Raw genomic sequence first — 57,671 nt, 5'->3', positions numbered from 1 at the left:
CTCGACCAACTGGGGCACGGGGAACTCGTCGGTGCCGGTGAGCCGCTCCGGCACGTCGCGCATGGTGCGCACGTTGAGCGTGACGTCCTCGCCGGTGCGACCGTCTCCCCTGGTCAGCGCCCTGGTAAGCCTGCCGTTCTCGTAGAGCAGGTTGATCGCGAGCCCGTCGATCTTGAGTTCGCACAGGTAGTGCGCGGAGTCTCCGACCTCCTTGGTGACCCGGTCGACCCAGGCGCCCAGCTCGTCCATGTCGAAGGAGTTGTCGAGGCTGAGCATCCGCTCCAGGTGGTCGACCGCGGCGAACTCGGTCGAGAACGTGCCGCCCACCCGCTGGGTCGGCGACTCCGGTGTGACCAGGGACGGGTGCCGCTCCTCCAGCGCGGCCAGCTCGCGCAGCAGCGCGTCGAACTCGCCGTCGGAAATGGTCGGCGAGTCGAGCACGTAGTAGCGGAACTGGTGCCCGAGCAACTCCTCGGCCAGCTCAGCGTGCCGCTCCCGCACGTCGGCGGGAACGTCCTCGACACCCTCGGCGTCCTCGGCGAGGGAATCCTTCGGAAGATCCTGATCCACACTGGTCACACCATGGAGAGTAGCGAGGGGGACCGACAGCGGGCAGGCTCAGCCCGCGAGCCTGTGGATAAGTTCGCGCAGCTCAAGCAGGCTGATGCTGTCGGCAGGCTCGGCCTCCGCGCTCTCCACCCGGCGCAGCCGCTCCCCCGCCACCCGCTCACCCAGCGTGGCGTCCAACGGCAGGAAGGTCATCGCGGACCGGGCCGCGGGGTCGAGCGCGGCCAGGACCGGGTGGTGCACCGCGACATCGACGACACCGGCCTCCTCGTCGACCTGGGCGTGCACCCGGACGTCGGCCAGCGCGACACGGTGCAGGCCGAGGTTGACGGTGACCTCGGTCGGGTCGGGCACCGGGGGAACCGAGTCGTGGAACTCCCAGACGGCCGTGTCGGGCGGCGCCGCGGCCTTCCACGCGTCGGTGTAGGGGCGCAGGGCCGGGTCTTCCTGGCCGGAGACGACAAGCGCGTAGATGGCCCGGCTGCCCCGGTCGAGGGAGAAGTGCAGATCGGGGTGCATGGTGGCGACCAGGTCGCACAGCTGGTTCTCGACCCGCTGCGGCTCGCCCTCGCCGAGCGCGGCCGACACCTCGGGCAGCAGCCGCTGCCACTGCGCCCAGAACCGCTCGGCGAGCTCGGCGGGTGTGGGGTGCTCGACGGCGGCACGGGGTCGACGGCGGCGCTGGAACCAACTCATGCGGCCACCTCACAGGTTCGGTGGCTCCACTCGCGGGCGCACTGCCCCGACGACTCACTCGCAAACTCGCTCACGCCGCCACCCCACAACCCTGCCTGCCCCACCCGCTGGCACACCGCCCCACGGGCTCATGTGCGAACTCACTCACGCCGCTTCCCCACACTCGGCGGAGCCGCCCGCGAACGCACCGCACCACCAACTCACTCCCAAGCTCGCTCACGCGGCCACTCCACGCACATCGCAGGCCCGCCCCAGAGGGGGACCGTGCCACTGGCTTCCTCGCGACCCCGCTCACGCCGCCATCCCACAAGCACGGTGACACCGCCCGCGGACGCACTGCGCCGCCGACTCGCTCGCAAACCCGCTCATGAGCCCATAGTGGCCCAGTTCGCCTCGTTTGGTGGCGGATCGGTCCGCCCACGGGTGATCCAGAGCAGGCTCACCCGCCCGCGACGGACGGGATGACCTGGATCTCGGCGCCCGCCTCGATCGGAGTCTCGGCTCCGCCCAGGTAGCGGCATTCTTCTCCGTTCACATAGAAGTTGACATAGCGGCGCAGCGCCCGCGTCTCGTCGCGGAGGCGGCGGTTGAGATCCGGATAGCGGGCGGCCAAGGCGTCCAGCACCTGCCCGAGCGTGGCGAGATCGGCGACGTCGACCTCGACGCTGGCCTGTCCGCCTGCCTTTGGCCGGAGGACACCGGGCAGCAGCACGGTGACCGACATCTAGATCACCGCCGCCCGCATCGACAGGACATCCGGCAGGTGGGCGGCGACCTGGCTCCAGTGCTCGCCCCCGTCGCGGCCCGCGTACACCTCGCCCGAGCGGGAGCCGAAGTAGACGCCCGCCTGATCGGCGTCGTCGGCGCACATGGCGTCGCGCATGACCGCGGTCCAGAAGCCGCCTTCGGGCAGCCCGTCGGATAACGCTGTCCATGTGGAGCCCGCGTCGTCGCTGCGGTAGACGCGGCAGCGGCCCTCGGGCGGGAAGCGCATTCCGTCGGCGACCAACGGGAACGTGTAGATCGTGTCGGGCAGGTGCGGATGGACGACCATCGGGAAGCCGAAGTCGGAGGGCAGGCCGTCGGCGATGGACTTCCAGGTGCGCGCGCCGTCGTCGCTGCGGTAGACGCCATGGTGGTTCTGGGCGAAGAAGCGGTCCGGCCGGTCGGGATGCTGGGCGATCTTGTGCACGCACTGGCCGAACTCGGGGTAAGGGTCCGGCAGGAAATAGGCCTTGATCCCCTCGTTGCTCGCCGTGAACGACGCGCCGCCGTCCGAACTCACATAGACGCCGCCGGTGGACATGGCCACGGTGATCCGGTCCGGCTCCCGAGGATGCGGCAGAACCGAGTGCACGGCCATCCCGCCGAACCCGGGAACCCACCGTTCGCGGTGCGGGTGGTCCCACAGGCCGCGCACCAGCTCGTAGGTGCGCCCGCCGTCCTCGGAGCGGAACAGCGCCGACGGCTCGACCCCGGCGTAGACGACGTCCGGCTCGTCCACGGAGCCTGGGGCGAACTGCCACACGCGCGCCAAGGCGGCGCCGGTGTCCGCAGGGAACGCGACCGGGGCGTGCTCCGGCTCGCTCCAGGTCGCGCCCAGGTCGTCGCTGACCGCGACGCTGGGGCCCCAGTGCTCCGAGGTGACCGCGGCGAGGATTCGCGGCGTCTCGCGGCGGGTATCGATGGCCACCGCGTAGACATCGGTCATCGGGTGGTGCGGGCCGGTCACCTCCCAGTCCGCGCCCGACCCGGTGGCCAAGAACAACCCCTTGCGCGTGCCGATCGCGAGCAGCACCTTCTGTGCCGGTCCCCGCGTCGCTGCCTGGCTCATCGCACACCTCCAACGTGATGGCGGCCACGCTACGACGGGGGACCGACAGTTTTCAGCGCGGCGAGCGCAGCGCGGCGGCGAGCACGTCGTGGTTGAGCCGGGCGATGGTGTCCAGCGGTATCCCCTTGGGACAGACGGCCGTGCACGCGCCGGTCTGGGTGCAGCCCCCGAAACCGAGTTCGTCTTGCGTGCGCAGCATGTCGGCGGCGCGCGAGTGGCGCTCCGGCTGTCCCTGCGGCAAGAGGCCGAGGTGGGTCACCTTCGCCGCGGTGAACAGCATCGCGGAGCCGTTGGGGCACGCCGCGACGCAGGCGCCGCAGCCGATGCAGGCCGCCGCGTCGAACGCGGTGTCCGCGGCCGGTTTGGGCACCGGCACGGCGTGCGCGTCCGGCGCCGCCCCCGCGGGCGCCGAGATGTAGCCGCCCGCTTCGATGACGCGGTCCAACGCGGACCGGTCGACCACGAGGTCGCGCACGACCGGGAACGGCGCCGCCCGCCAGGGCTCGACCACGATGGGGACGGCCGGGTCGAAGTGGCGCATGTGGAGCTGGCAGGTCGTGGTGGCCTTCTCCGGCCCGTGGGCGACCCCGTCGATCACCAGGCCGCACATGCCGCAGATGCCCTCGCGGCAGTCGTGGTCGAACGCGACGGGCTCGTCGCCGTCGAGCAGCAGCCGTTCGTTGAGCACGTCGAGCAGTTCCAGGAACGACATGTCCGGGGTGACGCCGTCCACGGCGTACTCCACGAGCCGTCCCCGCGCGTCCGGGCCGGTCTGCCGCCACACCCGCAGCGTGTACCTCACTTGTAGCTCCTCACACTCGGCCGCACGGCCTCGAAGGTCAGCGCTTCCCGGTGCAAGACCGGCGGTTCCCCCACTCCAGTGAACTCCCAGGCCGCGGCGTAGGAGAAGCGCTCGTCGTCGCGGCGCGCGTCGCCGTCGGGGGTCTGGCTCTCGGCGCGGAAGTGGCCGCCGCAGGACTCAGTGCGGTGCAGCGCGTCGAGGCACATCAGCTCGGCCAGCTCCAGGAAGTCGGCGACCCGGCCCGCCTTCTCCAGCGACTGGTTCAGCTCTTCGCCCGTGCCGGACACCTTGACCCGTCGCCAGAACTCGTCGCGCAGGGACGGGATGCGGTCCAACGCCTTGCGCAGCCCCTCTTCGGACCGCTCCATGCCGCAGTGGTCCCACATCAGCCTGCCCAGTTCCCGGTGGAACGATTCCGCTGTCCGATCACCGTTTACCGACAACAGGGCGGCGATCTTAGAGCGCACAGCGTCTTCGGCTTCGTTTACCGCCGCGCTGTTAACCGGTCCGAACGGGCCGTCGGCAAGGTAGTCCCCGATCACAGCGGGAAGAACGAAGTAGCCGTCGGCCAGGCCCTGCATGAGCGCGCTGGCGCCGAGCCGGTTGGCCCCGTGGTCGGAGAAGTTGGCCTCGCCGATGACGAACAGGCCCGGGATGGTGCTGCGCAGGTCGTAGTCGACCCACAGGCCGCCCATCGTGTAATGCACGGCCGGGTAGATGCGCATCGGCACCTCGTACGGGTCTTCCGCGGTGATGCGCTGGTACATCTCGAAGAGGTTCCCGTAGCGCGCGGCCACGGTGGCACGGCCGAGTCGGGCGATGGCGTCGGCGAAGTCGAGGTAGACCCCGAGCCCGCCGGGCCCGACGCCGCGGCCAGCGTCGCAGACGGCCTTCGCCGCGCGGGAGGCGATGTCGCGGGGGACGAGGTTGCCGAAGCTCGGGTAGAGCCGCTCCAGGTAGTAGTCGCGTTCCTCTTCGGGGATCAGGCCCGGGGCGCGGTCGTCGCCCGCGCGGGCGGGCACCCAGACGCGGCCGTCGTTGCGCAGCGACTCGCTCATCAGGGTCAGCTTCGACTGGTGCGCACCGCTTACCGGGATGCAGGTCGGATGGATCTGGGTGTAGCACGGGTTCGCGAAGAGGGCGCCGCGGCGGTGGGCGCGCCAGATCGCGGTCGTGTTGCAGCCCTTGGCGTTGGTCGAGAGGTGGAAGACGTTCCCGTAGCCGCCGGTCGCCAAGACCACCGCGTCCGCGAGATGCGTGGTGACCTCACCGGAAACCAGGTCTCGCACGACGACACCGCGCGCCCGGCCGTCGGACACGACCAAGTCGAGCATTTCCGTGCGAGGGCTCATGAGGACGCGGCCCGCGTGGATTTGGCGTGCCAGAGCCTGATACGCGCCGAGCAGCAGCTGCTGCCCGGTTTGCCCGCGCGCGTAGAAGGTCCGGGAAACCTGGGCGCCGCCGAAAGACCGCGTGTCGAGAAGTCCGCCGTACTCACGGGCGAACGGGACGCCCTGGGCGACGCACTGGTCGATGATCTGGGTGCTGACCTCGGCGAGCCGGTGCACGTTCGACTCCCGCGAGCGGAAGTCGCCGCCTTTGATCGTGTCGTGGAAGAGGCGGTGCACGCTGTCGCCGTCACCGGCGTAGTTCTTGGCCGCGTTGATTCCCCCTTGCGCGGCGATGCTGTGCGCGCGTCGAGGGCTGTCTTGGTAGCAGAAGGACAGCACGTTGTATCCCAGTTCGGCCAGGGTGGCCGCGGCTGAGCCGCCCGCGAGGCCGGTGCCGACGACGGCCACGGTAAGCCTGCGCCGGTTAGCCGGGTTTACCAGTCGCGCGGTAAACCTGCGGCGCTCCCAGCGGGTCTCTAGCGGGCCGTCGGGCGCGCGGGTGTCGGCGATGGGGTCGCCCTCGGTGAAGAGCATGGTCACCTCACGAATCCGAAGAGGACGGCGTACGGCACGGACAAGAAGCCCGCGGTGATCAAGACCGCGACACCGAGTGCCGCCGCCTGGACCGCGGCGGCGCGGCGTGCGCTGCCCATGCCCAGGCTGCGCAGCGCGCTCCACACGCCGTGCCGCAGATGGAAACCGAGCGCCACGACGGCGACGGTGTAGGCCAGCACGACATACCAGTGCCGGAAATCGGCGACGACGTTGTCGTGGATGGCGCCCTCGACGCCGTGCGGGTTGAGCACCCCCGCGGTCAGGTCGAGCACGTGGTAGACCACGAACAACGCGATGATCACCCCGCCCCACCGCATGGTGCGAGCGGCGTAACCGCCCGGCACGCGGGCGCGGTGGGCGTAACCGGTGGGTCGGGCTTTGCGGGCGCGGCGGGCTAACTGGATCGCGGCAGTCATGTGCAGCACGACTGCCAGGAGCAACACAGCGCGTACGACCCACAGGAACCCGCTGTGGCCGAGCACGGGCGCCAGGAACTCGCGCAAGAAGCGGCCGTATCCGTCGATCGAGTCGGCCCCGGCGAACACCTTCAGGTTGCCCGCCATGTGCGCGACGACGTAGAGCAGGAGCACCCCGCCGGTGACCGCCATCACGGCCTTCTTGCCGACTGTCGAAGCCCACAACCTGCCCGCCGTGGTCCGCGAAAACCCTTGTGGCGCCGGGGGTTTCGGCGCGGTGGTCACTGCCATGCCGCCACGCTAGGAGCGGCAGACACCCAACGTCCAATACATGAATCGGCTCGTCCCGATAGCCTGAGACTATGACGCTGCAGCAGCTTGTGTACTTCCTGGCAGTGGCCGACACCCGCCACTTCACCAAGGCGGCGAAACAGGCGCATGTGGCGCAGCCCTCACTGAGCAAGCAGATCCAGAGCCTGGAAACCGAACTGGGCGCGCCGCTGTTTACCAGGGCGCGGGGAAACGTCTCGCTTACCGCCGCAGGGGAAGCGCTGCTTCCGGTCGCCAAGCGCATCCTGTCCGATGTGGACACCGCGCGCCTTGAGGTGGCCGAGCTGATCGGACTGCGGCGCGGGCGGATCCGGCTGGGCGCGACCCCGAGCGTGTGCGTTGGCGTGCTTGCCGAGGTGCTGCGGCGGTTCCACGACCGGTACCCGGGCGTGCGGCTGGTCGTCGAGGAGGGCGGCTCCCGCGACTTGACCGAGGCGCTGCTCGGCGGCGACCTGGACCTGGCGCTGGTGATCGTGCCACCGCAGGGTGTCGACCCGGCGCTGACCAGCACCCCGATCCTGCGCGAGCACCTGATGGTGGCCTCCGCGGCCGACGGCCCGGCGCCTTCCGATCGGGACACCGTCCGGCTGGAGACCTTGCGGGAGCGTCCGATGGTGATGTTCCGGCGCGGCTACGACCTCCGCGAGACCACGCTGCACGCCTGCCGGGAAGCCGGTTTCGAACCGAAACTCGCGGTCGAGGGCGGCGAGATGGACGCGGTCCTGCGGTTCGTGGAAGCGGGGCTGGGCGTGGCTGTGGTCCCCAGCCTGGTCCTGCCCGGCAGACCCAAGCTGCGCGCCACTCCCCTGGCGGCGCCGAGTATCCGCCGCACCATCGCGTTGGCGCACCGCACCGATGTCCCGCCGACCGCCGCCGCCCGTGCCTTCCGTTCCACCTTGCTCGGCCATCTCGACGGCCTGGTAGCCGCGGACGCGCTGCCTGCGGGCGTCGAGCCCTTGCGCTAAGAGCTGCTACCAGGACTCCGGTGGCTCCACGAACGCCTTGCCGACGTCCCGGGTCAACGCCATCGCCCGGCGCGCCCACTTCGCCGAAGCGCCCGCCAGGCCGCACGTCGGCGTCGCCACCGCCCGCTCGGCCAGGATCGACCGGGGGAACCCGAGACGGTCGACCAGTCGCAGCGCCGGTGCGGTGACGTCCCGCAGGCTGACCGGGGCCTTCGGCTCGGTGCTCGGGACCAACCCGAGGAACAACGCGACCCCCGAGTCCCAAGCCTCCCCGATCTGGTCGGACACCGACGCGGGAACACCCGACAAGAGGGTCGCGTCCAGCGCTATCGCCCCCGCGCCCGCTTGGTGGAGCAGGGCGATCGGTGGCCGCGGCGCACAGCAGTGCACCACTACCGGATGGCCGGTAGCCGCCTTCGCGGCGTCCACCAGGACGGCCAGAATGTCGCGGGCCTCCGGTTCGGCGACGGCGGGCACCGTGCCGTAGCCGGAGGGGGTCGGCAGCGCGCCCGCGAGGACGGTGGGCAGGGTGGGCTCGTCAAGCTGCACCACGACGTCCGCGCCGGTGCGCCTGCGGACCTCGGCGACGTGCGCGCGCATCCCCTCCGCCAGGGACTCGGTGAACTCGCGCAGCGCGCCCTGGTCGGTGAGCACCCGGTGTCCACGCGGGAGTTCGACGCCCGCGGTGAGCGTCCACGGTCCGGCGAGTTGCAGCTTGAGCGCGGCAGGCGGGGTCCCGGCGCGTTCGACGGCCTCTTCGATCGCGTCGAGGTCCCGCCGGATCAGGTCGACGGCGCGTCGGTGGTCCAGGCCCGGCCTAGCGGTGACGCGGTAACCGGAGGGGACCAGTTCGATGGCGAGATCGACCAAGAGGGCGGCGGTGCGGCCGATGATGTCGGCGCCGAGACCGCGCGCGGGAAGCTCGGGCAGGTGCGGCAGATCGGGCAGCTCGCCGAGCACGATCGTGGCGGCCTCGACGGGATCGACGCCGGGCAGCGAGCCGATGCCGGTGGCGGCGCCTGCGGGCCAGGGTGCGGTGGTCACGCGTGCAGTGTGGTGGATCGACCGTGCGGTCCGCACACCCGCCCGATGGCTCGAACGTGGCTAGGGTGGAGACCTGTGGACCACCTCGACGTCGCCGCCGCCGCGTCGCGCATAGCCCCTTACGCACGGCGCACACCGGTTATGCGCGCGGAGATAGACGGTCGCCCGGTAGTGCTGAAGCTGGAGCACTTGCAGCGCACCGGCTCGTTCAAGCTGCGCGGCGCGCTCAACGCGCTGCTCGGCGGCGAACGGCCGACCCACGTGGTGACCGCGTCGGGCGGCAACCACGGGCTCGCCGTCGCGACGGCCGCGCGGCTGCTCGGACTCCCGGCGACGGTGTTCGTGCCGGAAAGCGTGCCCGAGGCGAAGGCGCGCCGAATCGAGGCGGCTGGCGCGAAACTGGTCCGGCACGGCGCGACCTACGGCGCGGCCGCGGCCGCCGCTCTTGGCGAGGCCGCCGACACCGGGGCCCTGCACGTCCCCGCGTTCGACCAGCCACTGGTCATCGCCGGACAGGGCACCTGCGCGGCGGAGGCCGCCGAGGACGCGCCGGACGTCGACACGATGGTCGTCGCCGCGGGCGGCGGCGGGCTCGCCGCCGGGACGGTCCTCGGCGGCGGCAGGCCGGTCGTCGTGGTCGAGCCCGAGAACTGCCGGTCCGTGCACGACGCTCTCGCGGCGGGAACGCCGGTCGACGCACCGGTGGAATCCGTGGCAGCGTCCGCCCTCGGCGCCACCCGCGTGGGCGCGCTGCCGTTCGAGATCCTGCGCGCGGCCGACGCCTCATCGGTACTCGTGAGCGACGCGGAGCTGTTGTCCGCGCGGGACAGGCTCTGGGAGGAGTTCCGGCTCGCCGTGGAGCCCGCGGCGGCCGTCCCGCTGGCGGCCTGGCTCGCCGGACGGGTGCCCGGCGAGCTGGCCTGCCTCGTCGTCTGCGGGGCGAACACGGACTGGACGCCCGCTTAGGCGCGCATCACCGTCGCGATCGGGATGCGGGCCGCGCGGATCGCCGGGAGCAGGCCGCCGAGCACGCCTGCCACCAAACCGGCGATCACCCCGGCGACACCCGCCTGCCACGGAAACTGAACACCTTGGAGCATGGGTTCTCGGCTGCCGAAGAGCAGTTCGGCAGCTTCAAGACCCGCCACACCGACACCGACTGCCGCCGCGGCGGTAAGCAAACCGATGATCAGTGTTTCGGCCAAGACGATTCCCGCGAGCAAGAGACGCGGTGTGCCTACCGCCCGCCGTAGCGCGAACTCCTCGATGCGTTCGCCGACCGTGGCCAAGCCGACGTTGAGGATGCCCGCGACGCCGATGAGCAACACCAGCGCCGCCATCCCCAGGAAGATCAACCGCATCAGGGCGAGTTGCCCGCCGATCCGCTCCTTGGAGTTCACCACGTCCCGGTAGCTCTGCTCCATCGGCACACCTGCCGCGGCCAGCCTGCCGTTGAGGGTCTGTTCCAGCCTCGTGGCGGACGGCGACAGGTAAAGGTGGCTGGACGCCCCTGAGTTGCCGTTGGCCGCGGGAAGCCAGTTGTCAAGCTCGTCCGCGCGCACGTACGCGACGGGCCTGCTCTGGCCGTCGTGGACCACGCCGAGGATGCGCGGGGTCGAGTTCACCGACGCGCCGGTAATCCGCATCTCGGCGGGCACGCGGTACTGCCCGAACCCCTTGGCGGCCTCCCGGTTGAGCACAAGCCCTGGGGACAGCGACGGTTCCCCGGAGAAGTCCAGCCAGCGCCCTGCCTCGGCGTAGAACGGCCGGAACGGGCGGATGTCGCCGGTGAGGCCGACGATCTGCAACTCGATGGCCTTACCGGGCGGCGCGGGAGCCTCGGTGGACTCGACCGAGTAGCAGGCGCCCCGCCCGTCGCAGTAGTACTGACCGCGGCCCACGCTCTGGCCCGCGTACTCGAACGGCACGCCGCCCTCGTTGATCGGAGTCACCCCGGGCTCGCCGATGACCGCTTGCGTGCTGACCGCGGCGACCGCGTCCGACTGGCCGCGCAGCGTGTCGACCGCGATGGGCACCGTCTGCTCGTGCTGGGGCAGGCCGACCTGGATGGTGCCGTCCTTGCCCCGGGTCAGCTCGATGTCCGCGAGCAGCGCGCGGTTGGCGATCTCCGCGCCCGCCTGCACCGTGACCACCGCGAGCACGCCGAGGAAAAGGCTGATCATGGACAGGAACGTGCGCAGCTTGCGGGCCCGCACGCCTTGTCCGCCGATGATCAGGGCGGAGCGGAAACGACCGGAGAGTCCCATCACGGGAACACCCCCTGGCGTTCGGTCACGAGCACGCCATCGGCCAGCCGCACGACCCGCTGCATCCGGTTCGCGTGCGCGTGGTCGTGGGTGACCAGGATGAGCCCGCATCCCCGGTCGGTGGCAGAGTGCAGCGCGTCGATGACCAGCGCTCCGGTTTCGGTGTCCAGCGCGCCCGTCGGCTCGTCGGCCAAGAGCACCTTCGGTTCGCGGACCAACGCGCGCGCGATGGCCACGCGCTGCTGTTCACCACCGGACAGCCGAGGCGGCTTGTGCTTGGCCAGGTGGGCGATGCCCACCCGCTCCAGGGCGGCCATGACCGTCGCCTTGCGTTTGCGGCGTGGCAGCCAGCCCTGGCCGTTGACCAGCGCCATCGCCACGTTCTGCGCGGCGGACAGGTGCTTGAGCAGGAAGAACCGCTGGAACACGAACCCGAACTCGTCGCTGCGCAGCCGGGCCGCGCGGCGTTCCGGCACCCGGGTGATGTCGGAGCCCCCGAGCAGGTACTGGCCGCCGTCCGGGCGGTCGAACAGGCCGATGAGGCTCAACAGCGTGCTCTTACCGGAACCCGAGCGGCCCAGGATCGCGACACTCTCCCCCGCGTGCAGCGTGAGGTCGACACCGGACAGGATCGAGCGCGGCTCACCCTGCCCCTTCAACGTCTTCGTCAGGTTGGTGAGCTGGATCAGTGGGGTCATGTCACGGCCCCGTGACACCGGGCTGCTGGGGCCCCGGCGGCAGGTTCGGCCCCGGCACGGCCAAAGTCTCGGTGCCGGTAAGACCAGATTTGATCTCCACTACCCGACCGTCGGTAAGGCCCAGGACGACGTCCTTGGTCTCCCGCGCACCGTCCGGGCCGAGGACGTCGACCTTGCCCGCGCCCTGCCTGCCCGCGACGGCCTCGACCGGCGCGACCAGCGCCTGCGACGCCCGCGCGGTCACCACTTCCAGGGTGGCGGCGGCGCCGTTGATGAGCTTGACGTCGGCGGGCGCGGTGCACACCAGGCGCAGCCCGGTGGCGTCCGACGGCGTGCGGGTGTCCCTCTGCTCCGGCTGCGGCGGGGCGGGCGGCGCGGGCGGGGCCGACGGGTCGCCCGGATTAGGGGCGGGCGCCTGCGGCGGGGCGGGCGGCTCCGGAATGGTGCCGGGCGGCAACGCGGCGATGGTGCCGAGCACAGCGCAGTCGAACGGGCCGGGACCGCTCTTGATCTGCACCCGCACGGTGGCAAGCCCATCCGAGAGGGTGTAAGCCTGCGCCCCATCGATGTCGGCGACGATGCCGTAACCACCGTACTTCGCCGACACGATCGGCATACCCGCCGTCACCGCCGCCCGGTCGTCGACCAGCCGGCCCGCGAAGGACGACCCAGCGGGCACCTCGACGTGGGTCGGCTTGCCCGCCGCCCACACCGCGCCGACCCGAGTCGGCTTGCTCGGCGTGCCCTTCTGGTCTTTCACCTCCAGGTAGCGCACCTCGCCGTTGATCGGGGCGACCAATCCGAAGACCGGATTCAAAGTCACCTTGCCGTTGAGCGTGACCTTGTTGGTCAGGTCCTGGCGCGTGAGCGTGGCCGTGGTCATCGTGGTCCCGCGCTCGGCGAGATCCGGCACTGGCGGACCGGAGTCCGAGGCCGTGCAGCCCGCGAGCGCGGTCGCGGCAACGAGACCAGCAAGGAGAAAACGTCGATCCACCGGTACCCCCAAGTCTTCGTGCAACCGGTTGCTCTTCCACTCTATACATGCGGTGAATAGTGATATTGAACGGGTGCCGCACTCCCAAGACCGGCTTCCCACCCAGCAAGGACGCGCCACAAGATCGCCGGTTCCACCGAGTGCGAAGAATCTTCATCGACCCCACTGACCCTATGGTCCCTATGGTCCAGCCCCCGGCCGCACGGCGCGGAGCTCCACCTCGGCACTCCCAGCGACAAAGCCGACGCCACTGACGCGCATGACGTTGATCACCGCGCACAACCCACCAGCAGCAATGCCTCGTCAGCCTCGCCCAACGCCCCTGCGCCGCTCATCACATTCCGCGACCGTCCCCACCGCCGGGGAACACCACGACTTGCCCACCAAGCAGCCGCCGTCGGCGAGCCACACCCACCGACCACTCCGCTCGACCGGCATAGGCAACCCGCCACCGCTGCCTACACCACTGTCGGCCACGACACCGTCAGCTCAGCACCCTGTCAACTCGATCCACTCCACCAATTCAGCCCACTCCACCAATTCACCCCCACCCAGACCAGATTCAGCCCACCCCAGCTCAGCCCCACCCCAACGCGCCGCACACCACCAACTCGGCGCCACCCCAACTCACGCCGCACCCCAGCGCGACCCCAGCTCGAGCGCACGCCACCTGCCCATCGCCACTTCAGTCCGGCCGTGCACCACCAGCCACCGCTACTCCAACTCGGCCGCCACCCCGCTCGCACCACTCCAACTCGGCCGCACACCACCAGGCCACAGCGACTCCAGCTCGCACGCCACCCCGCTCGCGCCACTCCCAGCTCAACCGCAGGCCCCACCTCGACCCACCGTCTTCTCGGCCGCACGCCACGAGGTCGCGCCACCGTCAGCTCACCCGCACGCCGTCAGCCGGACACCACCGCCAACTCAGGCGGAACACACCGACTCAGCGACACGCCACCAAGCCGCCGCCACCACCGACGCGACCCACGCGGTCAGGTCAACTAGGCGATTCCCCGGCCACACCATCCCGCGCTCCCAGCGACCCGCCGTCAGCCCCCTGTGGCATCCAGCTTCCCGCCCACCTCCGCCATCCGCGGAGACACCGCCGATGCCGCAGCCGGATTCCCGCACCGCCGTCCCCTCGACGCTTCTTGCTTCCCCCCTCTCCATCCAGTTCAGACAGTCCACATCAGACAAATGGCACACATCTCACGATGCCCAGCGATCTTCACCAACACACAGACACCCACCACCCGACCGCGATACGCCGCACCAATGCCGTTCCACAAGGTCAGCCCCGCTCCGGCTCCCACCCCCGCCAAGCTGACTTATCGCCTGGGCGGGAAGAGTCGTCATTTTCCGACCAAGGACACCAACCCCATCCGCACCGCGTAAAGCGCCGCCTGCGTTCGGTCGTGCACACCGAGTTTGCTGAGGATCGCGCTCACGTGGGCTTTCACCGTCTTCTCCGACAGGGCAAGGCCTCGGGCGATTTCCCGGTTGGACCGACCATGGGCCAGCTCACCCAGCACTTCTCGTTCCCGCGCGGTGAGCGTGGTGCCACCCGGCCGAGCATCGCCCTCGGCGAGCAGGCGGGCGACGGACGGGTGAAGCAGCACATGACCGGCGTGCACTGACCTGATGGCCACGGCGAGGGCTTGCGGATCCACGTCTTTGTAGACGTAGCCCGCCGCGCCCGCGCGCACCGCGGGCACGATCGCAGCGGGCTCGGCGAAGCTCGTGATCACGAGCACTCGCGCGGGGTTCCCCAGTTCGCGCAGGCCCAGTAGCGCGTGCACGCCGTCCGTGCCCGGCATTCGCAGGTCGAGCAGCACGACATCGGGCCGCAACCGTTCGGCCTCGATGACGCAGGACTCTCCGTTCACCGCCTCCCCCACCACCGTGATGTCGTCCTGCAAGTCCAGGAATGTGCGGAGCCCTTGCCGCACGACGGGATGGTCGTCGACGACGAGCACCCGAATCTGTTCACTGGTCAACGGGCACCTCCAACCGGACCGTCGTCCCACCTGGACTGTGGGAGGTGACCTTGAGTTTTCCCCCTGCCGACCGCGCCCGTTCCCGCATGGACGACAGCCCCAACCGCCGAGACGCGTGTTCCTGTGTGGACAGGTCGAACCCGACGCCGTCGTCCCGCACTTCCAGCACGACACCGCCCGCCCGCATCACCAGATCGACCTCGATCCGACCCGCCGCCGAATGCCGTAACGCGTTGTGCAGCGCCTCCTGGCTGATCCTGTACACGGCTTCCTCTCGCGCCGCCGCCAACCGCGGGATCGGTCCGCCGCGGAACCGGACGACGGCGCCGTGCACCCGGTTCAGCACGTCGATCTGCTTGCCGAGCGCCACGTCCAACCCGTCGCCCGCCAGATCCGGCGGGCGAAGCCCGATCACCACCGAGCGGAGTTCGTCCGCGGCCTCGGCCGCGAGCCTGCGAACCGTGTCGAGTTCGCCGAGAGCACGCCCGGCGTCCCGTTCCACCAGCGCCGCGGCCGCCTCGGCGGTAAGCCGGAGGCTGAACAACTTCTGGGTGACCGAATCGTGCAGCTCGCGAGCGATCCGATGGCGTTCTTCGACAATGGTCAGCTCTCGCCCCCGCTCGTACAACCGAGCATTGACCAGGGCGATGGCCGCGTGGGCGGCCAACAGCTCCAGCAGTTCCTCGTCCTGCGCGGTGAACCCACCCGGCTTGATCTTGTTCGCCAGGAATATCTCACCCAGGATCTCTTCGCCATCGGAGATCGGCATTCCCAGGAAATCGGTAAGCACCGGGTGCGCGGCAGGCCACCAGTCGAACCGGGGATGTTCGCGAATGTCCGCCAGGCGAACCGGGCTCGGGTCGCTGAGCAGCACCCCGAGCAGGCCATGCTGACGAGGCAGTGGGCCGATGGCCGCCCACTGCTCGTCGGTAATCCCGTCGGCGAGGAACTCGGAGAAACCACCCTCGCTGTCCGGCACTCCCAATGCCGCGTAGCGGGCGCCCACGAGCCTGCGCGCGGAAGTCAGGATCGTCTGCAGGACATCGCGCACCGACAGGTGTGTGGCGACGGCCAACACCGCGGCGCTGACTTCACGCAGCTCGTTTCGTTCAATCCCGGTCACAACTCCCAAGGTACCCACGGTGACCGACAAAACCGGGGGTCCTAGGACCAAAGACGTAGATAAGTCCCGCCTCGGGTCCGATGGCGACGCCTCGGCTGAAACCTACTGTCGATCACATCGGAAACCTTGGACGAAAGGACAGCCCAGTGTCTGTCGCCATCATCACCGGAGCATCCCGCGGCCTCGGCCTCGCGCTGGCCACGGGTCTCGCGGAAGCCGGGTGGCAGCTTGTGCTCGACGCCCGTGGGGCGGAGGCGCTCGCCGCGGCCACCCAAGACCTGCCGGGCCAAGTGATCGCCATCCCCGGTGACCTGACCGATCCAGCCCACCGCGCGGAGGTCAGCGCCGCGGCGGAAAGTCTCGGCGGGCCCGACCTCCTGGTCAACAACGGCGGGGCGCTGGGGCCGAGTCCCCTTCCTCCGCTCGCCGAGCACCCGCTCGACGCTCTGCGGGCGGTGTTCGAGGTCAACGTCGTCGCCCTGCTCGGCCTGACCCAGCTCGCGCTGCCCCACCTACGGGCGCGGGCGGGGGCGGTCCTCAACATCACCTCCGACGCGGCGGTCGAGGCGTACCCGGGCTGGGGCGGCTACGGGGCCTCGAAGGCGGCGGTCGAGCAGCTCAGCAACGTGCTGGCTGTGGAAGAGCCAGAGGTCCGGGTGTGGTGGGCCGACCCTGGCGACCTGCGCACCCGAATGCACCAGGACGCCTTTCCCGGCGAAGACATCAGCGACCGTCCGCTGCCCGAGACGGTCGTCCCGGCCGTGCTGAAAGTGCTGGCGAACCGCCCGGAGTCCGGCAGGCTCCGGCTGCCGGAGCTGACATGAGCGGGCCGCGAGCGCTGTGGGTCCCGTTCGAGATCGACAACTTCGCGCAGACGCGGTCGTTCTATGTCGACCGTCTCGGGATGTCCGTTGTGGACGAGTGGTCTGTGGACGGTGAACACGGTGTCGTGCTTCGGGCGGCGGAGAACGCCTATGTCGAGCTGGTCGCGCCCGGCCTGCGCAGGCAAGCGCCGGTGGCGTTCGAGTTGGGGAGCCAGGCTGAGGTCGACGCCGCTTTCGCTCACGTCGGGGATGTCGAGGTGGTCCGGCCACCGGGGCGATACCCGCGCGGCCACTACGGCTTCGAGGTTCGCGATCCGGCGGGCGCGCACCTGATGCTCTGGCACGAACACGGCTGACTTCGGGACTTCAACCATTTCGGTGAATGACATTCGGCGGTTTTCCGACCGCCGCGAGGAGGGGACATGAGCACGCTGGAGTTCACACTGCCCGAGGAATTGGAGGCGCACGAGCCACCCGAGGCACGCGGGCTGCCACGCGACGGCGTCCGGCTTTTGGTCGGCGAGGGGAAGACGGTCACGCATGAACGGTTCACGAACCTGCCCGCGTTGTTGCGGGCCGGGGATGTGCTGGTTGTGAACACCTCGGCGACGCTGCCCGCCGCAGCCGGGGTCGTGGGTGGCGGGCTGACTGTCCACCTGTCGACGGAGGCGTCCGACGGCACCTGGCTCGTGGAGTTGCGGCAGGCCGGCGACAAGGCCACCGCGCCGTATCCGTTCGGTGTCGCAGGCGCGCGCTATGACCTCGTGGGTGGGGCGACGGTGACGCTCCTGAGCCGCTACTCCGACGACCGGCTGTGGGTGGCGGCTGTGGACCCGGGCGGGTTCGACTCGGTGAGCGGGTATTTGCACTGCTTCGGTTCGCCGATCCGCTACGGATACGTGCCGAAGTCATGGCCGTTGCGGTACTACCAAACCGTCTTCGGCACGGAGCCGGGCAGCGCCGAGATGCCCAGCGCGGCACGTCCGTTTACCGATCGGCTGGTTACCCGTCTGGTGTCGGCGGGGATCCAGTTCGCGCCGGTTCTCCTGCACACCGGTGTCGCGTCACCTGAGGCTCATGAACGTCCGTACCCGGAGCGGTTCCGCGTTTCCTCGACTACCGCGCGGCTGGTAAACCGGGCTCGCGCCGACGGTGGCCGAGTGGTCGCGGTCGGCACGACGGCGGTCCGGGCGCTGGAAAGCGCCGTGGGGGATGACGGCGACGTCCACGCGCGAGAAGGATGGACAGACCTCATCATCACGCCAGGCCGGGGAGTGCGCGCGGTCGACGGTCTGCTGACCGGCTTCCACGAGCCGCGCGCGTCCCATCTGGACATGCTCGCCGCGATCGCGGGCCAGGAGTTGCTGGACCGCTGCTACCGCGCGGCGATCGACCATGGCTACCTGTGGCACGAGTTCGGCGACGTGAATCTGCTGATCCCGTGAACACGCCCCTCAACCCGTCGAGCCAATCAGAAGTCGGAAGGTGAGCGATGTCATCCGCCGGGGTAGGGCTCATGGTGGTGATGGCGGGCGCGACCGCGCGCCCGCGGACATGGGTGTCAGGAGCCCAGGTTTATGGTCTCGGCGGTTGGCGAGTCGGCGTAGAGGTCGGCTATGTCGTGGGCGTACTTCTCCGCGATCGGTTTGCGGCGCAGCTTGAGCGTGGGGGTCAACTCGTCACCGCCTGGTTCCCAGAAGTCCGGGACGATGCGGAAGCGTTTGATCTGTTCTACCCGGGACAGTTTGGCGTTGCCCGCGCGGACCGCGTCGGAGATCAGTGCGCGCACCTGGTCGTGGGTGGCCACGGCGCTCGGCGAGGATTCGGGCAGTCCGTGTCGGGCGGCAAGGCCCGCGGCCGCGTCTTGGTCGAGGACCACGAGCGCGGACACGTATGGCCGGTCATCGCCGATGGCGACCACCTGGCCGATGAGGGAGCTGGACGCCTTGATGGCGTTCTCGATGTTGGTGGGCGACATGTTCTTCCCAGAGGAGCTGATAATCAGCTCTTTCTTCCGGTCCACGATCGTCACGAAGCCCTCGTCGTCAAGCACGCCGATGTCACCGGTGTGCACCCAGCCCTCGTCATCGATCGTCTCGGCGGTCTTCTCGGGATCGTTGCGGTAGCCGCGCATGACGGAGGCGGACCGGATGAGCAGTTCGCCGTCGTCGGCGAGCCTCACCTCCACGCCGTGCACCGCGGCGCCGACCGTGCCGGGCTTGACCTTGCCCGGTCGCCCGGACGTGCCGAGTCCTCCTGTTTCGGACATGCCCCAGATCTCATAGATGGGGATGCCGAGGCCCCAGAAGTATTCCAGGATCTCCACGGGAATCGCGGCCGCGCCGGAGGCCGGGATCTTCGCCTCGTCCAAGCCGAGCTTCTGGCGGAGTTTCGAGAGCACGACCTTGTCCGCCAAGCGGTGTCGGAGCGCCAACGCTCCGGGGATGGGCTTGCCCGCCAACTCCATTTTCGCTCGGCGGGCGCCCACCTCCATGGCCCACGCGACGATCTTCCGCTTGGGTCCGCTGGTCTCGGCGAGCGCGCTGTCGATGGCGAGTTTGAACTTCTGCCACACCCGGGGGACCGCGAAGAACAGGTGCGGGCGAGTGTCCGGCAACGCCGTGGCGAGTTGTCTCGGATCGGCGACCGAGGTGACCACGGTACCGAACACCATCGACATGTAGTGCGAGACCACGCGGTCCGCGATGTGGGCGGAGGGCAGGAACGACAAGACTCGGTCGTTGGGCGTCAGGTCGTAAGAGTCCTTGATCGCGTCGGTCACCGCCAGCAGGTTGGCGTGGGTCAACTCGACGCCCTTGGGTGGGCCGGTCGTGCCCGAGGTGTAGATGATCGTGGCGAGGTCGTCAGGCTCGACCGCGCGCCAGGCGGCGTCGAAATCGAACGCGTCGTCGCCGCCTGCCTCGAGTTCGGCGAGCGACGTCGTTCCCTCGGCGTCTCCGTCGACGCAGATCAATCGCGTGTCGGCGCCAGAGGCATACAGGATCGGCACAAACCGCGCTTCGGTGACGACGACCTTGTTGGCCGCGTTCGCGAACACATAGGACAGCTGCTCGGCGGCGCTGGTGTTGTAGACGGAGAACGGAACCGCGCCGAGGTGCAAGGCGGCGGTGTCGACAAGGTGGAACTCGGGGCGGTTGGTCAGCATGATCCCGACCGTGTCGCCGCGGCCGACGCCCAAGGCGGCGAGGCCCGCCGCGATCCGGCGAACCCGCCGGGAGTACTCGCGCCACGTCATCGAGACCGCGTCCCCCGGGGTCCGCAGCGCCACCAACTCCGGATTCTGCTTGGCGGTCGCCTGGTAGGCCGCGCACAGTGTGCGGTGCTCGCTCATCGGGCCACCCTCCGGTCGTGTGGTCTACAACACAGACCTGCGATCGTAAGTAGCCCGGTCACGCATTGTCTATGGCCGTCGTACCCGTTCCTATCCGGCGCCGAGGCAAATGAACGGTCGCCGGTATGGGTCGTCGGCCACCGATTCCGCCAGAGCGCGGGCCGGGGCGACTCCCGCGGCGAGGCGCTGGTGGTAGGCGACCATCGCGGTCGCGGCCGACTCGTCGCCGACGCGACTGGTGGCGGCGACGACGGTCCGCACGCCGCTGGCGAGCAGGGCGCCCGCGTAGCCGAGGGCTTCGTCGCCGGGGCGCACATAGTTCAGCGCCAACTCGCAGGCCGCGAGGACGACTTGGCGCGGGGGCTGCCGGAGGCGGGCCACCTCGTAGGCGAACAAGGGGCCGTCGGCCAGTTCGAGCCGGGAGAACAGGGCGTTGGTCGGCTCGTGTTCGCCGTGCGCGGCGAGATGGGCGAGTTCGGCGCCGTCGAGGGCCTTGAGCACCTCGGCGACGGTCGCCGCTTCCCCGCTGAACGCGACAGCGTCGGGATACACCGTGCTCAACATGCCTTCTTCCGCGACGAAGCCGGTGAGCAACGGGCCGCGCGCGAGAACCGTGCCGCCGGATGTGCTCTTTGCCGTGGCGGCGGAAAGCCACGCGGTCGCGGACGGGGCGACCACTACCGGTCTGCCGAGAAGCGACGGCAGGCTCCCCCACGGCACGGCGTAGAGCGCTCCCGTCGGGATGACGATCAGTTCCCGGTCGCCGATGAGGTCGAGCAGCGGACAGATCAACTGCTCGTCGAGTCCGCCCGCGCTCCGCGCGGCCGACGCCTTCACGACGTCGACGATCGGTGGGGGCAGCGTGTCCGGGGCAAGGGCGTCGAGGTCGGCGTGCAACCGCGCGGACCACTCGGCGGCGGCGGCCGAGGAGCCCAGGCGGACCATGCGCGTGCGTTCACCGGTCACGACCACGGCGACGACCTCGCCGTCGGACGTCGCGAACGACACCAGCGCGCGGTCGCCGAGCGCGTCGGTCACCTGGGTCAGCGCCGCCACCGGACGCGGACTGCCCCAGGGGCTGGCATACCAGCCTTGGCGCGACACTTCCCGTTCCAGCGCGGCGGTCTGCTTCTCCAACTTCACGGCGGACCGGCCCGCCAACCGGGCAGACTGCACGACCCGGCGGATGTGGCGCAGTTCCGCTGCCTTCTCCACGACCTCTTGGTCCTCGATGGCGGGCAGCGGCTCATAGCGGTAGACCTGCGCCCGGGTGCGTTCGAGCCACTCGAACAGGCGCCGCGCATCCGAGCGCGTGTCGCGGAGCACGAGTTTGACCGCGAGTTCGCCGAGTTCCTGGCCGTGCAGCGCGGTACCGCACACCAACTCCATGCCGCCCATGCGGTCCCGCACTTTGCCGAGTTCGTCGAGTCCGGCGCGGGCCTCGCCCAGCGCGGCGCGGGGCACGCCCCGGGAGACGGCGAGTTCGGCGCGGCACAGGCGCAGCAGCATCTTGTGGTCGATGGGCGTCGTCGGGCGCGGGCGGGGCACCTGGTCGAGCAGCACTTCGGCCGCGGCGGGGTCGCCGCGGCGCAGTTCGAGCCGGACGGCGAGCAGCAGGGCGAGAGCCGTCTCGTCTTCGAGCATGAGGGAGCGCAGCCGGTCGGCGAGCTTGACCGCGTTGTCGATCAGCGTCTGCCGCACGCGGCCGGTGCGCAACGCGGTGTGAGCCTGGGCGCGGACAGCGGTCAGCGCCGCGATGGCGGCCCACCGGGTGTTGCCGCGCTTGGTGAAGCTCGCCTCCGCGGACCGCGCTCGTCTGCGGGCCAGCGTGTCGTCGCCGTCGAGCAGGGCGGCCGCCGCCCTGGCCACCTCGGCTTCCGCGGCGTCCTGCCCGCCGCGTTGCTTGCGCAGCACGGGAAGCGCCTCGTCCAGGTTGCGGGCGGCCTCTTCGCCCAGGCCCGCGGCGAGCATCGCGCGGGCCTGGTCGAGCCGAACCACGGGCAGCAGGCCGGGCGCCTGCTCCTGGCAGATCCGGGCCGACTCCTCGTAGTGCCGCAGCGCCGTGGGCATGTCACCGGCCATGTACGCGACATAGCCGAGGTTGTGTCTGGCCTTGATCGAGATCGTCGGGTCCATCTCGTAGCGCTCGGCGAGGTCGATGCAGCGGTGGACTTCCTCGATCGCGGCCGCGGTCTGCGCCAGCCAGATGTAGGCGAGGCTGCGGTTGAGATGCAGGATCGCGAGGACGCTCGGGTCGCCGACGCCCGCGGCGAGATCGCGTTCGAGGGACTCGGCGGCCTTGTCGAGGGTCTGCAGCCCCTCTTCGGTGCGGCCGACCCGGATCAGCAGGAACCCCCGCTGCTCCCGGGACAGCTCGACCAGCTCCTTGCGCCGGGTTTCGTCGGCGACGCCCGGCACCAGCCGGTCGGCGGTGTCGAGCCTGCCAAGGCCGAGTTCGACCTGTCCCACTTCCGTGTCGGCGTAGGCGGCGGTCACCAGGACGCGCACCCGCAGCGGAATCAGTTCCTGATCGTCCGGCTCGGGCGCGGAATCGAGGGTGTCGAGAGCCTGCTCGAGCAGCGACCTCGCCTTCGCGAAGTCGTAGGCGTACACGGCGATCCGCGCCCGCCGATGAAGCCCGGTGGCCCGCCGCAGCACCCGCTCGTTCACTGCGGGCACCGCGCTGTGTCGGAACCACCGGCCATGGCAGTAGACATTACTGCCCAGTCACCGGACGCGGATCAACCGCGCTGGGGTTCAGGAGAACCAGCCCAACTCCTGCAAGTGGGCGTCGGTGATCGCGAGGGCGTCGTGTGCGCGGGCGCGGCGGTCTTCGACGGTGCGCGCGTCCGCGGCCGCGACGAGGTTCGTCGCGACCATGCCCGCGATCACCGGTGTCGCGAACGAGGTCCCTGCCCAGACCGCGAACCCGGTGGTGAGGTCGTCCGGGTCCGGCGTGCTCCTCGGCAGCTTCGGGCAGCCGTCGCCCTGGGTCGACAGGTCCGCGCCTTCCGGTCCTTCCCACAGGGGGACTGTGCTGACCACCGAGTTGCCCGGCGCCCAGCGGCGGACCCAGTCGCCCTCGTTGCTGAACGCGGCGACCGACTTGCCGGAGGCGTTGAGCGCGCCGACGGCGACGAGCAGCGGGTTCTCTGTGTTGGAGCCGTCGGGGTTGAGCACCAGGGCGGCGGGCACGAACGGGCGGGTCGTGGAGTCGTTGCCCGCGGCGGCCACCACGACGACGCCGAGGTCGGTCAGCTTGCGCACGGCCTCGGCGAGCAGCAGGCCCGTCTCGTAGTCGGTGTGCTCGGGGTAGAAGCCCAGAGACATCGAGACGACGTCGACCAGTTCCTCCGGCCGGTTGTCGTCCAGGGCGTCCTGCACGCGCTTGCGCAGCCACTCCAGCGCCAACAGCACGGAGGCGTCGGTCGTGATGCCGTCGGTGTGCAGGACGCGCAGCGACAACACCCGCGCGTCCGGGCAGTTTTGGAAGACCAGGCCGGTCACGAAGGTGCCGTGGCCGGAGTGGGAGTCGGTGATGCCCAGCAGTGGCTGGAGCACGTCCCGCTCGTCCAAAGGGGACGCCAAGGTGGGCATGACTCCGCCGGTGGCGTCGGTCATCGTGCCCTCGAGGTCCGCGAGCAGCGCCTGGAACTCGGTGGACACCTCGACCACCGGGTCGTCGGCGGGATCGCCCACCGACAGCCAGGGGTGCGGGCCGATCCCGGTGTCGAGCACGGCCACGACCGGGCGCCGCCCCGAGGGCAGGGTGGCGGGGTCGGCGGTGCGCTTGGGCTCGGGCACATACAGCCGAACCGGGTTGCGGGTGCCGGTGCCGAGGGCTCCGCCCCCGCTGCCGTGGCCGACCCCGCTGCCGAACGGCACGCCGCTCCCGAAGGGAACGCCGCTGCCGAACGGGACCCCGCTGCCGAACGGGACCCCGCTGCCGAACGGGACGCCGCTGCCGAAGGGGGCGCCTGCCATCTCGACCGACGCGGCGACCGCGATGTGCTCCAGGCCGATGCCCGCGAGGTCTTCCTCGGGGAACTTGCGGCGCAGATTCGCCAGCACCATCCACGGGTCGGGCGCCTGCTCGACGAGTTCGTCCCCGCCCAACCGCACCAGCACCGGGACCGCGAAGCCGTCGTCGAATGCGGTCAGGGCGTCCTGCCAGCGCCGGGTTTCGGGCAGGGTCACCACAAGTTCGACGCAGAGGGGTTCGAGCACTTCGTTGAAGCGGGCGATCAGGTCGCGGTCACGGGCGACGCGCAGCGGCATCAGCAGGGTGTCGGCACGGTAGACAGTCGGCTGCGGCCTCTGGTTCTTGCTGCCGGGCAGCGCTACCGTCGGGTCGAGTAGTCGCGCTCTGTGTCGCATCCCTACGTGCGCTGGGAGGTCGACCACCTCGGACAGACCAGCGGCTTGCCCGCTGTCGCTGCCGTTGGCCAGATAGTCGCCACTTGGGCTCATGGTCGCCATTGGATCCCCACCCCGGGAGTCGTCGGTCACGATCAGTGCGCATGTCCACGTCAACCTGCTCATCGGTAGTAGAGCAGCGCGACATGTACCAGATACGTCGATTCAGGAACAGCGTCCGTAACGCCGTTCTCGGGATTCTGCGACAGGTGACGGGGCGATCACAATTCGTCACTGGTCAATTCACCCACCCACCCAAACGGCCGTTGACCGGGCCTTCCCGCGAGATCATCATTGTCGCGACCACGGACAGGCCAGGCTTTGTCCCTGCTCGACCAGGAAATGAGAATCGCCCGAGAAGGGCAATTGATGATCTTCGGCGCTACCCCTCGCACTCGCGCGCTCGCACAATTGGCCCAACAGAGAGTGTGGGCAACCACCGAACAGGTGGTACCAATGCCAGCCTCCCGGGTGGAAAATAACTCACAGTGATCATCATCGGCGGCCAGTCAGGACTGAGCGGCAGTGGGCTCGATTCGCCGCCTTGTGAGTCGGAACACATCTAGGGTGTGATCCGACAGCCGAACTGAGGGAATCGAGGCGCAGTCTCGACGGGCGGAGGGGTGTTCATGATTCACAGAGCCGAGGTGTCCCACAACGACTGGCCCTGGCAGGAGCAGTCGGCCAGACGGCAGGCGTGACGCGCGGTCGCCTGAGTCCTCGCGCACCGCCGAAGCGAGGAGAGTCCGTGCGCGCTTATCCAGATCGCCGACCCGAGGTGCCAGCCGCCACTGACCTGCGCAATCGGCTGCGGGACCGGCCAGGTCTCTCGGTGGGCGAGCTGATGCTCGACCGGAGCGGTAAGAGCTACCGGGTCGCGGAGATCATGCCGCTGCCGAGCACCACGTCGCCCGCCGGATCGGGGCGGTAGAGGACGACCGCCTGGCCTGGGGCCACGCCGCGCAGGTCGCCCGTCGGGCGGACGAGAAGCTGGCCGTCCACAAGGGACGCCTGGGCGTCCGAGGTGCCGCCGTGGGCGCGGACTTGGGCGACGCAGTCGACGGTGCCCGCCAACGGCGTGCCGGAAGGCCAGATCGGACGGGACGCCACGATCTCGCTTACCGCGAGCCGGTCTGCCGAACCGACGCGAACGTTGCCGTTTACCGGTTCGAGGGAAAGCACGTAGCGCGGCTTGCCGTCGGGGGCGGGGGTGTCTATGCCGAGGCCGTGCCGCTGGCCCACGGTGAAGCCGTGGACGCCAGCGTGGACGCCGAGGACCGCGCCGGTCTCGTCGTCCACGAGGTGGCCGGGGCGGGCGCCGAGCTTGGCGGTGAGGAACTTGCGGGTGTCGCCGTCGGGGATGAAGCAGATGTCGTAGCTGTCCGGCTTCTCCGCGACCGCCAGGCCGCGTTCGGTGGCCTCGACCCGAACGTCGGCCTTGACCGAGTCGCCGAGGGGGAACATCGCGCGGGCGAGCTGGTCGGCGGTCAGTGACGCCAGCACGTAGGACTGGTCCTTGGCCAGGTCGGCGCTGCGGCGCAGCTCCGGCTTCCCGTCGACCAGAGCGAGACGGGCGTAGTGGCCGGTGCAGACCGCGTCGAAGCCGAGAGCGATCGCCTTGTCCAGCAGGGCCTCGAACTTGATCCGCTCGTTGCACTTGAGACACGGGTTCGGCGTGCGGCCCGCGGCGTACTCGGCGACGAAGTCCTCGACGACGTCCTCGGTGAACCGCTCGGCGAAGTCCCACACATAGAACGGGATGTTGAGCAGGTCGGCGACCCTGCGGGCGTCGTGCGCGTCCTCGACCGTGCAGCAGCCGCGCGAGCCGGTGCGCAGCGTGCCCGGTTTCGCCGACAGCGCCAAGTGGACGCCGACGACATCGTGCCCGGCCTCGACCGCCCGCGCGGCGGCCACCGCCGAGTCGACCCCGCCGCTCATCGCGGCCAGCACCCGCATGTCCTCACACCTCCGCAGCCGCCGGGGACGTGCCCCGCCGCAGTCCTGCCAGTCCGGCGTTGCGCGCGCGTTCCACGACCGGTCCGATGGCCTCGGCGAGCGCGCGCACGTCCGCGGCCGTCGAGGTGTGCCCGAGGGAGAAACGCAGCGAGCCGCGGGCGGGCGCGGGCTCGATGCCCATGGCCAGCAGCACGTGGCTGGGCTGGGCGACGCCCGCCGTGCACGCCGAGCCGGTGGAGCACTCGATGCCCTTGGCGTCGAGCAGCATCAGCAGGCTGTCGCCTTCGCAGCCGGGGAAGGTGAAGTGCGCGTTGCCGGGCAGCCGGGAGGGGGCGCCGTCCACCAGCGACTCGCCGGGGTCGCCGTTGAGCACCGCCTCCGGCAGCACCGCGCGGACCGCGCGGACCAGGTCGTCGCGCAGCGCCGCCAGCCGGGCCGCGCGCTCCTCCCGCTGCTCGGTGGCCACGCGCACGGCGGCGGCCATCGCCACGATCCCCGGCACGTCGAGGGTGCCGGAGCGCACGTCGCGCTCCTGCCCGCCGCCGTGCGAGACCGGGGTGCAGGCGACGTCGCGGCTCAGCAGCAGCGCGCCGACCCCGTACGGGCCGCCGACCTTGTGGCCGGACAGCGTGAGCGCGCTCGCGCCGGACGCGCCGAAGTGCACCGGCAGAGCTCCGACGGCTTGCACCGCGTCGGTGTGGAACGGGATGCCGTGCTTGGCGCAGGTGCCCGCGAGTTCGCGGACCGGGTTGACGGTGCCGACCTCGTTGTTTGCCCACATGACGCTGACCAGCGCCACGTCGTCGGGGTTCTCGGCGATGGCGGCGCGGAGGGTGTCCTCGTGGACGCGGCCGAAGTCGTCCACCTCGAGCAGGGTGAGCCGGGCCCCGTGGTGCTCGGCGAGCCAGTGGGCGGCGTCGAGGACCGCGTGGTGCTCGGTCTCCGAGACCAAGAGCCGAACGCGGGCCGGGTCCTCGGCGCGGCGCGCCCAGTAGATGCCCTTGACTGCCAGGTTGTCGCTTTCCGTGCCGCCGGAGGTGAAGATCACCTCGGAGGGGCGGGCGCCGAGCGCGTCGGCGATGGACTCGCGGGCCTCCTCGACGGCGCGCCGGGCCCGGCGTCCGGAGGAATGCAGCGAAGAGGCGTTGCCGTACGTGGACAACGCCCCGGTGAGGGCAGCGACCGCCTCCGGCAGGATCGGGGTGGTGGCCGCGTGGTCGAGATAGGTCATCGCACTTCCAGAGTAGACCGAGCCGGGACGTGAGCCGTAACGGCCCGGCTCACACCCGTTCGTCGGTGGACCGGCGGAACACCAGCGCGCCCGCCAGCGCCACCGCGGCCATCACCAGGTCGATGGGCACCAGCGCCGCGGTCGGCGCCGCCGCGGACGCCAGCCCGGCGAGCAGCACGCCCGCGAAGCCGACCAGCGCCGCGGAGAAGATCATGTCCGCGACCTGCAGCGCGGACGAGGTGAATCCGCGCTCGTGCTCCGCGGAGCGCGCCAGCGCGAGCACGCTGATCGCCGGGAAGCTCATCCCCATGCCCGCGCCGCAGACCACCCACAGCGCCGCCGCCAGCCACGGCGGCCCCCAGGGCGCCGCGACGAGCGGCATGAGGGCGAGCCCGGCGGCGAGGATCACGAAACCGCGGCGGATCAACGTCGTGCGTTGGATTTCCGGCCGTCTGCCCTGCCACGCGGAGGCAAGCGACCAGCCGAGAGCGCCGACAGTGAGCGGCAACCCCGCGAGCGCGGGCGAGAACCCGTGCACCGAGGTCAGGGTCAGCGGCACGAACGCCTCCACGCCGAAGAACGCCCCCGCGAACAGCCCTCGCGCCAACACGACGCGCGGCAGGCCGGGTCTGGCACGGAGCGTGCCCGCGGGCAGCAGGGTCCGCAGCGCGGGCACGAGCACCGCCACCCCGGCGAGCCCGAGCCACAGCGTCGACAGCGACGGGTGCTGCGCGGCCCAACTGACCGCCGGGATGCCCACTCCGGCGGCGACGGCGGCAAGCGGGACGCCTTTGCGCCGCGGGGACGCGCTGTCCCGGGTGGGCTTGGGCAGCCCGCGCAGCGCCGGGACGAGCAGCGCCACACCGAGCACCGCCAAGGGCACCAGACCGAGAAACACCCAGCGCCAACCGAACCGCTCGGTGACCAGTCCAGCCGCCGTAGGCCCCACGATCGACGGCACCACCCACGCCGCGGCGAGCAAGCCGAACGCGGCAGGCCGGCTGCGCTCGGGATAGACCAGCGCGACCAGCACGTAGACGGCGACAACCTCGGCGCCCAGCCCCACCCCCTGCAACGCTCGCGCCGCGAGCAGGGCAGTCATCCCACTCGCGGTCCCCGCGGCGACCAGCCCCGCCAGGAACACCGCGGGCGCGACCAACAGCACAGCGGCGGGCCCGAACCGATCACACATCCGCCCACCAAGAACCGTGGCGACGACACTGGCGGACAGAAAAGCGGTGAACGGCCACGAGTACAGATCGCCACCGTCAAGGTCGGCGAGCATGCTCGGCATGGCGGTGGACACACCGAGATGCTCGAAGGCCCCGATGGTGATCAGCAGCAGGATGCCGATGGTGGTCGACCGGTTCTCCGCGCTCCAGAGGGGTTTTCCGGGGGATTCCACTTCGGGGAGGCTCACCGGGCAATCCTGCTATCTCAACCGGGGTAGAGGTCTAGTCCTTTCCCACGAAGGCCGCCGAATGGCGCAGAAGCCCAACGCGCCCGCTGCCTGCTTCAGCGGGGTGGGCTGGCGGGCGTGGGGCACCAAGGTGTGCCTCGCGTTTGCCACCCAGGCCTGCCACCCGGCCAGGCACCCAAGTTCGCCCGGTGCCCGATGGGAGCCGGGCGGCACACCCTCCCCCTGCCAACCAGGCCCGGTCCTGCCAGGTGCCAGATGGTGGAGCAAGCAGCAAACCCGAGCATCTGCCAGGCCGAACCGAGGCCCGCCCAGTGTTCGATGGGGTGGAGTGGTTTCTTTAGGGGTGAAGGAAGATCCCTGAACTCGCCGTGGTCGTGGGGCCGAAGGCTCCCCACCCGCCTTTCCCACGACGGGATCTTCCTTCGTAGGGGCCCTGAAGAAACCACTCCACCCCATCGAGCAGACCACCCCAACCCAGCCACCCACGACCAAGCCCCGCGCGCGACGGCAAACCCCACCCTCCCCGGGGGGCCGCCCCGCTCCAGTCTATCGGCGTTGGGGCGTGGTGGAAGGGGCCCGGAAAATCTGTGGACAACTTCGGCCAATGTGGATGGAGGCCGACGTGGTCTCGGGCTATCGCGGCATAATCCGGGCGACCCAGGATTACGCGGCGGTCTCCGAGTGGCGGGCAGGGCGGATGCGCCTGCGCTGCTGCGCGGGGACGGTCACCCGGCCGAGGGCGGAGTTGACCGCGGCTTCGACGAGGGCGGCGAGTTCGCGGCGGTCGGCGGCGCGGCCGGGGGCGACCTCGTCGAGGACGTGGACTTCCAGGGTGAGGCCGCGCAGGCGGGCGACGCGGCGGATGGAGTCCAGGATCGTCTCGTCGCCGATGAAGGCGGGGGCGGTGGTTTCGCGGCCGTCCGCTGTGCGGAAGCGCAGGGCGACCGGGCGCACCGGGACGCCGCCGTCGATGGCGGCCTGGAAGACGGCGTGCCGGAAGCGGCCACCGCCTTGCCCGCACCAGGTGGTGCCTTCCGGGCACACGTAGACCAGTGAGCCGGAGCGCAGGACGTCGGCGAGATGGCCCATGGTGCCCGGGAGGGAGCGCAGGCTTTCCCGGTCCAGGAACACCGTGCCCGCGGCGGCGACGACACGGCCGAGGACCGGCCAGGAGCGGATGTCCTTCTTGGCGAGCGCGCGCATGGGGCGCACGGCGTTGACCGCGGCGATGTCGAGCCAGGACACGTGGTTGGTGGCGACCAGCGCGCCGCGGCCGTGGCTCGCGCGCAGGCCGTCGCCGCCGGTCACCGCCAGGCGGACGCCGAAGGCGCGCAGCAGGGAGTGGAAGACGCCCTTGGCGAGCAGTTCCCGGCCGGTGCTCCCGATGAGGGGCATGACCGGCACGGACAGCGCGCTCACCAGGAGCACGCCGAGCGCGCCCGCGAGCCGGGCCGAGGCGCGCAGGCGGCCGACGGTGGGCTCGTCGCCGGTGAGGCAGGTCGGGCCGCACGGCGAGGTGGGCATCCAGTCGTGCGCCATCGCTATTCCCCCAGGAAGAACTTCAGGTAGCGCTGGTCCACATCGGCCAGCCCCAGCAGCACGAAGAAGTCGGCGACGCCGAAGTCGGCGTCGAGGGCGGGCGGGCCGCACACCTTGGCGCCCAGGCGCAGGTATCCCTTGAGCAGCGGCGGCAGCACGGTCCGGTTGGGCGCCGCGGTGGACTCGGTGTCCCACGGGGTCAGCGGCCGGACGCGGTGCTCGTCGCCGGTGTAGTGCTTGGCGCGCACGGTCTGCCACACGCCCGCGGCCAGGGCGCCGCCGTCGTCGAGCGGCACGGACGCGCAGCCCGCCAGCCAGTCGTGGCCGGACAGCAGCATGTACCGGGCGATGCCCGCCCACACGAGGCTGACCACGGCGCCGGTGCGGTGGTCGGGGTGCACACAGGACCGTCCGGTCTCGACCAGCGCGCCGCGGATGCCCGCGAGGGCGGCGAGGTCGAACTCGGTGTCGGAGTAGAGCGAGCCCGCCGCCGCGGCGCGGTCGGGCGGCAGCATCCGGTAGGTGCCGACGATTTCGCCGGTCGAGTCGTCGCGGACCACGAGGTGGTCGCAGAACGAGTCGAAGCGGTCGATGTCCAGTCCGGGTGTCGTGGTCGCCAGGGTGGCGCCCATTTCCTCCGCGAACACCCGGTAACGCAGTCTCTGCGCTGCCTCGACCTCGGCGCCGTCGTGCGCGACGAGCAGCGAGTAGTGGGAAGTGTCTGTTCCCGGCTTAGCCGTGCTGACCAGCAACTGGGCCTGCGTCATACGTCAGGTTTACGGGCCGGTCGGCGACCTGCACGTGCCCATTCCCGTGACGGGTCGGTGGAGAATCAGTGAATTGCGGGTTCCGCCGCTTTCGACGTGCCCGGGAACGCGAAAAGGGGCGGCTCCCCGCGGGGAACCGCCCCTTTTCCGCTGTCTGGCTGTGATCAGCCCTTGCGCTTGCCGACCTCTTCGGTGAGCTGCGGGGCCACGGCGAACAGGTCGCCGACGACGCCGAAGTCGGCGATCTCGAAGATCGGCGCCTCGGGGTCCTTGTTGACCGCGACGATCGTCTTCGAGGTCTGCATACCCGCGCGGTGCTGGATCGCGCCGGAGATGCCGAGCGCGACGTAGAGCTGCGGGGAGACCGTCTTACCGGTCTGGCCGACCTGGAACTGGGCCGGGTAGTAGCCCGAGTCGACCGCGGCGCGGGAGGCGCCGACGGCAGCGCCGAGCGCGTCCGCGAGCTTCTCCACGACCTCGAACTTCTCCGCGGAGCCGACGCCGCGGCCGCCGGAGACGACGATCGAGGCCTCGGTCAGCTCGGGGCGGTCGCCGCCGACGATGGGCTCCTGGCCGGTGATCTTGGTGGCCTTGGCCGCGTCGGCCGCGGGGACCTCCACGATCTCCTCGGCCGCCGCGCCCTGGGCCTCGACCGCGTCGACGCCGCCGGGGCGGATCGTCACGATCGGGGTGCCCTTGGTGACCTTGGACTTCACGGTGAACGCGCCACCGAAGATGCCCTGCACGCCGACGACCTCACCGCCGGTGGACTCCACGCCGACCGCCTCGATGAGGATGCCGGAGCCGGTGCGCACGGCGAGCCTGCCCGCGACCTCCTTGCCCTCGGCGGTCGCGGCGACGAGCACCGCCGCGGGGGACTTGGCCGCCACGAGCGAGGCGAGCACGTCCACCTTGGGGGTGACCAGGTAAGCGGCCACGTCGTCGGACTCGGCGACGTAGACCTTGGCGGCGCCGTAGGACGCCAGGGATTCCTTCACCTTCGCGGCGGTGCCGGGAGCGGCGACCACGACGGCCGCGGGCTCGCCGATCTCGCGGGCCGCGGTCAGCAGCTCGAAGGTGACCTTCTTGACCTCGCCGCCGATTTCGTCGACGAGGACCAGGACCTCGGACACTGTTCTTCCTCCTTCGCTGCTGGTCTCAGATGAGCTTTTCGCCGACGAGGTAAGCGGCGATCTTGCTGCCGCCGTCACCCGCGTCCTCGACCCGCTGGCCCGCCGCGCGCGGCGGCTTCGGGGTGGCTTCGAGGACGGCGGAGCTCGCGCTGGCCAAGCCCACCTCGCTCGCGTCGATGCCCAGGTCGGCGACGGTGAGAGTGTCGACCGGCTTCTTCTTGGCCGCCATGATCCCCTTGAACGAGGGGTAGCGCGGCTCGTTGATCTTCTCGCCGACGCTGATCACCGCGGGGAGGTTCGCCTGCAGGTGGGTGAGACCGGCGTCGGTCTCGCGTTCCACCGTGATGGCGCCGCCGTCGATGGTGACCTTGCGGGCGTGGGTGAGCTGCGGGTAGCCCAGCACCTCGGCCAGCATGGCCGGGATCGTGCCGCCGCGGCCGTCGGTGGCCTCGTTGCCCGCGATGACCAGGTCGACGCTGTCGACCTTGCCGATCGCGGCGGCGAGGACCTTGGTGGTCTGCAGCAGGCAGGCGCCGTGCAGAGCCGGGTCGGAGACGTGGATCGCCTTGTCCGCGCCCATGGAGAGGGCCTTGCGGATGGCCTCGGTGGCACGGTCGGGGCCGACGCTGAGCACGGTGACCTCGCCGCCCTGCGCCTCCTTGATCAACAGCGCTTCCTCGACGGCGCGCTCGTTGATCTCGTCGAGCACCGCGTCAGCGGACTCGCGATCCAGCGTGTGGTCGGAGTCGGAGAGCTTGCGCTCCGAGTAGGTGTCTGGCACCTGCTTGACCAGGACAACGATGTTTGGCATGGGTCTTCTTCGACCTCCTGGGAACGAGCACCGTGTTCGCCGCCGACGGCAGCCCAGCGCGACTACATTTTCGTGCGGTTCGGCTGACCATGCCATGTCGATCGGCCGGTTGGCACGGTGGCCTTTGCCACCGAGATGTTACTCGTGAGTAGTGATTGCGCAAACCCGGGGTCCCACCTGGGGGGCCGTGACGGTTCTCACCAGTTTGCCGGATCGATACCCCCTGTTCGGGTTATGGTCCCCTCCTATGAGGGTCGCCGTCGTCACCGATTCCGCATCCTGCCTGCCCGCCGACCTGGCCAAGCAGTGGGAGATCACCGTCATCCCGATGCAGATCCGGATCGGTGGACGCCTCGACGACGAGGTCAGAGTGCCCAGACAGGACCTGCTCGCCGCGCTGCGAGCCGAGAAGCCGGTCTCCACCGAGCCGCCCGATCCCGCCGCGTTCTACTGGGCATACCAGGACGCGGCGGCGAGCGGGGCGGACGCGGTGGTGTCCGCGCACGTCTCCTCGCTCCAGTCGAAGACCTTCGAGCACGCGCGCGCGGGCGCAGAGCAGGCACGCATCCCGGTCCGGGTGGTGGACTCGGCCACCTTCGGCATGAGCCTGGGCTACGCGGTCGCGGGCGCGGCGCGGGTGGCCAGCGCGGGCGGCGGCCCGGCGCGGGTGCTCGACGCCCTGCACCGCAGGCTCGACGGCAGTTCCGCACTGATCTATGTGGAGACCCTGGAGTACCTGCGCCGCGGCGGGCGCATCGGCACGGCGGCCTCGCTGATCGGCACCGCCCTCTCGCTCAAGCCGCTGCTCACTGTCGCCCATGGCCAGATCGCGCCGCTGGACCGGGTGCTGGGCGCGGCCCGGGGCCTGCGCAAGCTGGTCGACACCGCCGTCAGCCGCGCCGACGGCCGGTCCGTCGACATCGCCGTCGAGCACGTGGGCGTGCCGGAGCAGGCACGGGCCGTGCTGGACGCGCTGGCCCCGCGCATCCCCGGTTTCCGCGGCGGCGTCATCACCGAGGCGGGGTCCGCCGTGGCCGTCCACCTTGGCCCCGGAACGGTGAGCGTGACGATCTCGCCTGCGTGAGCACGACGAAGGCCGCCCCTCCACACGGGAAGAGGCGGCCTTCGCGCGGTGACGACCGGCGGCGACCGACCGGGCGCGGTGGGTCGGTCGCGATCAGGCGAACCGGCGCTGACTCAGGCGCTCGCGGGCAGCCACTTCGCCCGGCCCGGCGCGGTGGGCACCCAGCAGCCGTTCGCGGAGGTCTCCGGGCGGAACTGGTGGAGCGCGTCGGGGGTGCGGTCGTCTGGCAGGTCGATCATCTGGCGCAGGACGTCGGTGGCCCACCCGGTGCGCTGCCAGAGCACGAACTCCGGGTTGAGCACGTCGGCGGCGTCGCCGGGCAGCCGGGAGGCGATGACCTCGTTCTCGGCGTGCAGGCGGACGACGTCGATCACGTTGTGGTGCGCGCGGACGCCGACGACGGCGGTGATCTCGCCGTTGGCGTCGCGCGGGTGCAGGAACTCGAAGCCGCGGGCGACCAGCCTGCGCAGGTAGGTCTCCGCGGTGGGGATCCGGACCACGCCGCCGGTGACGGCGCGGGTGAAGGAGACGATCACGGGCCCGGAGAACACCAGGGCGGGCCCTTGGATGTTCTTGGAGTCGCGGATGGCCGTGCGGCCGCCCGCGACCGGGCTCACCTCGACACAGTTGCCGACCGCTCCGCTGCGGCTGCCCTTGCGCCAGCGCGCCCCGGGCACCGCAGCGGCGGAAACTCCGTTGTGGATCTCGGTCACCTCTGGACCCTCGCCTTCCCGACTCCTGTCCGCAGTGCAGATGCACGTGCATTTGGTGGTGATGACGGTAACACGTTCGGATGGTCCGGCAAATGCACGTGCATCCGATCGTGTCGCTCGATCGGGTACATGAATGTGCTTCCGGATACAACAAGTTCACCGCAGGTGAGCGAGTCACCCGGCAGGGCGGTCTAGATCTCCGCGCGCCGCTTGCTCAGCAGCTGGCGGGACCGGCTCGGGGTCTCCGCGTCGACGGTCAGCCGGTCGACGACCCGGCTGTAGCTTTCGATCTCATCGGTACGGTCGAGGTAGAGCGCGCCGCCGAGGTGTTCGATGTAGACCAGGTCGGGCAGCTCCTGCTCGGTGAAGCGGAGCATGGTGAACGAACCCTCGGCCGCGTAGCCGCTCAGCGCGTACGGCACGACCTGCAGGGTGATGTTGGGCAGGCGGGTCAGCTCCAGCAGGTGCTCGATCTGCTCGCGCAGCACCCGAGGACCCCCGATGGGCCGGTGCAGCACCGACTCGTCGATCACCGCCCACAGCTTCGGCGCGTCCAGCCGGTGCAGCACCTTCTGCCGGGACATGCGCAGCGCGACCCGGCGCTCGGTCTCCTCGCTGACCAGCTCCGGCCTGCCGTGGTTGGCGATGATCCGGGCGTACTCCTCGGTCTGCATCAACCCGGGGACGAACTGCAACTCGTAGGTCTGGATGCGCGCCGCGGACTCCTCCAGACCGACGAAGTCCTGGAACCAGTAGGGCATCAGGTCGTTGTAGCGGTGCCACCAGCCGGGCTCGTTGGACTGCTTCACCATCGCGAGGAACTGCTCACGCTCGACCTCGTCGGTGACCCCGTACATCGTCAGCAGGTCGGCGACGTCGCGCTCCTTGAAGCCGACCCGGCCCAGCTCCATGCGGCTGATCTTGGACTCGGAGCCGCGGATGGCGTAGCCCGCGTCCGCGCGGGAGATCTCGGAGCGCTCGCGCAGCCTGCGCAACTGCGAGCCGAGAACGATCCTGCGCGCGGTGGGCCCACCGGTCCCGCCGTCACCACGGCCCTCGGCCACGACCCGTCCTCCCAGTGTTTCCGCGTCGAACCCACCGTGGCGTGAACCTTGCGGGCACCCCTAAAGTGACCATACTCCTTGACTGCACAACGTCCATGATCCACGGCGCTCTGTGAGGAATGATGTCGACCTCCGGTCCCCCAGCGACCGACCACGACGCACCTATCTATATCGACACTTCCAGAGCGAGTATCGCAAGAGTTTACGACGCGTTTCTCAACGGCAAAGACAACTATGAGATTGATCGCGAGGTGGTGCGCCGCGTCCGGCAGGTCGCGCCCGAGGCGGCCCAGCTCGCGTTCGACAACCGCGACTTCCTGATCAGGGCGACCAGGTTCATCGCGCAGCAGACCGGCATCCGCCAGTATCTCGACCTCGGGTCGGGCTTGCCGACCGCGGAGAACACCCACCAGGTAGCGCAGCGAATCCGTCCTGACTCGACCGTGGTCTACGTCGACAACGACCCGGTAGTCCTCGCGCACGGTCGCGCGTTGCTGGAGGAGAACGACCAGACGCACTTCGTCGCGGGAGACATCTTCGAGCCGGAGCGGATCCTCGAGAACGAGACCGTGCGCAGGCACCTGGACTTCAGCGAGCCGATCGCGCTGTTCCAGATGGGCACCATCCACCACTACGACGGCGAACGCGAGCCCGCCGACATCATGGCGGCCTACATCGACGCGCTTCCCTCCGGCTCGATCGTGGGTGTCAGCCATTTCTTCGACCCGGAGACCACCGAGCACAGCGCGCTGGCCCGGCGGTTGGAGGAAGTGTTCCTGCACAGCCCGATGGGCACCGGCCTGTTCCGCACCGGTCCGCGGATCCAGGCCATGTTCCCCGGCCTGGAGATGATCGAGCCGGGGGTGACGCTGTGCGCGCGGTGGTGGCCGGACGGCCCGCGGCTGCGGCCGCTGGACCAGGTCCAGTACTGCATCGTCGGCGGACTCGGCCGCAAACCCTGACCCGTACTGATCGGTAGCGCATCGGCTACGGTGCCCCGGTGCCCACCGACACGACTCCCCAGCCCGACCAGCTGCCGCTCACCGGTGAGCGGACGGTGCCGGGCATCGCCGAGGAGAACTACTGGTTCCGCCGCCATGAGGCGGCCTACCTCGACCTCGCCGGGCACTGCGCGGACGCCGTGGTGCTGGAAGCGGGCTGCGGCGAGGGCTACGGCGCCGACCTGCTCGCCGCGCGGGCCGATCTCGTCATCGGGCTGGACTACGACGAGGTGACCGCGGCCCACGTGGCCAAGGCGTACCCGTCGGTGCGCACGGTGCGCGGCAATCTCGCCGGGCTGCCGGTGCGCACGGGATCGGTGGACGTGGTGGCGAACCTCCAGGTCATCGAGCACCTGTGGGACCAGGAGGGCTTCCTGGCCGAGTGCCACCGGGTGCTGCGCCCGGGTGGGCTGCTGCTGGTCACCACGCCCAACCGGATCACGTTCTCACCCGGCCGGGACACCCCGCTCAACCCGTTCCACACCCGCGAACTCGCCGCGGACGAGCTCGACGGACTGCTGCGGGACGCGGGGTTCGCCGTCGAGTTCCTCGGCGGGCTGCGGCACGGGCCCCGGCTGCGGGCGCTGGACGCCGAGCTCGGCGGGTCGATCATCGACGCGCAGGTTGCGGTCGCGGTGTCCGGCGAGCCGTGGTCCGCGGCGCTGTTGGCCGCGGTCACCTCGGTGACCGCCGCCGACTTCGAGATCACCGCGGACGACGTGGCCGCCAGCCTCGACCTCGTCGCGGTCGCGCGCGCATGAGCGAGTCATTGACGCAGTGCGCCGCGAGGTACACCACCGAACCAGTGAGGTGGTGGGCATGACCGAGCCGATCGGCGGGTTCGCGCTCGTCCTGCACAGCCACCTGCCGTGGCTGCCCCACCACGGCACCTGGCCGGTGGGCGAAGAGTGGCTTTACCAGGCGTGGGCCAACTCTTACCTGCCTGTCGTGGACCTCTTGCGCCGCTTCGGCGAAGAGGGCAAGCGAGACGTGCTTACCCTCGGCATCACCCCCGTGCTTGCCGCGCAACTGGACGACCCGTACTCGCTGCGCGGTATGCACGACTGGCTGGGCAACTGGAACCTGCGCGCGCAGTACGCCGCCGTGCGCTGGCGCGGCGACGACCCGCTGCTGCGCGAGGTGGCCGCCGCGGAGTACCGGGCATCGCACGCGGCGCTGACCGAGTTCGAGACACGGTGGCGGCACGGCTTCTCCCCGGTGCTGCGGCCGCTGGTGGACGACGGCGTGGTCGAGCTGATCGGCGGGCCCGCCACGCATCCGTTCCAGCCGCTGCTGGACGAGCGCGTGCGCGCGTTCGCGCTGCGGGAGGGCCTGTCGGACACCGCGCGGCGGATCGGGCGGGCGCCCGCGGGCATCTGGGCCCCGGAGTGCGGGTACGCGCCGGGGATGGAGGCCGGGTACGCGGCGGCGGGCGTGGCGCGGTTCCTGGTCGACGGCCCCGCCCTGCACGGCGAGACCGCGTTCGCGCGGACCGTGGGCGACTCGGACGTCGTGTGCTTCGGCCGCGACCTGGAGGTCACTTACCGCGTCTGGTCTCCCAAGGCGGGTTACCCGGGAGACCCCGCTTACCGGGACTTCCATACCTATGACCACCCGTCGGGTCTTAAACCGTCTCGCGTTACCGGGCGGCAGGTAGCACCGGAGGACAAGCGGCCGTACGAACCCGCCTTGGCGGCCGACGCCGTGCGTCGGCACGCGGAGGACTTCGTGGACACCGTGGCCCGCCGGTTGCGCGACCTGCGCGAGCGGCACGGCCGCCCCGGGCTGGTGGTCTCGGCGTACGACACCGAACTGTACGGGCACTGGTGGCACGAGGGCCCGGCGTGGCTGGAGGCCGTGCTGCGCGCGCTGCCCGATGCGGGCGTGCGGGTCACCACCCTGCGCGGCGCCCTCGACGCGGGCTACCTCGGCGGCCGGGTCGACCTGCCGGTGTCGTCGTGGGGCTCGGGCAAGGACTGGCGGGTGTGGGACGGCGAGCAGGTGTCCGACCTGGTGGACGCGGGCGCGGCGCTGCAGCGCGACCTGCTGGACCTGATCGACCACCAACCTGCCCGCGTCGGCCGGGATCTCGTGCTCGACCAGGTGGCGCGCGAGGCGCTGCTGGCGCTGTCCAGCGACTGGGCTTTCATGGTCACCAAGGACTCGGCCGCCGACTACGCCCGCAGGCGCGCGAAGACCCACGGCGAGCGGTACGCCGAACTCGCCTCGCTTGTCCGCGCCGGGGCCCGCGACCGCGCGTCCGCGCGGGCCGCCGAACTGGTCCGCGAAGACGGCCTGTTCGGCGGACTCGATGCGCGCGGGCTGCGTACCGGCGAGTAGGGTTCACAGACCCGAGTGCGAGGATTCCGCTCACCATGCGCGTGCTGATGCTGTCCTGGGAGTACCCGCCCGTCGTCGTCGGGGGCCTCGGCAGGCACGTGCACGCCGTCGCCCGCCACCTGGCGGGCCAGGGTCACGAGGTCGTCGTGCTGTGCAGGCACGAGGCGGGCACCGACGCGGGGACGCACCCGACCGAGGACGCCGAGCACGACGGCGTGCGGGTGATCCGGGTCGCCGAGGACCCCACGCACCTGGTGTTCGAAAAGGACCTGGTCGCGTGGACGCTGGCGATGGGCCACGGCATGATCCGGGCGGGCTTGGCGCTGCTGGCGGACTGGCGCCCCGATGTCGTCCACGCGCACGACTGGCTCGTCACCCACCCCGCGATCGCCTTGGCCGAGCACGCGCGCGTGCCGCTGGTGGCCACGGTGCACGCCACCGAGGCGGGCAGGCACAGCGGCTGGCTGTCGCAGCCGCTGAACCAGCAGGTCCACTCGGTCGAGTGGTGGCTGGCCAACCGCGCGGACGCCCTGATCACCTGCTCGTCGGCCATGCGGATCGAGGTGGCGCACCTGTTCGAGGTGGACCCGGCCGCGATCACGGTCATCCACAACGGCATCGAGCCGCGCAGCTGGCGGGTGCCGCCCCGCGCGGTCCGCGAGACCCGCGCCGCGCACAGCCCCGACGGGGCGCCCCTGCTGCTGTTCTTCGGCAGGCTGGAGTGGGAGAAGGGCGTGCACGACCTGGTGGCCGCGCTCCCCCGGGTCCGCCGCTCGCACCCGGGCACCCGGCTGGTGGTGGCGGGCAAGGGCTCCCAGGCCACGCCGCTGGTCGAGCTGTGCCGCAAGCTGCGGGTGCGCCGGGCCGTCGATTTCGTCGGCCACCTGTCCGACCCGGAACTGGGCGCGATGCTGGCCGCGGCCGACGCGGTGGTCCTACCGAGCCGCTATGAGCCGTTCGGCATTGTCGCGTTGGAGGCAGCCGCCGCGGGCGCTCCCCTGGTGTCTTCCACCGCGGGCGGTCTGGGCGAGGTAGTCATAGAGGGCAAGACAGGACTGTCGTTCGCCCCTGGCGACGCCGACGGGATCGCCGCGGCGGTCCGCCAGGTCCTCGACGACCCGGCGGGAGCCCGGCAGCGCGCCCGCACCGCCAAGTCCCGGCTGCCGGTGGACTTCGACTGGGACCGGATCGCCACGCAGACGGTCGCGGTCTACCAGTCGGCGGTAGTCGGAGAGCACCTTCCGCTGGGCCGCCCCAAGATCGCGTCGGGCAACGCTTTCGGGCCCTAAGACTCCAGCGTCTTCTGCAGTGCCTTGGCCGCCTTGCGGGCCATGTCGGCCACGGCGACGCGGCGTTCGGCGTCGGCCTCGTAGGCGGTCAGCCGGTTGCGGACGACCCGCGCGGGGATGCCCGCGGCCACCGCGAAGTCCGGGATGTCGCCGCGGACCACCGCGTGCGCGCCGACGACGCAGCCGCGGCCGATCCTGGTGCCCTTGGTGATGGTGACCTTGGTGCAGACCCAGGTGTCCGGCCCGATGCGCACCGGGGACTTCACGATGCCCTGGTCCTTGATGGGCTGGTGGATGTCGGCGGTCACGTGGTCGAAGTCGCAGACGTAGACCCAGTCCGCGATCAGGGCCGCCTCGCCAAGCTCGATGTCGAGGTAGCAGTTGACGACGTTCTGCCTGCCGAAGACCACCTTGTCGCCGATGCGCAGGGACCCCTCGTGGCAGCGGATCGCGTTGCCGTCGCCGATGTGCACCCAGCGGCCGATTTCCAGGCGGCCGAACCCGGGGCGCGCGTGGATCTCGACGTCCTTGCCGAGGAACACCATGCCGCGCAGCACGACATGCGGGTTCGCGATCCGGAACTTCAGCAGCCGCCAGTAGCGGACCAGGTACCAGGGCGTGTACGCGCGGTTGCGCAGCACCCAGCGCAGGGATTCCCTGGTCAGGAACCGCGCCTGGGCCGGGTCGCGGCGCGCGCGCGACCAGAACCGCAGCCGGGAGGCGACCGGGGAACCCCACATCGACGTCATGGCAGAAGACGTTAACCCAGGGGTAGGCGCGGGACGGCGGGTGGTGGCAGAGCAGGATGCCGGCAAGGTGAAGACATGGTCCGACTGATCATCGACACCGACCCCGGCGTGGACGACGCGTTCGCGCTGACGCTGGCGGCCCGCTCGCCCGAGGTCGACCTGCTGGCGGTGACGACCGTGTTCGGCAATGTGGGCCTGGCGGCGACCACGCGCAACGCGCTGCGGGTCTTGGCGCTGTGCGGGCGGGAGGACGTGCCGGTGGGCGCGGGGGCGGCGCGGCCGCTGGTCTACCCGCAGCCGTTCGAGGCGAAGGCGGTCCACGGCGAGGACGGGCTGTCCGGGCGCGCCGGCTTCCTGCCGCCGCACGCCCGGGGCGCCGAGGTCGAGGACGCGGTGACGCTGCTGGCCCGGGTGCTCGACGAATCACCCGAGCCGGTGACGGTGGCGCCGATCGGGCCGCTGACCAACATCGCGCTGCTGCTGGCCGCGCACCCGCACCTCAAGCAGAAGATCGACCGGCTGGTGATCATGGGTGGCGGCCTGCGCGGCGGCAACAGCACACCCGCCGCCGAGTTCAACCTGTGGTGCGACCCGGAGGCAGCACGGCGGGTCTTGGTCGAAGAGGACGTTCCGGCGGTGTTGGTCCCCATCGATCTGACTTACCGCTGCGCGGTAGACGGCACGTGGTTGACCAGGTTGCGCGAATCCGGGCCGCTAGGCGAGGAACTGGAAGCGCTGACGACGGTCTACCGCGCGCACTACAACCAGTCCCTCGGTTTCGACGGCACGGTGCTGCACGACGCGGTGGCGGTGGCCGAGGCGATCAGCCCCGGAATCCTCACCACGACGAGGGTCCCGATCCATGTCGACACAAGCTTCGGCCAGGGGCGCGGCTCGGTGATCGCCGACCGGCGGCTGACCGCCGCCGAGGACGAGCCGGGTTTCCGGCCGGTCGATATCGCGCTGGAGACCGATTTGGACGGTCTGCGCGAGTTCATCTTGGACGGTCTCCGGTAAGCCGGTAGCGCAGACCGTGGCCGTACGGGAACAGCGCCTGCTTCCCGTCGCCCGCGTTGATCGGCTGCTGGTCGAACGCCGCCCAGGTCGAGGGAAGCCTGCCGGTCGGGTTGTGGTCGCCGAAGAGCACGTCCACGACCCCCTGCCCCTCGGTGCCCGGCAGGAACGCCGCGAGCAGCGCGTCCCAGTCGCCGAGGTGCGCGCCGACGTCCAACGGGCGTCCGGAAACCAGCACCACGACCAGCGGCACGCCCGAAGCCGTCAGCCTCCCCAGCGTGGCCACGTCCTCGGCGTCGAGGGACAGGCCGTGCGGCCGGTCCCCGAAGAACTCCGCGTACGGCTTCTCCCCGATCACGGCGACGGCGGCGTCGAAGCCGCCGTCGATGCCGCTGCCGTCGATGCTGTGCACCACCTCCGTTCGCGCGGAGACGGTGGCGCGGATTCCTTCCAGCACCGTGGTTCCCGGTGTGACGTCGCCGCTGGCACCCTGCCAGGTGATCGTCCAGCCGCCGCTCTGGTTGCCGATGTCGTCGGCGCTCTTGCCCGCCACGAACAGCTTCCGCACGTCCTTGGACAGCGGCAGCACACCGTCGTTCTTGAGCAGCACCTGGGACTTGCGGACCGCCTCCCGGGCGAGCGCACGGTGTTCGGGGCTACCAACGGTCCCGATATACCGCCGGTCGGCAAGCGGCTTCTCGAACAGGCCTAACTCGAACTTCTTAGTCAAGATGCGCCGGTTGGCGTCATCGATCCGCGACAGCGGTACCCGCCCCTCTTGCACCTCCGCGCGCAAGAGGGCGAGGAACTTCTTGTACTCGAAGGGAACCATCACCATGTCGACGCCCGCGTTGACCGACGCGCGCACCTCCGCCGCGGTGAACCCGGGCTGGCCGTCGATCTTGTCGATGCCCTGCCAGTCGGAGACGACGAAGCCGGAGAAGCCCAACTCGCCCTTGAGCAGGTCGGTGATCAGGTACCTGTTCGAGTGCAGCTTGGCGGCGTTCCAACTGCTGTAGGACACCATCACCGAGCCGACACCGCGGCGCACCGCCGCCTGGAACGGCGGCAGGTGAATCGCCCGGAGTTCCCGTTCGCTGATCTGGGTGTCGCCCTGGTCCGTGCCGCCGGTGGTGCCGCCGTCGCCGATGAAGTGCTTGGCGGTGGCCAGTATCGAGGCGGGGCCGTCGAGCCGACGGCCCTGGAACCCGGTGATGATCGAGGTGTTGGCCGTCGCCAGGCCGGGAACCTCGCCGAACGACTCGTAGGTGCGACCCCAGCGGTCGTCGCGGGCGACGCACAGGCACGGCGCGAAGGTCCAGTCCGGGCCGGTCCCGGTCACCTCCTCGGCCGTGGCGCGCCCGATCCTCTCCACCAGGCGCGGATCACGGGCGGCGCCGAGGCCGATGTTGTGCGGGAAGATCGTCGCGCCGCGCACGTTGTTGTGGCCGTGCACGGCGTCGACGCCGTAGATGATCGGGATGCCCAGCCTGCTCGAAAGCGCGGTGCGCTGGAAGGCGTCGTACATGTCCGCCCAGGTCTCGGGCGTGTTCGGGGTGGGCGTGGAACCGCCGCCGGAGAGGATCGAGCCGATCCCGTAGGCGGCGATGTCCTGCCCGTCGGCGGGAGCGGACCGCTCGATTTGGGTCATCTGGCCGAGCTTCTCGTCCAGGGTCATCCGGCGCAGCAGGTCGTCGACCCTGGCCTGGGCAGGGCGAGTCGGGTCCGCGTAGGCGGGCTCGGCGACGGCGACACCGGCGGTGAGCGCCAACGCGCCCGCGAGCAGGGCGATTGTCCGGCGGGGCGGGCAGAGTCGCGGCATCGCGGTCCTCCCGGAGCGGACTTTGTTGTGGTTCACAACGTAGCCGCCGGGGCGCGGTCGGCGCAGCCCGCTTCATCCGAATGCCGTAACGCCGAACGGCGGCGCCCCGGGCAGGGACACCGCCGTTCGAAGAACCGCCGTCAGAGAGGTTTGCGACCGGTGACGAGCACGTTGTAGAACAGCTCGCGCGGCAGGATCTTGCGCAGCAGGCGCTCGTCCAGCCAGGTCAGCCGCTGCCAGGTGCGGAAGGCGAACATGCCCCAGCCGAACCCGAGCTTCTCGCGCGGGACGGCCGCCTCGAAGGTCCGCACCGGCCAGCCGAACAGCGCCGCGGCGAACTCCTCGGTGACCGCGCGGACCTCGGCCATGCCCGCGTCCCGGGCGGTGGCCTCCAGCGTGGCCGGGTCGAAGGTGTGGATGTCGACCACGGCCTCCAGCGCCGCGGCGCGCGAGGACTCGTCCAACTCCTCCTGCGGCCTGCGCCACTGCCGCAGCGGGCCGAGCTTGGTCAGGTTCGTGGTGAGCCACCAGGTCGCCTGCCCCAGCTTGCGGGCGTACCGGTCGCCGATCTTGGTCGGCTCGCCAGCGAAGACGAACCGGCCGCCCGGCTTGAGCACGCGGTGGATCTCGGCGAACGCGGCGGGGATGTCCGGGATGTGGTGCAGGACCGCGTGCCCCACGACCAGGTCGAAGCTGTCGTCGTCGTACGGGATGCGCTCGGCGTCGGCGACCCGGCCCTCGACGTCGAGCCCGAGGCTCTCGGCGTTGCGCAGCGCGACCTGCACCATGCCCGGGGACAGGTCGGTGACGAAGCCCTTCTTCGCGACCCCGCCCTGCATGAGGTTCAGCAGGAAGAAGCCGGTTCCGCTGCCCAGCTCCATCGCGGTCTCATACGGCCAGCCCTGGTCACCCGCGACTGTCTTGAACCGGCCAGTGGCGTAGGAGATGCAGCGTTCGTCGTAAGAGATCGACCACTTCTCGTCGTACGTTCCGGCTTCCCAGTCGTGGTAGAGCACGTTCGCGAGCTTGGGGTCGGCGAACGCCGCCTCGACCTGCTCAGCGGTGGCGTGCGGGTTCGGCGTCGGATCAGCGGCCATCGAACTCAGCCTTCCCTGGGCCGTTCTCGAGGAACGACCGCATTCCGGTGGTGCGGTCCTCGGTGGCGAACAGGGCCGCGAACAACGTCGTCTCCAACTTCAGGCCGCTGGCGAGGTCGTTGTCGAGCCCGCCGTCGATCGCCGCCTTCGCCGCGGCCAGCGCCCGCGACGCGCCGCCGGTGAACTGGCTCGCCCAGCGCTTCGCGGCCTCGTAGACATCATCCGGCGCGACGACCTGGTCCACCATCCCGATGGACAGCGCTTCCTCGGCCTTGACGAACCGTCCCGTGTAGACGAGGTCCTTGGCGCGGCTCGGGCCGATCAGCCGGGCCAGCCGCTGCGTGCCGCCCGCGCCGGGGATGATGCCGAGCAGGATCTCGGGCTGGCCGACCTTGGCGTTGTCGCCCGCGATCCGGCGGTCGCAGCACAGCGCGAGCTCGAACCCGCCGCCGAGCGCGAATCCGGTGATGGCCGCGACGGTCGGCTTGGGCAGGTTCGCCACTACCGAGAACGAGTTAGTCAGCTCGGGGGCGTAATCCACAATGTCGTTATAGGACATCGTGGCGAACTCCTTGACGTCCGCGCCTGCCGCGAACACCTTCGGTCCACCGTAGACGATCACGGCCTTGACGTCGGCGCGCGTGCCCGCCTCCTGCGCAACCGCGCGCAGTTCGGCCTGTAGTTGCCGGTTGATCGCGTTCATCGGCGGCCGGTCAAGCCGGATCGTGCCGATGCCGTCCTCTACCTCAAGCCGAACGAACTCACCCACGGACATGCCTCCTACCGTGCCGATGCCATCGCCGAAGGTTACCTGCCGGTAAGAACCCTAGCCCCGGCGGCGGGCGAAGTACCGGTCGCCCGAACGCGTCAACTCCAGCTCCTGCCCGAACGTCGCCGACAGGTTCTCACTGGTCAGCACGTCGTCTATCAGCCCCTGCGCCACTACCCCGCCGTCGGAAAGCAGCAACAGATGGGTGAACCCCGGCGGGATCTCCTCCACATGGTGGGTGACCAGCGCGGTCGCGGGCGCGTCCGGGTCCAGGGCCAGCTCGCTGAGGCGGGCCACCAGGTCCTCACGGCCGCCGAGGTCGAGGCCCGCCGCGGGCTCGTCGAGCAGCAGCAGCTCCGGGTCGGTCATCAGCGCGCGGGCGATCAGCGTGCGCTTGCGCTCGCCCTCGGACAGCGTGCCGAACTCGCGGTCGGCCAGCGCCGCGATACCCATCGCCTTGAGCAGCTCAGCCGCCCGGCCGGTGTCGAGCTGGTCGTACTCCTCACGCCACCGGCCGAGCACCGCGTACCCCGCGCTGACCACGACGTCGAGCACCTTCTCGGCCGGGGGCACCCGCCCGCCCAGCGCTGCGGTGGCGAAGCCGATCCGGGTGCGCAGCTCGAACACGTCGACCCGGCCCATGCGCTCACCGAGGACGTGCACGACGCCGGTGGTGGGGTGCAACTCGGCCCCGGCGAGCCGCAGCAGGGTCGTCTTGCCCGCGCCGTTGCTGCCGAGAATCACCCAGCGCTCGTCGAGCTCGACGCTCCAGTTCACTTCTTTGAGCAGGTCGTTGGTGCCACGGCGGACTCCAACGTCCGCCATGTGCACCACCAGGTCATCGTGTGCGTCCGGTCCGGTGCTGGCCTGAGTCTGCGCGGTCACGGGCGCCATTCTGCCGTTGCCCCGCGCTGCGCTCGTGCCGACCCGTGCGCCCGTTTTCACCGACCGCACAACGGCGGCCCCGACCGGCGGCACACGACGACAAAAACGCCCGCGATGGCCTCGACACACACAGCGGACACCGCGATCCCGGCCGTCCGGCGGCCGCTCAGCGGCCCAGACGATCAATCCCCCACGACCACTCGGCGAACCGGCTCCCACACCTGCCGGTCCAAGCCCATCTCAGTCCGGATCCGCGCTCCGGGCCGGGTTGGTTCTGGTCAGCGCCCTCTGCGCAATCCCCCACCCAGGTCCCCGAACCCACCCCAACCGACGCGGCTGCACGCGCCTGCTCGCCCACCGCTGCCCGCATCCACTACCGCCACCGCGCTTAACGCCGTTCCCACCTTTTACCTCGGCGACCTCCAGCCCACCTCGGCGGTCCCCGCAGCCCCGCTCACGTGCGCAGGTCCTCCAGTCGCCAACTCCCGCGAATCTCCCACCGGTGGCTCCCACACCCCCGCCTGCGAAGTCGTCCCGGTCCCAGCCATAGGCACATGTCGTCACGCTAAGCGACCAACCACTGGTCGGTTCAGCCCGAATCGCCTGGTCATTGAGCGTCTACGCCCTTTCGTCACCCTGCGGATTTCCGGCACCCGGTAACAGCGGCTGGACTGTCCCCCGCCCGGCTCCTCGATCGCGTGAGTCCGCTAGTCCAGGATGGAGATGTGTCGCACTCAGATCCACGTCCGCTGCCCGGTCATCCGTTTCCGCTCGGCGCACACCCCGAGGCAGGCGGGGTGCGCTTCGCCGTCGCGTCGTCGGTGGCCGAGGCGGTGGAGCTGTGCCTCATCGCCGACGGCGACGACGGGCCGGTCGAGCAGCGCATCGAACTGACCGAGCGGACCTTCGGCATCTGGCACAGCACGGTCCCGGGCGTGACCCCCGGGCAGCGCTACGGCTACCGCGTCCACGGCCCGTACGACACATCCCGAGGCATCCGGTGCAACCCGGCGAAGCTCCTGGTCGACCCGTACGCCCGCCGGATCGCGGGCACGGTGTCGGACCTGGCCGCGACCCGCGGCTACCGGGGCGACCCGATGACCGGGGGACCCTCGCGGATCGACTCGCTGGGCTCGGTGCCCCTGTCGGTCGTCACCTCGTTGGGCGGTCCGGACACGGGTCAGCGCCCGAACGTGCCGTTCGAAGAGACTGTGATCTACGAGCTGCACGTGCGCGGGTTCACCAAGCTTCACCCGGACGTGCCCAAGCACCTGCGCGGCACCTACCTCGGCCTGGCCCACCCCGCGGTCGTCGACTACCTGCTGCGCCTCGGCGTCACGGCCGTGGAGCTGCTGCCGGTGCACACCTTCGCCGACGAGCCGCTGCTGCTGCGCTCGGGCAGGCACAACTACTGGGGTTACTCGACCCTCGGGTACCTCGCCCCGCACGCGGGCTACGCCTGTCGGCCCGGCCGCGAGGTCGAGGAGTTCCGCACGATGGTGGCCGCGCTGCACGCGGCCGGTATCGAGGTGATCCTCGACGTCGTCTACAACCACACCTGCGAGGGCGGGGTCGCCGGCCCGACCCTGTCGCTGCGCGGCTTGGACGCGCCCGCGTACTACCTGATCGACGACCACGGGCACGACATCGACCTCACCGGCTGCGGCAACACCCTCGACCCCGGTTCGCCCACGGTGGTGCGGCTGGTGACCGACTCGATGCGCTACTTCGCCGAAGAGCTGGGCGTCGACGGGTTTCGCCTCGACCTGGCCAGCGCCCTGGGCAGGCCGGGCGGCGGCGGGTTCGACCCGAACGCCGCGCTGCTGACCGCGATCACCACGGACCCGCTGCTGTCCAACCGCAAACTGATCGCCGAACCGTGGGACGCCACGGGCGAGGGCTACCGGGTGGGCGGTTTCGGCGTCCAGTGGGCCGAATGGAACGGTCGTTTCCGCGACGGAGCCCGCGACTTCTGGCGCGGCGCCACCGGTCTCCGTGATCTCGCTTACCGCCTTTCCGGATCGTCCGATTTGTACGCGGCCAACGGCAGGCGCGCTTGGGCGTCGATCAATTTCGTGACCGCCCACGATGGCTTCACACTGCGCGACCTGGTCTCTTACGACCACAAGCACAACCATGAGAACGGGGAGCACGGCGCGGACGGCACCAACGACAACCGCTCGTGGAACTGCGGCGCCGAGGGCGAGACCGGCGACCCGAAGGTGTTGGCCCTGCGCGACCGGCAGGCCCGGAACCTGCTGGGCACCCTGTTGCTGTCGACCGGCACCCCGATGATGACCGCGGGCGACGAGCGTTGGCGCACCCAGCACGGCAACAACAACCCGTATTGCCTGGACAACCAGACGTCCTGGGTGGACTGGAACGCGAACAAGCGCAGCGACGACCTGCTCGCGTTCACCCGCCGACTGATCGCGTTGCGCGCCGATTCCCCCGCCCTGCGCCAACCGTTGTTCTTCGACGGCAGGCCCACTCGGTCCGGTGAGCCCGACCTGGTGTGGTTCCGTCCTGACGGCCTGCCGATGACCGAGGAGGACTGGTTCGACGAGTCCCGCCGCACCATCGGGATGTGGATCGACGGTTCGGAATGCGTCTCCCGCAACCGTGAGGGCGAACTGGTCGCGGACGACTCCTGGCTGCTCATCCTGCACGCGGGCGCCGATCAGGTCGAGGTCACCCTGCCCGGCGACCGCTACGCCGACCGGTTCATCCCGGTTTTGGACAGCGGCACCCCACGCGGAGTCCCCGCAGACGATGATCCGCTGCCCCCGGAAAAGCGAATAGTGCTCACCGGACGCACATTGCTGCTGTTGCGCGCTCCCCGTATCAGTACGTGAGACGACTGGAGACGGTCAAACCGGCCGTGCCAGCATGGCGGCGTGACAAGGTCGTTGTTCTCGTGGCGCGACCGCACGGTTGATCTCCACTTAGTGGCCTCGTGCGGCTGTACCGCCACGCGGTGTTTCGGCTCACCCGTTTTCCCGGCTTGAGCCGATTCGCCGCGTTCCGTTGTCGATATTGGACACGAACGAGGAGCGAAAGTGACGACTTCGACCACGAACCTGGACATCCACCCCCGACTCGACGTGCCGCGCCTGCGGACTTTGCTCGCCCCGCGTGATCCCCTGTGGGCTCCGACGGAACTGCGCGACCTGACCTCGTCCGTGGTCGAGGAACTGCGCCCCACGCTCATCGAGACGGTGCGGTTCTCGAGCCCGCGGCGCTGGTGGACCCGGCTGGCCCTGACCGCTGAGATCGAGCTGTGGCTGTTGTCTTGGCTTCCCGGCCAGGGCACCGCTCCCCACGACCACGGCGGCGCGTCGGGCGCGTTCACGGTGCTGCTCGGCGCTCTCGCGGAGACTTACCGCTACCCCTCCGGCCCGATCCGCAACCAGCTGCACACCACCGGCGCGTCACTCGGTTTCGGCCAGGGCCGTGCCCACCAGGTGCAGAACCTGTCCGCCACCCGGGCCGCGAGCGTGCACGCCTACTCACCCCCGCTGGTCCCCACCCGCGAGTACGCCAGCCTGCGCGATGTCCCCGACGACATCCCCGCCCTGCCGATCCCCAGGAGCGTCCGGTGAGCGCCGTCGACGACCAACTGGAGTTGGCCCGCACCGAACTGGATCGGGTCGACCCGCTCCGTGCCAACCGTCTCCGCGAGGAGGGCGCGGTCTTCATCGACATCCGCCCCCTCGCCAACCGGGCCGAGGAAGGCGAGATCCCCGGCTCCATCCCGGTGGAACGCATCCATCTCGAATGGCGCCTGGACCCGCACGGCGAACACCGAATCGATGGCTTCACCGAGCACAGCACCGTCATCGTCCTGTGCAACGAGGGCTACGCCTCCAGCTTCGCCGCCCGAGACCTCAAGCGGGTCGGCCTCACCCACGCCACCGACCTGATCGGCGGCTTCCGAGCCTGGCGGGCGGCAGGCCTTCCCGTCAGAGATGGCGGCACACCCGCGATCCCGTAACCCCGTCCAACTCCCTTCAGCCGACCAGCGCTGGCTGAGCAAACGCTTGCATCCCGCCCAGCCAACTCCTTTCCCCCACCGTCGATCGCATTCCGCTTTCCACGTTCGCGCGGAACCGCTCTCGTCCCAGAGCGCCGGGAACACGCCCTCGGCAGGCCGCCGCCGCAACGCTCATCCGCGGCGACCACAGCGCTCGCCACCACCGAGGCAGAAGCCGCGAAACAAGGCTTCGCCGAACGTCAGCCAGCGGCCGCCAACTGCCGGACCGTGGTCACAAAGTCCCGGATGAGCCCGGGGTCTTTCGCGCCCCGAGTCACCTCCACGCCACTCGACACGTCCACACCCCACGGCCGCGCCGCCCGAACCGCGTCCGCGACGTTGTCCGCCCGCAATCCGCCCGCCAACATCCACTTTCCGCTCGGCCGCGCGCCGTCGAGACTGGCCAGGTTCCACCGCTGCCCCGACCCCGCCACCGGCGAGTCCAAAAGCAACATGTCCTCACCCCAACCACCGGCCCGCACGTCGGTGCTCTCTTTCAGGGTCGTCGCCCGGATAAGCCGCACCGGCAAATCGGCCAACTCGGCGAATGCCTCCCGCGGATAGTCACCGTGCAACTGAATGGCGCCCAGTCCCGCCGTCAATGCCATCTCTCCGGCACGCCCAGCGGGTATCCCACTGAACACGCCGACCGTCAACACCTCCGACGGCACTCCGGAAGCAAGCGCCTTCGCCTCAGCGACCTCCACCCGCCGCACACTCTCGGCGAACACGAATCCCACAGCGTCGGCTCCCGCCGACACCGCCGCCGCCACATCAGCCGCCGACCGCAACCCGCAGACCTTCACGAACATGAACCGGACACTAACCCACCTCCCCTCTCCCGCGACGCGCTAACCACGCCCACCCCCAGCGACCCACCCACTCCACGCTCGACATCCAGCCAGAGCTCCATTCCCTAGCTCCAGCAACTTCCAAGGCAACTCCCCCAGGCCAGCCCAATAACCAGGTGGTCGCCGTGTTCTCAGCGATGTCCTCCGAGAACGGGCTAGCCCCGACGCCCCGTCCAACAGCCACTCGCTGCCCTGCCCGCATCCCCGCTCCCTGGCATTGGCCAAGCGGTTCAGCCGCCTGACAACCCGCGTGCCTCAACGCCCGACCTCAACCAGACACGATGCCAACGAACCAGTGCATCAACCCGCCGTCGCGTGATCACAGCCCGGGAGACTTCCTGATCGACTAGACGTCAGCCGCGACGCCTTGGCCGAGAGGTGAACCAGCCCATTATGCGCGGCCCACCATGCGGTGCACCATGCGCTGCCCGGTATGCGGCCCACCTTGCGCTGCCCGGCATGCGCGGCTCGCCGCGCAAACGCCGCAGTCCGCTCCCCGACAAGGGAACCGCGCAGCCAAACCGCGCGTCAGTTACCCGTGCGGGTCCTCCGAGTGTTGCGCCACCCTGTCCTCCTGCTAGCGACCGTGCCCAGCGCAGTGGTCGGCTTGGCAACAGGCTCGGCGACCGAAGCCGGACTCGGCGTCCTCGGCGCGGTGAGCGGCCTCCTATCAGGTCCCCTTTCTCTCCAAATCGGCATGCTGGTCGGCGCACTGGTTCTCGGTGCCCGAGTGCACAAGGTCGTCATCGGCGTAGGTTCCCGCATCGCCGACTGGACGACCCCACGACGAGTCGTGGTCTTGCGTGCGCTCCCACTCCTCCTTTCGGTCTCGGTCGGCCCAGGCAAGGCTCCTGCCCGGAAACGGATGTGGGGCTCGGCCCTATGTTCGGCTCTACTCGGATTGGCTTGTTCCAGTGTCGCGACCACAACCGCTTTGACGTCACCCAGCGGGTTCTCAATCGGCTTCACCTCCGCTTGCGCCCTCACTGTCGTCCACGCGCTCATCCCAAGGAAAACCCCTGGTTCGACCTCGACTGGCTGGCTCTTGCTGAATCTGCTCAGACTGACCGGGGTCAAGGCTCAACAACTCGACGCCGCACCACTCGTGGGCCAAACGGTGGACGCGACCCAGGACGGCCGTTTGGACTTGGCCACCGAGTTGGCAGCCCGACTCGCGGACACCTACCCCAACCTCCGCACCGCCACCGCGGCACGCGTCTTGGTGCTCCAAGCCCGAGGCCGCTACGCGGAGGCCCTGATGCTGGCCATGCCCCTTGCCGGGGATCCAGACCAGACGCCCCAGGAAGCGGCGGTATCGTTTGCCGCGCTCGCAGGACTGGCCTGCGCGACAGTCGAGGACGGACAACTCGACGCGCAACTGGGACTGAACACCGCCACCCAAGCCTTGGAGAACGCGGAGACACTGGGTTACCCGTCCTACAAGCTCAACGGCACATTGGCCCTGCGCGAGTTGTTGCAGGGAAACGCGGATCGAGCGATTTCCCTCGCGAGGCTCTCGGCGGATTCGTGTGATGACCGACTGGGACGAGCCGACGACCTGGCGACTCTGGCGAGGGCGCACATGGCAGCAGGAGACAACCGCGCCGCTCGGGAGGCGATCGCCGAAGCGGAGAAAATCGTCCCCTGGTGGCCGCGCGTCGCCACGACTCGAAGCAGGCTCGATATCGCCTGATGTCAGCCCGGCGTAGTATTACTAGCCCCAGCGCGGGCACGAACGCGAACAGTGTTGTCCATCGCATGTGTCGCTCCAATCGCATCATCTCGTCGAGGTGAGCACAGCCGTGAAGCTGCGAACACACGTTCGATAGTAGCCACTAGAAGCCCCCGATGAAGTGCGAAAACGCATGTTCACTCGATCGTGCCACTTGGTCGAAAAACAGCGGGAGCCGTGCCAACATCAATGGCATGACCCACTTCACCAACACATCCATCCACACGCCGCTCAAAGTTCGAGCGAGCAGTCGCCAAGACGTTGACCAGGCGCCACCGACACCGTTGGACTTGGACGACGCAATGTCCGGTCCAAGAGTGCTCCTCGTCCATGAACTTGAAGATCGGCTAGGCGATCCGGGACCGGACACGGCACTGGAGTCTGCGGTGCGCACGTCGACCAACCTTGGACCGAGGGAAGGTCCCGAACACCTGCCCGGGGTTCAACTTCAGCAGTCCGGGCAAGCGCCGACGCCCAAAGGGGTGCCTCCAACACCGGCCTTGTGCGTGACGGTCCCTCAGCGATCGACTCGATACCCGTGTCGTCCGGTAGGCGAGGAAGGCAGCCGAAGTATCAGCCCGACCAGTAGACGCGATGCCTGTGAAAGTTGGGGACCGAGTAATCGCCTCGGCGGTCACGCCAATAGAACCGTTGCTCTCCACCGGGGGCAATGGCGGGTGGTCATGCGCCACTCCAGCACGGTTGCGCCGCGGCGCCCGCGGGGTATCGGACGCGCATTTCCCCATGGCCACGTCCGCTTTCAAGACGTAGGGCGGGCGATTTCACCTCCACCCTTCGGGTCCAACGCCCGGGCAGTGGCCCCGAAGCCGACATCCAGCCAGTCGTGCAGGACGTACGACAAACGCGCCGCCACACGTGCGGACGTGTGGCGGCGCGCTCTGCGGCTTCTCACCAAGAAGCGGAGCCGGTCACGAAGTCAGGCGAGTACCACCTTGCCCAGCTCCGCAGGCGTCGCAAGGAGGCCGTGTTTAGGCAGCACGCGGGCCGTCACCCCGAGTGCTCCCGCGTGCGGCAGGAGGATTTCCGTCGAGTAGCGGTTTTCAGCCACCGGGTGCATCACGGCGGTGACGACGTCGCTCAGTTCGTCGGTGTCGCCGACTCGGCCGACCACTGCTTGGACTTGGACGTCGGACGGGTCGAGTCCGGCGAGGTCCACTGTGGCCTGGACATGGACACGGTCGCCGATCACCGGTGTGTGGCCGTCGTCCAAGCCGAGTTCGCAGTCGATCACCCGGATGTGCGGCCACGCGCCCGCCAACCGGTTGCGGTACTCGGCGAGGTCCTTGGCGACACGGAAGTCGTCGGACTGGGCGAGCGCGCCTGCCGTGGCCGCGGGCGCGTAGGCCGACTCGACGTACTCGCGCACCATGCGCGACGCCTGCACCTGTGGGCCGAGCGAGGCCAGCGTGTGCCGAACCATCGACATCCACCGGACGGGCACGCCGCCGCTGTCCCGGTCGTAGTAGAGAGGAGCAACCTGTGATCCGAGCAATTCGTAGAGCGCGGCCGCCTCCAGGTCGTCCCGGCGGACCGGGTCGTTGACGCCGTCCGCGGTGGGAATCGCCCACCCGTTGCTGCCGTCGTAGAACTCGTCCCACCATCCGTCCCGGATGGACAGGTTGAGGCCACCGTTGAGGGCGGCTTTCATCCCGGACGTGCCACAAGCCTCAAGCGGGCGCATCGGGTTGTTGAGCCAGACGTCGCAGCCCCAGTAGAGATAGCGAGCCATGGACATGTCGTAGTCAGGGAGGAACACGATGCGGTGACGCACCTGCGGATCATCGGCGAAACGGACGATCTGCTGGATAAGCGCCTTGCCCCCGTCGTCGGCGGGGTGGGACTTGCCCGCGACCACAAGCTGGACCGGCCGCTCGGGGTGCAGCAGCAGGGCCCGCAGCCGGTCCGGGTCGCGCAGCATCAGGGTGAGGCGCTTGTAGGTGGGAACACGGCGGGCGAATCCGACAGTGAGCACGTCGGGGTCGAACACCGAGTCGGTCCAGCCCAGTTCCAGCGACGAGGCGCCCCTTTGGAGCCAGGCCGCGCGGACCCGGCGGCGCACCTCGCCGACCAGGCGCTCGCGCAGCCCACAGCGCAGTTCCCACAGCCGCGCGTCGGTGACCTGGGAACTGTCGTGGCCGTCCTCCCCCACCATCGCCTCGGGGTCGCCGACGATCGCGGTGATCTCCCGTGCGGCCCAGGTCGGTCCGTGAACGCCGTTGGTCACTGACGAGATCGGGACCTCGTCGGTGTCGAAGCCGGGCCAGAGACCACCGAACATGCTGCGGCTGACGGCGCCGTGGAGTTGGGAGACGCCATTGGCCCGTTGGGCGAGCCGCAGGCCCATGTGGGCCATGTTGAACATGCCCGCGTTCTCTTCCGCTCCCAGCGCGAGAACACGACGGAGGTCGATGCCAGGAAGGAGGGTGCCATCGCCGAAGTAATGCTGCACGAGGTCGACCGGGAAGCGGTCGATGCCCGCGGGCACGGGAGTGTGGGTGGTGAACACCGTGCCCGCACGCACCGCGGACAGGGCTTGGTCGAAGTCCAGGCCCTGACCGGACACCAGTTCGCGCAGGCGTTCGAGACCGAGGAAGCCCGCGTGGCCCTCATTGGTGTGGAACACCTCGGGCTGCGATATGCCGGTCAGCTCGCAGTAGGTGCGGACGGCCCGGACGCCGCCGATGCCCGCCAGGATCTCCTGGCGGATTCGGTGGTCTTGGTCGCCGCCGTACAGGCGGTCGGTGACGCTGCGGAGATCGTCGGAGTTCTCTTCGATGTCCGAGTCGAGCAGAAGCAGCGGCACGCGTCCGACCTGGGCTTTCCAGATCCGGGCGCGCAGCACCCGGCCGCCGGGCATGGCCACGTGCACCAGGATCGGGGCGCCGGACGGCTCGGTGAGCGGTTCGAGCGGGAGGCCGTTCGGGTCGATGACCGGGTAGTGCTCGACCTGCCAACCGTCGAGTGACAGCGACTGTCGGAAGTAGCCTGAGCGGTAGAGCAGGCCCACACCGATCAACGGCACACCGAGGTCGGAGGCTGCCTTGAGGTGGTCGCCCGCGAGGACGCCGAGACCGCCTGAGTAGTTGGGGAGAGCCTCGGTGACGCCGAACTCCATCGAGAAGTAGGCGATCGAGCCCGGCATTCGGCTGCCGTTCAGTTCGCCTTCGCGGCGCTGGTACCACCGGGGCTCGCCGAGGTAGCGGCGCAGGTCACCGGACACCTCGGCGACTCTGCCGAGGAATGCCTCGTCGCTTGCCAACCGCTCCAGCCGCTCGGCTGGCACCTCGGCGAGAAGGTGCAGCGGGTCGCCGCCGACCCGCTCCCAGATCTCACGGTCGACGGCGGCGAACAGGTCTTGGGTCGGCGGGTGCCACGTCCACCGCAGGTTGGTGGCGAGCGTGCCGAGATCGGCGAGCGGCTCGGGGAGCCCGGCGCGGACGGTGAATCGACGTACGGCTTTCACGGAGTCCGACCCTAGCGGGCAACCTGGATCGAGCAAGCCATCCGGCCACCGAGTACCGAGCGTGGCGAGCCCGGCACACCTGTCCCCGCTGGTCAGCGGTGGGGTCAGCGCACCGAAACAGGTCTGAATCCCGTCGGCGTGCCTGGCTCCTGGCAGCTGGGTAGGCCCGAAGGCGTCGTGGGGCTGGTGGCTGATGCCACCGGGCCGACGAAGAGCGGTGGAGGGGCAAACGCGACCGGATCGGCGAGGTTCGGCAGCGACTGCGGCGGGGCCGGGCTGGAGTGGGGAGGAGTGGGTGGAGTGGAAGCCGGGTTGAACGAGGTGCGGGTGATTGGGGCGGAGGCGCGGGTGGGGGTGAAGTTGAGGAAGGTTGAGACGGAATCGGGGGCGACGCAAGGCGCAGAGACGAAGGCGCGCGAAGGGAAGAAAGTGGGAACGAAGGCCGAGGTGAGGTTGGGGACGAGGTGAGGGGCGGTTCGGGTGCGAGGTGGGTGCAGTCGGGCTGGATGCCATGACGCCGGGAGCGCGGGAGCGCGGGAGCGCGGGAGCGCGGGAGCGCGGGAGCGCGGGAGCGCGGGAGCGCGGGAGCGCGGGAGCGCGGGAGCGCGGGAGC

General features: G+C 70.1%; 48 protein-coding genes (1 of these 48 only partly in view). 16 read left to right on the top strand and 32 right to left on the bottom strand.

Features of this window, described 5'->3' with window-relative positions:
- The 7 genes from ligA to BLS56_RS08690 form a co-directional block, all read right to left on the bottom strand.
- Window positions 1–570: the 5' end (the start) of an NAD-dependent DNA ligase LigA gene (gene ligA / locus BLS56_RS08720; protein ID WP_091449463.1), read on the bottom strand. Its footprint begins 1,755 nt before the window's first position; only the first 570 of its 2,325 coding nucleotides appear in the window; the start codon lies at window positions 568–570; its stop codon lies off the left edge, out of view.
- 48 nt (window positions 571–618) lie between these two features.
- The gene (locus BLS56_RS08715; protein ID WP_091449462.1) at window positions 619–1,263 is read right to left on the bottom strand and encodes a hypothetical protein; all 645 of its coding nucleotides are present in this window, start codon (window positions 1,261–1,263) and stop codon (window positions 619–621) included.
- A 439-nt stretch (window positions 1,264–1,702) separates the two neighbouring features.
- Window positions 1,703–1,987, bottom strand: a complete 285-nt coding sequence (locus tag BLS56_RS08710; protein ID WP_091449461.1) for a ubiquitin-like small modifier protein 1 — start codon at window positions 1,985–1,987, stop codon at window positions 1,703–1,705.
- Entirely contained in the window at window positions 1,988–3,097 is a 1,110-nt protein-coding gene (locus tag BLS56_RS08705) for a WD40/YVTN/BNR-like repeat-containing protein (protein WP_091449460.1), read from the bottom strand.
- A gap of 52 nt (window positions 3,098–3,149) precedes the next feature.
- A complete protein-coding gene (locus tag BLS56_RS08700) occupies window positions 3,150–3,899 on the bottom strand; it encodes a succinate dehydrogenase/fumarate reductase iron-sulfur subunit (RefSeq protein ID WP_091449459.1) in 750 nt (249 codons plus the stop codon).
- Window positions 3,896–5,824: a fumarate reductase/succinate dehydrogenase flavoprotein subunit gene (locus BLS56_RS08695; protein ID WP_091449458.1), complete on the bottom strand. Its 1,929-nt coding sequence runs from the start codon at window positions 5,822–5,824 to the stop codon at window positions 3,896–3,898. The genes BLS56_RS08700 and BLS56_RS08695 overlap by 4 nt, the downstream gene beginning before the upstream one ends.
- Before the next feature lie 2 nt (window positions 5,825–5,826).
- Window positions 5,827–6,552, bottom strand: a complete 726-nt coding sequence (locus BLS56_RS08690; RefSeq protein WP_091449457.1) for a succinate dehydrogenase cytochrome b subunit — start codon at window positions 6,550–6,552, stop codon at window positions 5,827–5,829.
- A gap of 71 nt (window positions 6,553–6,623) precedes the next feature.
- On the opposite strand from BLS56_RS08690, the gene BLS56_RS08685 reads away from it, so the two are divergent.
- Window positions 6,624–7,556 (top strand): LysR family transcriptional regulator, encoded by a 933-nt coding sequence (locus BLS56_RS08685; protein WP_091449456.1) that lies wholly within the window; start codon window positions 6,624–6,626, stop codon window positions 7,554–7,556.
- Between the two features lie 6 nt (window positions 7,557–7,562).
- Here BLS56_RS08685 and BLS56_RS08680 read toward each other — a convergent pair whose 3' ends face one another.
- Entirely contained in the window at window positions 7,563–8,600 is a 1,038-nt protein-coding gene (locus tag BLS56_RS08680; RefSeq protein ID WP_091449455.1) for a methionine synthase, read from the bottom strand.
- 141 nt (window positions 8,601–8,741) lie between these two features.
- Here BLS56_RS08680 and BLS56_RS08675 point away from each other — a divergent pair, with 141 nt between their 5' ends.
- Window positions 8,742–9,566, top strand: coding sequence for a serine/threonine dehydratase (locus tag BLS56_RS08675; RefSeq protein ID WP_407640499.1), 825 nt, complete (start codon window positions 8,742–8,744; stop codon window positions 9,564–9,566).
- Here BLS56_RS08675 and BLS56_RS08670 read toward each other — a convergent pair.
- The 5 genes from BLS56_RS08670 to BLS56_RS08650 form a co-directional block, all read right to left on the bottom strand.
- The gene (locus BLS56_RS08670; protein WP_091449453.1) at window positions 9,563–10,867 is read right to left on the bottom strand and encodes an ABC transporter permease; all 1,305 of its coding nucleotides are present in this window, start codon (window positions 10,865–10,867) and stop codon (window positions 9,563–9,565) included. The two genes, BLS56_RS08675 and BLS56_RS08670, sit on opposite strands and share 4 nt — an antisense overlap.
- On the bottom strand, window positions 10,867–11,565 hold the full coding sequence (locus BLS56_RS08665) for an ABC transporter ATP-binding protein (protein ID WP_091449452.1): 699 nt from the start codon (window positions 11,563–11,565) through the stop codon (window positions 10,867–10,869). Before BLS56_RS08665 ends, BLS56_RS08670 begins: the two co-directional genes overlap by 1 nt.
- Window position 11,566: 1 nt before the next feature.
- Entirely contained in the window at window positions 11,567–12,478 is a 912-nt protein-coding gene (locus BLS56_RS08660; protein WP_228771485.1) for an efflux RND transporter periplasmic adaptor subunit, read from the bottom strand.
- A gap of 1,436 nt (window positions 12,479–13,914) precedes the next feature.
- Window positions 13,915–14,559 (bottom strand): response regulator, encoded by a 645-nt coding sequence (locus BLS56_RS08655; protein WP_091449450.1) that lies wholly within the window; start codon window positions 14,557–14,559, stop codon window positions 13,915–13,917.
- Window positions 14,549–15,682 carry a GAF domain-containing sensor histidine kinase gene (locus BLS56_RS08650; RefSeq protein WP_091449449.1) on the bottom strand — a complete coding sequence of 378 codons (1,134 nt, stop codon included), beginning with the start codon at window positions 15,680–15,682 and terminating at the stop codon, window positions 14,549–14,551. Before BLS56_RS08650 ends, BLS56_RS08655 begins: the two co-directional genes overlap by 11 nt.
- Before the next feature lie 146 nt (window positions 15,683–15,828).
- On the opposite strand from BLS56_RS08650, the gene BLS56_RS08645 reads away from it, so the two are divergent.
- The 3 genes from BLS56_RS08645 (at window position 15,829) to BLS56_RS08635 (ending at window position 17,951) form a co-directional block, all read left to right on the top strand.
- Window positions 15,829–16,506 (top strand): SDR family NAD(P)-dependent oxidoreductase, encoded by a 678-nt coding sequence (locus BLS56_RS08645; RefSeq protein WP_091449448.1) that lies wholly within the window; start codon window positions 15,829–15,831, stop codon window positions 16,504–16,506.
- Window positions 16,503–16,862 (top strand): VOC family protein, encoded by a 360-nt coding sequence (locus tag BLS56_RS08640; protein WP_091449447.1) that lies wholly within the window; start codon window positions 16,503–16,505, stop codon window positions 16,860–16,862. Before BLS56_RS08645 ends, BLS56_RS08640 begins: the two co-directional genes overlap by 4 nt.
- Before the next feature lie 66 nt (window positions 16,863–16,928).
- Window positions 16,929–17,951 (top strand): S-adenosylmethionine:tRNA ribosyltransferase-isomerase, encoded by a 1,023-nt coding sequence (locus tag BLS56_RS08635; protein WP_091449446.1) that lies wholly within the window; start codon window positions 16,929–16,931, stop codon window positions 17,949–17,951.
- Window positions 17,952–18,067: 116 nt separating this feature from the next.
- Here the strand turns inward: BLS56_RS08635 and BLS56_RS08630 are convergent, their stop codons facing one another.
- From BLS56_RS08630 to BLS56_RS08585, 10 genes are all read right to left on the bottom strand, one after another.
- Window positions 18,068–19,858, bottom strand: coding sequence for an AMP-dependent synthetase/ligase (locus tag BLS56_RS08630; RefSeq protein WP_091449445.1), 1,791 nt, complete (start codon window positions 19,856–19,858; stop codon window positions 18,068–18,070).
- 90 nt (window positions 19,859–19,948) lie between these two features.
- Window positions 19,949–22,528, bottom strand: a complete 2,580-nt coding sequence (locus BLS56_RS08625) for a CHAT domain-containing protein (protein WP_228771484.1) — start codon at window positions 22,526–22,528, stop codon at window positions 19,949–19,951.
- Between the two features lie 87 nt (window positions 22,529–22,615).
- Entirely contained in the window at window positions 22,616–24,328 is a 1,713-nt protein-coding gene (locus BLS56_RS08620; RefSeq protein ID WP_139190571.1) for a S8 family peptidase, read from the bottom strand.
- An 813-nt stretch (window positions 24,329–25,141) separates the two neighbouring features.
- Window positions 25,142–26,230, bottom strand: coding sequence for a tRNA 2-thiouridine(34) synthase MnmA (gene mnmA / locus BLS56_RS08615; RefSeq protein ID WP_091449443.1), 1,089 nt, complete (start codon window positions 26,228–26,230; stop codon window positions 25,142–25,144).
- 4 nt (window positions 26,231–26,234) lie between these two features.
- Window positions 26,235–27,461, bottom strand: a complete 1,227-nt coding sequence (locus BLS56_RS08610; protein ID WP_091449442.1) for a cysteine desulfurase family protein — start codon at window positions 27,459–27,461, stop codon at window positions 26,235–26,237.
- A gap of 49 nt (window positions 27,462–27,510) precedes the next feature.
- Window positions 27,511–28,881, bottom strand: a complete 1,371-nt coding sequence (locus BLS56_RS08605; protein WP_091449441.1) for an MFS transporter — start codon at window positions 28,879–28,881, stop codon at window positions 27,511–27,513.
- A gap of 663 nt (window positions 28,882–29,544) precedes the next feature.
- Window positions 29,545–30,420 carry a lysophospholipid acyltransferase family protein gene (locus BLS56_RS08600; RefSeq protein ID WP_091449440.1) on the bottom strand — a complete coding sequence of 292 codons (876 nt, stop codon included), beginning with the start codon at window positions 30,418–30,420 and terminating at the stop codon, window positions 29,545–29,547.
- 2 nt (window positions 30,421–30,422) lie between these two features.
- Entirely contained in the window at window positions 30,423–31,187 is a 765-nt protein-coding gene (locus BLS56_RS08595) for a GNAT family N-acetyltransferase (RefSeq protein WP_091449439.1), read from the bottom strand.
- Window positions 31,188–31,351: 164 nt separating this feature from the next.
- Complete coding sequence (locus tag BLS56_RS08590) at window positions 31,352–32,320, bottom strand: electron transfer flavoprotein subunit alpha/FixB family protein (protein ID WP_091449438.1); 969 nt, start codon at window positions 32,318–32,320, stop codon at window positions 31,352–31,354.
- Between the two features lie 25 nt (window positions 32,321–32,345).
- A complete protein-coding gene (locus BLS56_RS08585; protein ID WP_091449437.1) occupies window positions 32,346–33,131 on the bottom strand; it encodes an electron transfer flavoprotein subunit beta/FixA family protein in 786 nt (261 codons plus the stop codon).
- 247 nt (window positions 33,132–33,378) lie between these two features.
- On the opposite strand from BLS56_RS08585, the gene BLS56_RS08580 reads away from it, so the two are divergent.
- Complete coding sequence (locus BLS56_RS08580) at window positions 33,379–34,215, top strand: DegV family protein (RefSeq protein WP_091449436.1); 837 nt, start codon at window positions 33,379–33,381, stop codon at window positions 34,213–34,215.
- A gap of 113 nt (window positions 34,216–34,328) precedes the next feature.
- Here BLS56_RS08580 and BLS56_RS08575 read toward each other — a convergent pair whose 3' ends face one another.
- Window positions 34,329–34,928, bottom strand: a complete 600-nt coding sequence (locus tag BLS56_RS08575; RefSeq protein ID WP_091449435.1) for a DUF397 domain-containing protein — start codon at window positions 34,926–34,928, stop codon at window positions 34,329–34,331.
- Between the two features lie 191 nt (window positions 34,929–35,119).
- Window positions 35,120–35,992: a helix-turn-helix domain-containing protein gene (locus BLS56_RS08570; protein WP_091449434.1), complete on the bottom strand. Its 873-nt coding sequence runs from the start codon at window positions 35,990–35,992 to the stop codon at window positions 35,120–35,122.
- 122 nt (window positions 35,993–36,114) lie between these two features.
- On the opposite strand from BLS56_RS08570, the gene BLS56_RS08565 reads away from it, so the two are divergent.
- From BLS56_RS08565 to BLS56_RS08550, 4 genes are read left to right on the top strand one after another with little or no spacing between them, the layout of a single operon-like run.
- Window positions 36,115–36,954, top strand: a complete 840-nt coding sequence (locus BLS56_RS08565; RefSeq protein WP_091449433.1) for an SAM-dependent methyltransferase — start codon at window positions 36,115–36,117, stop codon at window positions 36,952–36,954.
- A gap of 38 nt (window positions 36,955–36,992) precedes the next feature.
- Window positions 36,993–37,754 (top strand): class I SAM-dependent methyltransferase, encoded by a 762-nt coding sequence (locus BLS56_RS08560; RefSeq protein WP_194957321.1) that lies wholly within the window; start codon window positions 36,993–36,995, stop codon window positions 37,752–37,754.
- Window positions 37,755–37,812: 58 nt separating this feature from the next.
- Entirely contained in the window at window positions 37,813–39,333 is a 1,521-nt protein-coding gene (locus tag BLS56_RS08555; RefSeq protein WP_091449432.1) for a 1,4-alpha-glucan branching protein domain-containing protein, read from the top strand.
- A 35-nt stretch (window positions 39,334–39,368) separates the two neighbouring features.
- Window positions 39,369–40,622 (top strand): glycosyltransferase family 4 protein, encoded by a 1,254-nt coding sequence (locus BLS56_RS08550; RefSeq protein WP_091449431.1) that lies wholly within the window; start codon window positions 39,369–39,371, stop codon window positions 40,620–40,622.
- Here the strand turns inward: BLS56_RS08550 and BLS56_RS08545 are convergent.
- Window positions 40,619–41,371: an acyltransferase gene (locus tag BLS56_RS08545; RefSeq protein ID WP_091449430.1), complete on the bottom strand. Its 753-nt coding sequence runs from the start codon at window positions 41,369–41,371 to the stop codon at window positions 40,619–40,621. The two genes, BLS56_RS08550 and BLS56_RS08545, sit on opposite strands and share 4 nt — an antisense overlap.
- Before the next feature lie 75 nt (window positions 41,372–41,446).
- On the opposite strand from BLS56_RS08545, the gene BLS56_RS08540 reads away from it, so the two are divergent.
- Entirely contained in the window at window positions 41,447–42,388 is a 942-nt protein-coding gene (locus BLS56_RS08540; protein WP_091449429.1) for a nucleoside hydrolase, read from the top strand.
- Here BLS56_RS08540 and BLS56_RS08535 read toward each other — a convergent pair.
- From BLS56_RS08535 to BLS56_RS08520, 4 genes are all read right to left on the bottom strand, one after another.
- Window positions 42,366–44,207, bottom strand: coding sequence for a glycoside hydrolase family 3 protein (locus BLS56_RS08535; RefSeq protein ID WP_091449428.1), 1,842 nt, complete (start codon window positions 44,205–44,207; stop codon window positions 42,366–42,368). The genes BLS56_RS08540 and BLS56_RS08535 overlap by 23 nt on opposite strands.
- A 140-nt stretch (window positions 44,208–44,347) precedes the next feature.
- Window positions 44,348–45,304, bottom strand: a complete 957-nt coding sequence (locus BLS56_RS08530; protein ID WP_091449427.1) for a class I SAM-dependent methyltransferase — start codon at window positions 45,302–45,304, stop codon at window positions 44,348–44,350.
- The gene (locus tag BLS56_RS08525) at window positions 45,294–46,073 is read right to left on the bottom strand and encodes an enoyl-CoA hydratase/isomerase family protein (protein ID WP_091449668.1); all 780 of its coding nucleotides are present in this window, start codon (window positions 46,071–46,073) and stop codon (window positions 45,294–45,296) included. Before BLS56_RS08525 ends, BLS56_RS08530 begins: the two co-directional genes overlap by 11 nt.
- A gap of 57 nt (window positions 46,074–46,130) precedes the next feature.
- Window positions 46,131–46,967 (bottom strand): ABC transporter ATP-binding protein, encoded by an 837-nt coding sequence (locus tag BLS56_RS08520; protein ID WP_091449426.1) that lies wholly within the window; start codon window positions 46,965–46,967, stop codon window positions 46,131–46,133.
- A gap of 716 nt (window positions 46,968–47,683) precedes the next feature.
- Here BLS56_RS08520 and glgX point away from each other — a divergent pair.
- From glgX to BLS56_RS08505, 3 genes are all read left to right on the top strand, one after another.
- On the top strand, window positions 47,684–49,813 hold the full coding sequence (gene glgX, locus BLS56_RS08515) for a glycogen debranching protein GlgX (protein WP_091449425.1): 2,130 nt from the start codon (window positions 47,684–47,686) through the stop codon (window positions 49,811–49,813).
- A 204-nt stretch (window positions 49,814–50,017) separates the two neighbouring features.
- Complete coding sequence (locus BLS56_RS08510) at window positions 50,018–50,560, top strand: cysteine dioxygenase (RefSeq protein ID WP_091449424.1); 543 nt, start codon at window positions 50,018–50,020, stop codon at window positions 50,558–50,560.
- Window positions 50,557–50,952 (top strand): rhodanese-like domain-containing protein, encoded by a 396-nt coding sequence (locus BLS56_RS08505; protein ID WP_091449423.1) that lies wholly within the window; start codon window positions 50,557–50,559, stop codon window positions 50,950–50,952. Before BLS56_RS08510 ends, BLS56_RS08505 begins: the two co-directional genes overlap by 4 nt.
- Before the next feature lie 239 nt (window positions 50,953–51,191).
- Here the strand turns inward: BLS56_RS08505 and BLS56_RS08500 are convergent, their stop codons facing one another.
- Window positions 51,192–51,803 carry a phosphoribosylanthranilate isomerase gene (locus BLS56_RS08500; RefSeq protein ID WP_091449422.1) on the bottom strand — a complete coding sequence of 204 codons (612 nt, stop codon included), beginning with the start codon at window positions 51,801–51,803 and terminating at the stop codon, window positions 51,192–51,194.
- Window positions 51,804–52,959: 1,156 nt separating this feature from the next.
- Between BLS56_RS08500 and BLS56_RS08495 the strand changes: the two genes are divergently transcribed.
- Window positions 52,960–53,535 carry a hypothetical protein gene (locus tag BLS56_RS08495; RefSeq protein WP_139190570.1) on the top strand — a complete coding sequence of 192 codons (576 nt, stop codon included), beginning with the start codon at window positions 52,960–52,962 and terminating at the stop codon, window positions 53,533–53,535.
- A gap of 976 nt (window positions 53,536–54,511) precedes the next feature.
- On the opposite strand, the gene glgP is transcribed toward BLS56_RS08495, so the two are convergent.
- On the bottom strand, window positions 54,512–57,058 hold the full coding sequence (gene glgP, locus BLS56_RS08490) for an alpha-glucan family phosphorylase (protein WP_091449420.1): 2,547 nt from the start codon (window positions 57,056–57,058) through the stop codon (window positions 54,512–54,514).
- A gap of 186 nt (window positions 57,059–57,244) precedes the next feature.
- On the opposite strand from glgP, the gene BLS56_RS30505 reads away from it, so the two are divergent.
- On the top strand, window positions 57,245–57,526 hold the full coding sequence (locus tag BLS56_RS30505; protein WP_139190569.1) for a hypothetical protein: 282 nt from the start codon (window positions 57,245–57,247) through the stop codon (window positions 57,524–57,526).
- Window positions 57,527–57,671: the final 145 nt, after the last annotated feature.

Origin of the sequence: Actinokineospora iranica, assembly GCF_900101685.1 — a bacterium.
Taxonomy (GTDB): Bacteria; Actinomycetota; Actinomycetes; order Mycobacteriales; family Pseudonocardiaceae; genus Actinokineospora; species Actinokineospora iranica.
Note: the sequence above shows the minus strand (reverse complement) of the source record. Positions and strands in the feature narration are given on the sequence as shown.

Excerpts from the sequence above, each read along its gene's own strand:
- BLS56_RS08540 (WP_091449429.1), top strand. The coding sequence starts at position 41,447 with ATGGTCCGACTGATCATCGACACCGACCCCGGCGTGGACGACGCGTTC.
- BLS56_RS08580 (WP_091449436.1), top strand. The coding sequence starts at position 33,379 with ATGAGGGTCGCCGTCGTCACCGATTCCGCATCCTGCCTGCCCGCCGAC.
- BLS56_RS08695 (WP_091449458.1), bottom strand. The coding sequence starts at position 5,824 with ATGCTCTTCACCGAGGGCGACCCCATCGCCGACACCCGCGCGCCCGAC.
- BLS56_RS08500 (WP_091449422.1), bottom strand. The coding sequence starts at position 51,803 with ATGTTCGTGAAGGTCTGCGGGTTGCGGTCGGCGGCTGATGTGGCGGCG.
- BLS56_RS08710 (WP_091449461.1), bottom strand. The coding sequence starts at position 1,987 with ATGTCGGTCACCGTGCTGCTGCCCGGTGTCCTCCGGCCAAAGGCAGGC.
- BLS56_RS08690 (WP_091449457.1), bottom strand. The coding sequence starts at position 6,552 with ATGGCAGTGACCACCGCGCCGAAACCCCCGGCGCCACAAGGGTTTTCG.
- BLS56_RS08530 (WP_091449427.1), bottom strand. The coding sequence starts at position 45,304 with ATGGCCGCTGATCCGACGCCGAACCCGCACGCCACCGCTGAGCAGGTC.
- BLS56_RS08610 (WP_091449442.1), bottom strand. The coding sequence starts at position 27,461 with ATGACCTATCTCGACCACGCGGCCACCACCCCGATCCTGCCGGAGGCG.
- BLS56_RS08555 (WP_091449432.1), top strand. The coding sequence starts at position 37,813 with ATGACCGAGCCGATCGGCGGGTTCGCGCTCGTCCTGCACAGCCACCTG.
- BLS56_RS08715 (WP_091449462.1), bottom strand. The coding sequence starts at position 1,263 with ATGAGTTGGTTCCAGCGCCGCCGTCGACCCCGTGCCGCCGTCGAGCAC.
- BLS56_RS08585 (WP_091449437.1), bottom strand. The coding sequence starts at position 33,131 with ATGCCAAACATCGTTGTCCTGGTCAAGCAGGTGCCAGACACCTACTCG.
- BLS56_RS08520 (WP_091449426.1), bottom strand. The coding sequence starts at position 46,967 with ATGGCGCCCGTGACCGCGCAGACTCAGGCCAGCACCGGACCGGACGCA.
- BLS56_RS08640 (WP_091449447.1), top strand. The coding sequence starts at position 16,503 with ATGAGCGGGCCGCGAGCGCTGTGGGTCCCGTTCGAGATCGACAACTTC.
- BLS56_RS08595 (WP_091449439.1), bottom strand. The coding sequence starts at position 31,187 with ATGACGCAGGCCCAGTTGCTGGTCAGCACGGCTAAGCCGGGAACAGAC.
- BLS56_RS08665 (WP_091449452.1), bottom strand. The coding sequence starts at position 11,565 with ATGACCCCACTGATCCAGCTCACCAACCTGACGAAGACGTTGAAGGGG.
- BLS56_RS08565 (WP_091449433.1), top strand. The coding sequence starts at position 36,115 with ATGTCGACCTCCGGTCCCCCAGCGACCGACCACGACGCACCTATCTAT.
- BLS56_RS08545 (WP_091449430.1), bottom strand. The coding sequence starts at position 41,371 with ATGACGTCGATGTGGGGTTCCCCGGTCGCCTCCCGGCTGCGGTTCTGG.
- BLS56_RS08705 (WP_091449460.1), bottom strand. The coding sequence starts at position 3,097 with ATGAGCCAGGCAGCGACGCGGGGACCGGCACAGAAGGTGCTGCTCGCG.
- BLS56_RS08675 (WP_407640499.1), top strand. The coding sequence starts at position 8,742 with ATGCGCGCGGAGATAGACGGTCGCCCGGTAGTGCTGAAGCTGGAGCAC.
- BLS56_RS08535 (WP_091449428.1), bottom strand. The coding sequence starts at position 44,207 with ATGCCGCGACTCTGCCCGCCCCGCCGGACAATCGCCCTGCTCGCGGGC.
- mnmA (WP_091449443.1), bottom strand. The coding sequence starts at position 26,230 with ATGCGGGTGCTGGCCGCGATGAGCGGCGGGGTCGACTCGGCGGTGGCC.
- BLS56_RS08550 (WP_091449431.1), top strand. The coding sequence starts at position 39,369 with ATGCGCGTGCTGATGCTGTCCTGGGAGTACCCGCCCGTCGTCGTCGGG.
- BLS56_RS08685 (WP_091449456.1), top strand. The coding sequence starts at position 6,624 with ATGACGCTGCAGCAGCTTGTGTACTTCCTGGCAGTGGCCGACACCCGC.
- BLS56_RS08620 (WP_139190571.1), bottom strand. The coding sequence starts at position 24,328 with ATGAGCCCAAGTGGCGACTATCTGGCCAACGGCAGCGACAGCGGGCAA.
- BLS56_RS08670 (WP_091449453.1), bottom strand. The coding sequence starts at position 10,867 with ATGGGACTCTCCGGTCGTTTCCGCTCCGCCCTGATCATCGGCGGACAA.
- BLS56_RS08630 (WP_091449445.1), bottom strand. The coding sequence starts at position 19,858 with ATGAGCGAGCACCGCACACTGTGCGCGGCCTACCAGGCGACCGCCAAG.
- BLS56_RS08600 (WP_091449440.1), bottom strand. The coding sequence starts at position 30,420 with ATGGCGCACGACTGGATGCCCACCTCGCCGTGCGGCCCGACCTGCCTC.
- BLS56_RS08635 (WP_091449446.1), top strand. The coding sequence starts at position 16,929 with ATGAGCACGCTGGAGTTCACACTGCCCGAGGAATTGGAGGCGCACGAG.